The sequence below is a fragment of the Larkinella bovis genome (assembly GCF_042655385.1).
GTDB lineage: Bacteria > Bacteroidota > Bacteroidia > Cytophagales > Spirosomataceae > Larkinella > Larkinella bovis.
The window spans coordinates 57,672-115,342 of record NZ_JBHSMA010000013.1 but is presented as its reverse complement, the minus strand read 5'-3'; the positions used below and the strand labels follow the sequence as shown (position 1 = coordinate 115,342).

40 protein-coding genes (1 of these 40 only partly in view) are annotated in these 57,671 nt (G+C 53.4%); 26 read left to right on the top strand and 14 right to left on the bottom strand.

Features of this window, described 5'->3' with window-relative positions:
- From ACFPMF_RS24660 to panD, 15 genes are all read left to right on the top strand, one after another.
- Positions 1 to 164, top strand: the 3' portion of a protein-coding gene (locus ACFPMF_RS24660; protein WP_379850157.1) for a lipopolysaccharide biosynthesis protein. Its footprint begins 1,366 nt before the window's first position; only the last 164 of its 1,530 coding nucleotides appear in the window; its start codon lies beyond the left edge, outside the window; it ends in the stop codon at positions 162 to 164.
- 427 nt (positions 165 to 591) lie between these two features.
- Positions 592 to 1,788: a hypothetical protein gene (locus tag ACFPMF_RS24655; protein ID WP_379850155.1), complete on the top strand. Its 1,197-nt coding sequence runs from the start codon at positions 592 to 594 to the stop codon at positions 1,786 to 1,788.
- Positions 1,785 to 2,828 carry a CgeB family protein gene (locus ACFPMF_RS24650; protein ID WP_379850153.1) on the top strand — a complete coding sequence of 348 codons (1,044 nt, stop codon included), beginning with the start codon at positions 1,785 to 1,787 and terminating at the stop codon, positions 2,826 to 2,828. The genes ACFPMF_RS24655 and ACFPMF_RS24650 overlap by 4 nt, the downstream gene beginning before the upstream one ends.
- 46 nt (positions 2,829 to 2,874) lie before the next feature.
- Complete coding sequence (locus ACFPMF_RS24645) at positions 2,875 to 4,053, top strand: glycosyltransferase family 4 protein (RefSeq protein WP_379850151.1); 1,179 nt, start codon at positions 2,875 to 2,877, stop codon at positions 4,051 to 4,053.
- Between the two features lie 24 nt (positions 4,054 to 4,077).
- Complete coding sequence (locus tag ACFPMF_RS24640) at positions 4,078 to 5,250, top strand: glycosyltransferase (protein WP_379850149.1); 1,173 nt, start codon at positions 4,078 to 4,080, stop codon at positions 5,248 to 5,250.
- 112 nt (positions 5,251 to 5,362) lie between these two features.
- On the top strand, positions 5,363 to 6,544 hold the full coding sequence (locus ACFPMF_RS24635) for a glycosyltransferase (protein ID WP_379850147.1): 1,182 nt from the start codon (positions 5,363 to 5,365) through the stop codon (positions 6,542 to 6,544).
- A gap of 2 nt (positions 6,545 to 6,546) precedes the next feature.
- Complete coding sequence (locus ACFPMF_RS24630) at positions 6,547 to 7,692, top strand: glycosyltransferase family 4 protein (RefSeq protein ID WP_379850145.1); 1,146 nt, start codon at positions 6,547 to 6,549, stop codon at positions 7,690 to 7,692.
- Positions 7,667 to 8,203, top strand: coding sequence for a DapH/DapD/GlmU-related protein (locus tag ACFPMF_RS24625; RefSeq protein ID WP_379850142.1), 537 nt, complete (start codon positions 7,667 to 7,669; stop codon positions 8,201 to 8,203). The genes ACFPMF_RS24630 and ACFPMF_RS24625 overlap by 26 nt, the downstream gene beginning before the upstream one ends.
- Before the next feature lie 39 nt (positions 8,204 to 8,242).
- Entirely contained in the window at positions 8,243 to 9,133 is an 891-nt protein-coding gene (locus ACFPMF_RS24620) for a glycosyltransferase family 2 protein (protein ID WP_379850140.1), read from the top strand.
- Positions 9,134 to 9,178: 45 nt separating this feature from the next.
- Positions 9,179 to 9,583: a hypothetical protein gene (locus ACFPMF_RS24615; protein ID WP_379850138.1), complete on the top strand. Its 405-nt coding sequence runs from the start codon at positions 9,179 to 9,181 to the stop codon at positions 9,581 to 9,583.
- Between the two features lie 32 nt (positions 9,584 to 9,615).
- Positions 9,616 to 10,890, top strand: coding sequence for a glycosyltransferase family 4 protein (locus ACFPMF_RS24610; RefSeq protein ID WP_379850136.1), 1,275 nt, complete (start codon positions 9,616 to 9,618; stop codon positions 10,888 to 10,890).
- A gap of 433 nt (positions 10,891 to 11,323) precedes the next feature.
- Positions 11,324 to 17,938 (top strand): amino acid adenylation domain-containing protein, encoded by a 6,615-nt coding sequence (locus ACFPMF_RS24605; protein WP_379850134.1) that lies wholly within the window; start codon positions 11,324 to 11,326, stop codon positions 17,936 to 17,938.
- 28 nt (positions 17,939 to 17,966) lie between these two features.
- A complete protein-coding gene (locus ACFPMF_RS24600; RefSeq protein WP_379850132.1) occupies positions 17,967 to 23,210 on the top strand; it encodes an amino acid adenylation domain-containing protein in 5,244 nt (1,747 codons plus the stop codon).
- A gap of 99 nt (positions 23,211 to 23,309) precedes the next feature.
- Positions 23,310 to 24,182 carry a cupin-like domain-containing protein gene (locus ACFPMF_RS24595; RefSeq protein ID WP_379850130.1) on the top strand — a complete coding sequence of 291 codons (873 nt, stop codon included), beginning with the start codon at positions 23,310 to 23,312 and terminating at the stop codon, positions 24,180 to 24,182.
- A 280-nt stretch (positions 24,183 to 24,462) separates the two neighbouring features.
- On the top strand, positions 24,463 to 24,810 hold the full coding sequence (gene panD, locus ACFPMF_RS24590) for an aspartate 1-decarboxylase (protein WP_379850128.1): 348 nt from the start codon (positions 24,463 to 24,465) through the stop codon (positions 24,808 to 24,810).
- Positions 24,811 to 24,960: 150 nt separating this feature from the next.
- Here the strand turns inward: panD and ACFPMF_RS24585 are convergent, their stop codons facing one another.
- Together ACFPMF_RS24585 and ACFPMF_RS24580 are read right to left on the bottom strand one after the other, a co-directional pair.
- Positions 24,961 to 25,464, bottom strand: coding sequence for a hypothetical protein (locus ACFPMF_RS24585; RefSeq protein WP_379850126.1), 504 nt, complete (start codon positions 25,462 to 25,464; stop codon positions 24,961 to 24,963).
- A gap of 3 nt (positions 25,465 to 25,467) precedes the next feature.
- The gene (locus ACFPMF_RS24580; RefSeq protein ID WP_379850124.1) at positions 25,468 to 26,022 is read right to left on the bottom strand and encodes a DUF4468 domain-containing protein; all 555 of its coding nucleotides are present in this window, start codon (positions 26,020 to 26,022) and stop codon (positions 25,468 to 25,470) included.
- Between the two features lie 258 nt (positions 26,023 to 26,280).
- On the opposite strand from ACFPMF_RS24580, the gene ACFPMF_RS24575 reads away from it, so the two are divergent.
- Together ACFPMF_RS24575 and ACFPMF_RS24570 are read left to right on the top strand one after the other, a co-directional pair.
- Positions 26,281 to 27,444, top strand: coding sequence for an esterase (locus tag ACFPMF_RS24575; RefSeq protein WP_379850122.1), 1,164 nt, complete (start codon positions 26,281 to 26,283; stop codon positions 27,442 to 27,444).
- Between the two features lie 55 nt (positions 27,445 to 27,499).
- Positions 27,500 to 29,041, top strand: coding sequence for a carboxylesterase/lipase family protein (locus ACFPMF_RS24570; RefSeq protein ID WP_379850120.1), 1,542 nt, complete (start codon positions 27,500 to 27,502; stop codon positions 29,039 to 29,041).
- Positions 29,042 to 29,145: 104 nt separating this feature from the next.
- Here ACFPMF_RS24570 and ACFPMF_RS24565 read toward each other — a convergent pair whose 3' ends face one another.
- The 6 genes from ACFPMF_RS24565 to ACFPMF_RS24540 all read right to left on the bottom strand — a co-directional run bounded on the left by ACFPMF_RS24565 (position 29,146) and on the right by ACFPMF_RS24540 (position 37,692).
- Positions 29,146 to 30,582 carry a TolC family protein gene (locus tag ACFPMF_RS24565; RefSeq protein ID WP_379850118.1) on the bottom strand — a complete coding sequence of 479 codons (1,437 nt, stop codon included), beginning with the start codon at positions 30,580 to 30,582 and terminating at the stop codon, positions 29,146 to 29,148.
- Positions 30,572 to 33,778: an efflux RND transporter permease subunit gene (locus ACFPMF_RS24560; RefSeq protein WP_379850116.1), complete on the bottom strand. Its 3,207-nt coding sequence runs from the start codon at positions 33,776 to 33,778 to the stop codon at positions 30,572 to 30,574. Before ACFPMF_RS24560 ends, ACFPMF_RS24565 begins: the two co-directional genes overlap by 11 nt.
- 25 nt (positions 33,779 to 33,803) lie before the next feature.
- Entirely contained in the window at positions 33,804 to 34,886 is a 1,083-nt protein-coding gene (locus ACFPMF_RS24555) for an efflux RND transporter periplasmic adaptor subunit (RefSeq protein WP_379850114.1), read from the bottom strand.
- Positions 34,887 to 35,021: 135 nt separating this feature from the next.
- On the bottom strand, positions 35,022 to 35,303 hold the full coding sequence (locus ACFPMF_RS24550) for a hypothetical protein (protein WP_379850112.1): 282 nt from the start codon (positions 35,301 to 35,303) through the stop codon (positions 35,022 to 35,024).
- Between the two features lie 292 nt (positions 35,304 to 35,595).
- Positions 35,596 to 36,951 (bottom strand): sensor histidine kinase, encoded by a 1,356-nt coding sequence (locus ACFPMF_RS24545; protein ID WP_379850110.1) that lies wholly within the window; start codon positions 36,949 to 36,951, stop codon positions 35,596 to 35,598.
- Between the two features lie 69 nt (positions 36,952 to 37,020).
- The gene (locus ACFPMF_RS24540; RefSeq protein WP_379850108.1) at positions 37,021 to 37,692 is read right to left on the bottom strand and encodes a response regulator; all 672 of its coding nucleotides are present in this window, start codon (positions 37,690 to 37,692) and stop codon (positions 37,021 to 37,023) included.
- A gap of 413 nt (positions 37,693 to 38,105) precedes the next feature.
- Here ACFPMF_RS24540 and ACFPMF_RS24535 point away from each other — a divergent pair, with 413 nt between their 5' ends.
- Together ACFPMF_RS24535 and ACFPMF_RS24530 are read left to right on the top strand one after the other, a co-directional pair.
- Positions 38,106 to 39,191: a hypothetical protein gene (locus tag ACFPMF_RS24535; protein WP_379850106.1), complete on the top strand. Its 1,086-nt coding sequence runs from the start codon at positions 38,106 to 38,108 to the stop codon at positions 39,189 to 39,191.
- 413 nt (positions 39,192 to 39,604) lie between these two features.
- Positions 39,605 to 40,000, top strand: a complete 396-nt coding sequence (locus tag ACFPMF_RS24530; RefSeq protein WP_379850104.1) for a response regulator — start codon at positions 39,605 to 39,607, stop codon at positions 39,998 to 40,000.
- A 72-nt stretch (positions 40,001 to 40,072) separates the two neighbouring features.
- On the opposite strand, the gene ACFPMF_RS24525 is transcribed toward ACFPMF_RS24530, so the two are convergent.
- Entirely contained in the window at positions 40,073 to 43,177 is a 3,105-nt protein-coding gene (locus tag ACFPMF_RS24525) for a PAS domain-containing sensor histidine kinase (RefSeq protein WP_379850102.1), read from the bottom strand.
- 306 nt (positions 43,178 to 43,483) lie between these two features.
- On the opposite strand from ACFPMF_RS24525, the gene ACFPMF_RS24520 reads away from it, so the two are divergent.
- From ACFPMF_RS24520 to ACFPMF_RS24505, 4 genes are all read left to right on the top strand, one after another.
- Positions 43,484 to 44,620, top strand: coding sequence for a putative sensor domain DACNV-containing protein (locus ACFPMF_RS24520; RefSeq protein WP_379850100.1), 1,137 nt, complete (start codon positions 43,484 to 43,486; stop codon positions 44,618 to 44,620).
- A 178-nt stretch (positions 44,621 to 44,798) separates the two neighbouring features.
- Positions 44,799 to 45,101, top strand: coding sequence for a hypothetical protein (locus ACFPMF_RS24515; protein WP_379850098.1), 303 nt, complete (start codon positions 44,799 to 44,801; stop codon positions 45,099 to 45,101).
- Between the two features lie 339 nt (positions 45,102 to 45,440).
- Positions 45,441 to 46,784 carry a Gfo/Idh/MocA family protein gene (locus tag ACFPMF_RS24510; protein WP_379850096.1) on the top strand — a complete coding sequence of 448 codons (1,344 nt, stop codon included), beginning with the start codon at positions 45,441 to 45,443 and terminating at the stop codon, positions 46,782 to 46,784.
- Between the two features lie 142 nt (positions 46,785 to 46,926).
- Entirely contained in the window at positions 46,927 to 47,952 is a 1,026-nt protein-coding gene (locus tag ACFPMF_RS24505) for a dienelactone hydrolase family protein (RefSeq protein WP_379850093.1), read from the top strand.
- Positions 47,953 to 47,972: 20 nt separating this feature from the next.
- Here ACFPMF_RS24505 and ACFPMF_RS24500 read toward each other — a convergent pair whose 3' ends face one another.
- Positions 47,973 to 48,431 (bottom strand): GNAT family N-acetyltransferase, encoded by a 459-nt coding sequence (locus ACFPMF_RS24500; protein WP_379850091.1) that lies wholly within the window; start codon positions 48,429 to 48,431, stop codon positions 47,973 to 47,975.
- Positions 48,432 to 48,792: 361 nt separating this feature from the next.
- Here ACFPMF_RS24500 and ACFPMF_RS24495 point away from each other — a divergent pair, with 361 nt between their 5' ends.
- The 3 genes from ACFPMF_RS24495 to ACFPMF_RS24485 all read left to right on the top strand — a co-directional run bounded on the left by ACFPMF_RS24495 (position 48,793) and on the right by ACFPMF_RS24485 (position 52,233).
- Positions 48,793 to 49,542: an ABC transporter ATP-binding protein gene (locus ACFPMF_RS24495; RefSeq protein ID WP_379850089.1), complete on the top strand. Its 750-nt coding sequence runs from the start codon at positions 48,793 to 48,795 to the stop codon at positions 49,540 to 49,542.
- An 11-nt stretch (positions 49,543 to 49,553) separates the two neighbouring features.
- The gene (locus ACFPMF_RS24490; protein WP_379850087.1) at positions 49,554 to 50,612 is read left to right on the top strand and encodes a hypothetical protein; all 1,059 of its coding nucleotides are present in this window, start codon (positions 49,554 to 49,556) and stop codon (positions 50,610 to 50,612) included.
- Positions 50,613 to 50,859: 247 nt separating this feature from the next.
- On the top strand, positions 50,860 to 52,233 hold the full coding sequence (locus ACFPMF_RS24485) for a DUF418 domain-containing protein (protein WP_379850085.1): 1,374 nt from the start codon (positions 50,860 to 50,862) through the stop codon (positions 52,231 to 52,233).
- A gap of 1 nt (position 52,234) precedes the next feature.
- On the opposite strand, the gene lolA1 is transcribed toward ACFPMF_RS24485, so the two are convergent.
- The 4 genes from lolA1 to cysM all read right to left on the bottom strand — a co-directional run bounded on the left by lolA1 (position 52,235) and on the right by cysM (position 57,591).
- Positions 52,235 to 52,864 carry an outer membrane lipoprotein periplasmic chaperone LolA1 gene (gene lolA1 / locus ACFPMF_RS24480; RefSeq protein WP_379850083.1) on the bottom strand — a complete coding sequence of 210 codons (630 nt, stop codon included), beginning with the start codon at positions 52,862 to 52,864 and terminating at the stop codon, positions 52,235 to 52,237.
- 191 nt (positions 52,865 to 53,055) lie between these two features.
- A complete protein-coding gene (locus tag ACFPMF_RS24475) occupies positions 53,056 to 55,536 on the bottom strand; it encodes an FtsK/SpoIIIE family DNA translocase (RefSeq protein WP_379850081.1) in 2,481 nt (826 codons plus the stop codon).
- Positions 55,537 to 55,552: 16 nt separating this feature from the next.
- Complete coding sequence (locus ACFPMF_RS24470) at positions 55,553 to 56,596, bottom strand: quinone-dependent dihydroorotate dehydrogenase (RefSeq protein WP_379850079.1); 1,044 nt, start codon at positions 56,594 to 56,596, stop codon at positions 55,553 to 55,555.
- 119 nt (positions 56,597 to 56,715) lie between these two features.
- On the bottom strand, positions 56,716 to 57,591 hold the full coding sequence (gene cysM / locus ACFPMF_RS24465) for a cysteine synthase CysM (protein ID WP_379850077.1): 876 nt from the start codon (positions 57,589 to 57,591) through the stop codon (positions 56,716 to 56,718).
- Positions 57,592 to 57,671: the final 80 nt, after the last annotated feature.

Below are 57,671 nucleotides of genomic sequence, written 5' to 3'. Positions count from 1 at the left end.
TTATTATGGTTTATATGCCGATGCTAAAATGGGAGTCATTTGCACTGACAATTTCGGCTTTGCTCTGGAATGCGATCAGATATTATCGCAACATGCCCTACATAGCCACTGAAAAAATTAATTCCCTGGTGAAACGTTTTACGGTGATTACTAAAACCGCCTAAGCCGCGACGAAGAATAAACATGCTGGGGTTTGTGCCGAACAGTATTTTCTTAACATTGTTTAAGCTCTGGATATGGAGGGTGATTTTTGTGGCCGCTGCTGCGCAATTATTATTCTTTTATTCTCCGGAGAATCTGTTCGCCGTGGTGTGCGTAATTGGTGCCTGGCGATTGGTCGATAACCTCATCCTGAATAAAGAAAATTTAGCCCGGTATACCTTTTCGTCAATGATCATTTTGGGGTATTCGCTAACGCAATATTGTTTACCCTTGTTGTTCACTTTGCTGGAGGGAAAACCGCTGGTTTTTAACCTGAAATTTCCCTACAGCGTATTTATTCATTCCGTCCTTGCGTTACTGGTTTTCTTAACGGCTCATCAATTATATAAAGCGTTTCGTAGCAGTTTTGGGAGCCGTATTTATACGAAAATGACCGGTTTTTTAAGGCAAAACCGTTTTTTTACGCCCCCGGCTGATTACCAGATCTGGCTCATCGGGCTCTTCGGCTTAGCCGGGATGGTCGCTACGTTTATCAGTGTAAACCGGTATGCATCGAACATCGGGGAAGGCAGTACATTCGCCAAGGTGCTGGAGGGAATAATGCCGTATGCCTACGCGCCCTTTTTTTTATTATTAAAACCGCTATACGTTCCGGCCAGCGGGCAATTGCTAAAGAAGCCGACGGTGAAAGTGCTGCTGTTTGGTTTTGTATTGCTCCTGATTGGCGTTGCGGGGAATAGCCGGGGGCTCTTTATGACCGGAATTACGGCCGTTGGCATTGCCTATCTGCTCGGTCTTTTACTGGGGAAATTTGATTATAAAATTATCAATTCAAAGAATTTGATCATCGCGGTTTTGGGCCTCTGGATCATTACGGGACCATTATCCAATCTGGGGACAGCCATGGTGATCGTTCGGGGGCAAAGAGCCCATCTTTCCAGTTCGGAACTGATGCAAAGAACGTTGCAAACGTTTCAGGATACGAAAGCCATTCAACGCTACCGGGCTACCTTGAATGTGGTGGAAAAATACGACTGGGACGAAACGTATTTCGATAATATATTTCTGTCGCGCTTCTGTAATTTAAAATACAACGATGCCAGCCTTGAACTGGCGTATAAATTGGGAAAGATAGATAAGGGCATGGTGCAGTATTCGATCGATAAATTTCTGAGCACCCTCCCAACGCCCTTTTTATCCTTCCTGCACATTAAAGTGGATAAGCAAACCCTTAATACGTTCTCGTACGGTGATTTTTTGTATCACCGGTCGGGGGGGCAATTTGCCCTGGGAGGGTTTCGTACCGGGCATTTTGCGGGCACAGGCATGGCCACGTTTGGCTGGTGGTATTTATTAGCGCTTGGCCTTGGCGTTTTACCATTTTTCTTTCTGGTTGATCTTTTTGTGCATACGTATACCGCCAATGGTGTCACCTACACGTATTTAAGCTTAGCCGGACTCATCGAAATCACTTTCTTTTTTACACTTTTCTCGGTGTCAAACTTTTCGGAAAGTGTGATGAACGTATTCGCGTTTTTCATCAGGGGCTGGATTCAAATGCTTCTCCTCTACTGGGTTCTTCTTTTTGCTACGAGCAAGATGAGCTTTTTTAAACGCTTTCTATGAGGATTTTATATATCGGCGATAGCAATCCATTTTCCACCTCAGCCCATCGGATATCGGCCTTGAAACGGTTGGGGTATACCGTCTCGGTTCAGAATCCGCATGAGGCCTGTAAAAAGCAACTGGAAGATTTTGTGTGGGGAAAAGTGCACTACCGGACCGGTTATTTTCTATTGCAAAAAACGATCGAAAACTGGCTTTCGACGCTGCTGGAACGGGAGGCTGCGTTCGATCTGGTTTGGGTTGATAGCGGAGAATTAATGGGGAAACGGTGTTTGCAGAAATTGAAAACGCTGGGCGTCCCCGTCATTTTATACAACGTGGATGACCCGACCGGTAAGCGGGATGGTGGCCGGTTTAAATCGTTGTTAAAAGCCCTGCCTTTATATGATTTGGTAGTGGTGGTCAGACCGGAAACCGAAAAGGAATGCCGTGAACTGGGCGCGAATAAAGTGTTGCTTGTCTACCGGAGTTATGACGAGGAAGCCCATAAACCGTATGCCGATCTGCGGGATATTCCGGACCAGTTTCGCTCGGAAGTCGCTTTTATTGGTACGTGGATGCGGCACGAGAAACGGGACGAGTTCCTGCTGCGCTTGATTGAACAGGGCGTACCGGTTAGTATCTGGGGAGGTCGCTGGCAGAAATCGCCCAACTGGAACAAGTTAAAACCCTACGTTCGGGGGGGCGGATTAGGCGGGCGGGAATACGTAGCCGCGATCCAGGGTACCAAAATATGCATTGGAATGCTCTCAAAAGGTAACCGCGATTTGCACACCCAACGTTCGCTCGAAGTACCCTATGCCGGTGGTCTGTTTTGCGCCGAGCGCACCTCCGAGCATCGGCAACTGTATCAGGAAGGAGTTGAAGCGGTTTTCTGGTCCGATGCGGTGGAATGCGCCCGGATCTGCAAGGAATTACTGGCGAATGATACGTTGCGGGAAACCATTCGAATCGCCGGCATGAAACGGGTGAGAGCACTCGGGGTAGGAAATGAAAACACCTGTCAGACCATTCTGGAAACCGTCTTTCAAACGACCTGAAAACCGGGTTGAGCCGCCATTGTAAAGATTTCATGTTACCGTAAGTATGTCCGTTAAGCTTCTGGTTTTTGATTCTCATCCCGTTCAGTATCGCGTTCCGATCTGGCAGACAATAGCCCGTCTCCAACCGGGTGATATTCACGTGGTATACGCATCTGACTGCTCTGTTCGGGGCTATCTGGATACGGAATTTGGTCAATCGTTTGCCTGGGATGAGCCGATGCTGGAAGGGTATGGCTACACCGTCTTAAACTGCGAAAAAGGCACTCCGCTTTCGGGCTGGGCGTCTTTAACCGGTAAGGGGGTTGGGAAACTTATCGATGCGTTCAAACCGGAGGCTATTCTATTAACCGGACTGAATTATCGCTACGATCTGATGGCTTATCTTGAAGCCAACCGCCGGGGAATTCCGCTCTGGCTGCGCTGCGAAACGCAGGACGAAGCGGTGGTACGGTCCCGCAGTAAAGCAACCGTTCGGGCGTTGATGTATAAAGTTACCTACCGGAAGTTTGCCCGGATTTATTACATCGGCGAGCTCAATCGCCGGCATTATCTAAAGCACGGGGTTCCGGCCGAAAAATTATTTCCGGCTTTTTACGGGACCGTTGACCGGTTTGAACGGATGCCGGCTGATGAGAAAAAAAGACTCCGGGACGCATCGCGGGCGAGTGTCGGGATTTCGGATACGGACTTTGTGATTGGGTTTTCGGGAAAATTGATTCAGAAGAAAAACCCCGGAATCCTGTATAAAATGCTGGCGGATTTGCCCGAAGAGCTGCGCGCAAGAACGTGGCTGTATTTTCTGGGCAGCGGTGAGCTTGAGCCGGCGTTAAAACTGGAAGCGCAGCGGGCGCTGGAACAGTTTAAGGTACGGACCTGCTTCGCCGGATTTGCCAATCAATCGCAGTTAGCGGCTCATTATTTAGCGATGGATATTCTGGTTTTGCCTTCGCGCCGGATGGGCGAAACCTGGGGGTTGGTGGCCAACGAAGCGATGCAGGCGGGGTGTGGCGTTGTGGTGAGTGATGCCGTTGGCTGTCATGTTGATTTCCGATCATTGGAGCGGTTTCGGGTCTTTAAAGAAGGCGATCCAACGGATTTAGCCCGCGCGATTTATAGTTTATCGACCTTTGCCCGAAATTTTGTCTGGCCCCGAAAAGTGCTGGAAAATTATTCGATTCTGTCAACGGCAACGGCGCTTATGGAGAAGTTCAGCGTCGCTTAAGGGCAATTCCCGTATAGATTGCGTATGCACATTGTCATTTTTACCCATCCCGAATACAGTTCTTCCCAAAGCATGCCGCGATTTGCCCGCATGCTGTCGGACGGAATGAAAAGGTTGGGACATACGGTGGAATTCTGGTCACCCAAACCGACCTTTTATTCGCTTGACGCCCCGCCGTTTTGCAAAAAGTGGCTGGGGTATATGGACCAGTTTATTCTGTTTCCGTGGCGTGTTCGGAAGCAGTTGAAACGGTGTTCGGCAAACACCCTGTTTGTTTTTGCCGACCAGGCGCTGGGGCCCTGGGTGCCTTTGGTTGCCAGCCGGCCGCACGTTATTCATTGCCATGATTTTCTGGCGCAACGCTCGGCGCTGGGCGAAATTTCAGAAAATCCCACGAGCTGGACCGGTAAACGTTACCAGGCTTATATCCGGCAGGGCTATCGCCAGGGGCGGAACTTTATTTCGATTTCGATGAAAACGCAGGCGGATCTTCACCAGTTTTTAAACACGGTTCCGGCCTGTTCCGAAGTGGTTTATAACGGCGTAAATTCCATTTTTAAACCGGGCGATTCGCAACGGTCCCGGGCTATTCTGGGCGAAAAAATAGCCGTCGATTTGTCGGGCGGTTATCTACTGCACGTTGGTGGGAACGACTGGTATAAAAACCGCAAAGGCGTTATCCGGATTTATGATGCCTGGCGTCAGCAGTACCGTCGCAACCTGCCCCTTGTATTGATCGGGCCGAAACCGTCGGATGATAGTCTGCAACTGGTCGAAAAATCTGTGTTTAAAAACGATATTCATTTCCTGACCGACGTTGATGATCAGCTGCTGCTCCACGCGTACCGGGGCGCTTTGCTTTTTTTATTTCCCTCGCTGGCAGAAGGGTTTGGCTGGCCGATTGCCGAGGCCATGGCCTGTGGCTGTCGGGTCCTGACCACCGGGGAAGCGCCAATGACGGAAGTGGCCGGAAAAGCGGCTGCCTTTATCAGCCGTATGCCACAAAGCGAGGCCGGAAAACCGCAATGGGTAACCGAGGGTGCCCAGGCCATTGAAAAAATACTAGCAGAATCGGCGGAGCAAAGGCAGGCGTTTATTGATGAAGGTTTTGAGACGATAAAACGGTATGATTCGGAGAAAACCACCGCCCGTATTGAAAAGATATATACGACGGTTTTGAGTCAGTATGTTTCGTAATCTGAAAACCGCTATCCTTTCTTCCAAAGTTGTCGACTTGCCGGTTTTCGTTCTCAACTTCGAGATTAGTAAGGTTGTCTGCTGGTTTGTGTAGGCAATCTCTGTTTATTCTATGCGACTTCTGCACGTTATATCGGGTTTAGATCCGCAAATTGGTGGCACCAGCCAGGCGCTTCGAACCGTGATCAAGGGCCTGGCCGAGCATTCGGTCATGAACGAGGTCGTGTGTCTGGATGATCCGCAGGCTACTTACCTGCAGGAGCTGACGTTTCCGATTTATGCCCTGGGGCCGGCCAGAACTCCCTGGCAGTATGCACCCCGGTTTTTGCCGTGGCTGAACAGCCAGCTGGCGGAGTATGATGCCGTCCTGGTTCACGGGCTCTGGCATTTTCACACGCATGCCGTGTATCAGGTCTGGCGCTCGCTCAAAACCGGCAGACCGGCGCTGTATGTCATGCCCCACGGAATGCTCGATCCCTGGTTTCAGCAGGTGGCTGGCCGTCGGCTGAAAGCGTTGCGAAACTGGTTTTTCTGGAAAGCTACCGAACGGAACATCATCAACCATACCGATGGGGTTCTTTTTACGTCTGAAACCGAAAAAAAACTGGCGAAGCTACCCTTCAAGCCGTACGCACCCCGGTCGGAAAATGTGGTTGGGCTCGGCGTCGAAACACCTCCGGCGTTTACAGCGGCCATGGGGGAGGCTTTCCGGGAAAAATGCCCCGGTTTACCAGACGGCTTTCTCTTATTTCTGAGCCGACTTCACGTTAAAAAAGGCGTCGATTTGCTGGTCAAAGCGTATCGCCGACTCAAAAAAGAGGGTGTAAAATTACCTAAACTGGTGGTGGCTGGCCCCGGGCTGGATACTCCCTTCGGGCAGCGTGTGGTACAACTGGCCGGGGGCGACAACGATATCCGGTTTCCGGGTATGCTGAGCGGGGACGCCAAGTGGGGGGCCTTCTACCAAAGTGCGGCTTTTGTGCTGCCGAGTCATCAGGAGAATTTCGGGATTGCGGTGGTGGAAGCCCTGGCCTGCGGCAAACCGGTTTTGATTTCCGATCAGGTGAACATCTGGTGGGAAATCGAGCGGGCCGGAGCCGGACTCATCGGGCCGGATTCGGAGGAGGGAATTTATACCTCCCTCAAACAATGGACAACCCTGACTGCTTCGCAAAAAGCGCAAATGGCGCAGCAAGCTGTCGGCGCCTTCGAGAACCACTTTACGGTTTTGCGGGCGTCCGAAAAAATAGTAACGGTTTTAAATCGAAACAAATCCGTCGTTACGACAAACTGATCATGCGGATTGCCATCATACAGGGTGCTTTTCTGCCGGTTCCGGCCATCAGGGGCGGAGCCGTTGAAAAAATGTGGTTTTCATTGGGGAAAGAGTTTGCGCGGCGGGGCCATGAAGTGGTCCATTTCTCCCGAAAGGTGGATGGCTTACCCCGGTCAGAAGTTATTGACCTTGTTTCGCATATTCGGATAAGCGGGTTCGATACCCCCAAATCAGGTCTGCTGCTTAAGCTGTGCGATTTGATGTATACCCTGAAGGTGCGCAACGCCATGCCAACCGGCTTCGATGTCGTCATCAGCAATACCTTCTGGGCGCCCATCCTGTTGTCCGGCAAAAACCGGCGGGTGTGTTTGGTGGATGTTGAGCGGATGCCCAAAGGGCAAATGCGGTGGTACCAATCCATTGCACGGCTGCGGGCCACGTCCACGCCCGTTGCCGAGGCCATTCGACGGGAGACGCCGGCGCACCTGCATGACAAGGTGGTGGTCATTCCAAGCCCGCTGCCCTTTACTCCGTCGGAATCGGTTGATTATCAGCAGAAAAAACCGGTTATTCTGTATGCGGGTCGAATTCACCCCGAAAAGGGGCTGGATGTATTGATCAAAGCCTTCAGGCAAACCGATCAGCGTTACCGGCTGCAACTGGTAGGCCCCTGGGACGTTGCCGTCGGGGGCGGAGGGAAAGCCTATTTCGATTCGTTAAAGCAGTTGGCGGGCGATGCGGCCATCGATTTCGTCGGCCCGATTTATGATATTGATGCGCTGAACAAGTTTTATACCGATGCCGCTGTTTTTGTTTATCCCTCGCTGGCTGATCGGGGTGAAACGTTTGGACTGGCTCCGCTGGAAGCGATGGCCTGGGGGTGTGTTCCCATCGTTTCAAAAGTTGCCTGTTTTCAGGATTTTATAACGCCGGGTGAGAACGGGTTACTGTTTGATCATTGTTCGCCAGACGCGGTACAGCAACTGGCCGGGTTGATCAGCCGGATCCAGGAGGAGGATGAACTTCGGCAACAACTGGCGGAAAACGCACTGAAGGTCCGTAAGACCCATTCCATTCAGCACATCGCCACCCGCTTTTTAAAGGAATTTCAAGGCATTGTCGGCCAAACTTCCCAGTATAATGCTAACGAACCCGTACACGCATAAGCAGGCCGACCCGTATGCCAGCCCTTGGTCGGCCAGCGATCGCGTGAAGTTACTCATTTGGGAGTACGTCTGGACGTTGTTCTGCGCCTGGACGCCAAAACCGGCGAACCGCTGGCGTCTGTTCTGGCTCCGACTATTCGGGGCTACGATTTATGGCGTCCCTTTTGTGCACCAGCGCGCCCGCATTCAGATGCCCTGGAACCTGATTCTGCACGACCGGGCCTGCCTGGGCGACCGCGCCAATGCCTATTCGCTGGGCAAAATCGAGATCGGGGCACACGCGACCGTAGCCCAGGAAGTGTACCTCTGTACGGGCACGCACGCTTTTGATCGACCCGCTAAAAATCTGATTACCATACCCATTACCATCGAAGCCCACGCTTTTATTGGCGCCAGGGCCTTCGTAATGCCCGGCGTCGTGATTGGAACGCACGCGATCGTCGGAGCCTGTAGTGTGGTCACCAGAAATGTGCCGCCCCACACGACGGTCAAAGGAAATCCCGCGCGCTGATCGGTTGTCGCGGAAAACCGTACGCTAATTGCTAGAAAAATGCCCATGCCGCTTGATTTAACGATTGCAATCCCCGTTCGGAATGAAGAAAAAAACCTGCCGACCTGCCTGGAAGCCATTGGCCCAGAGCTGGCCAAACAGATTGTTATCATCGATTCGGGCAGCACCGACCGGACGCCGGAAATTGCGCGGGCCTACGGCGCAGACGTAGTAGATTTTGTCTGGGATGGTAAATTTCCGAAGAAGCGAAACTGGTATCTGCGGAATCATACGCCGAAAACCAGGTGGGTGCTGTTTCTGGATGCTGATGAGTTTCTGACGCCCGCTTTCAAAGCGGAACTCCGGCAGAAATTGCAGGCGACTGATGGAAACGTGGGGTACTGGCTCCGGTTTACGGTTTACTTTCTCGGCAAGGAAAACAAGGGCGGTTATTTTCTGCACAAGCTGGCGCTGTTTCAGGTCGGCGCGGGCGAATACGAAAGGATCGACGAAGACCAGTGGAGCCAGCTCGATATGGAAATCCATGAACATCCGGTGCTGAACGGCCCGGTAGGCATGATCCGGAGCAAGATCGACCATCAGGATTTCCGGGGCGTGTCGTATTACATCACCAAGCATAACGACTATTCGAGTTGGGAGGCCGCCCGGTTTTTGAAAGCCACGGCCGATGCTGAAACCGCCCGTAACTGGACGTGGATGCAGAAAATCAAATACGGTCTGATGCGGACGCCCTGGCTGGGACCGGTTTATTTCCTGGGCAGTTTCTTTCTGATGGGCGGTTTTCGCGACGGAAGCCGGGGGCTTGCTTTTGCGATTTTGAAAATGTCCTATTTCACCCAGATGTACTGTAAAATACGCGAAATGGAAGCCCAGGAGAAAAAGGCCCTCAAAACCCCCACCGATCAGGAACCGTCCGGCATCCTGACCTAAAACCGGAAACCGTCGGCGCTAGCCTGATCCCTTAACCCAATCCTCGTGCGAAGTAAACTGTTGAACCTCCTTATCCTGATTTTCATTGCGCTTGTTTTTTATTTCAGTTGGTTACCGAATCCACACATTGGCACGTACGGTTTTCTGCCCGCCCGGCTGGCCTACTGGACCGACGCGGACGACAACATGAACCTGCGAACCGCCGTGCCGCTGGTGTTCCTCGGCCTGTTCAGCGGAATGTGGCTCGTTTCCAGAAAGTATACGGGCCCTCAATGGGCTGTCACGTGGCTGGGGCTGATCGTCATCGTGGCCCTTGCCGAAATCGGGCAGTTAGCGCTTCCGAAGCGGCATTTCGACTGGGGTGATATTGTCTGGGGGGCTGCCGGAGCCCTGGGCGGCATGGCCGTCGTGTGGATGGTCAATCGATGGATCAATCAATCTTTTAAGTAACAAGAGTCTAAAGCAACAAGAAGCCAAACCCCATGAAAGTACTGGTAAGTAGTATGACATTTGCGCCCGACCATAGTGGCATTTCCCTGTATGCAACAGACTTCGCCACGTATGCTTCGGAACAAGGCCATGACGTTACGGTTGTTACCGGTTTTTCGTGGTACCCAACCTGGACGAAAAGACCGGAGGACAAGCGCAAGTTGTTCCGAACGGATTTTTATAAGGGAATTAAAGTCTTACGGGGGTATTTGTATGTGCCTGAAAAAGTGACGTCCATCACCCGCATTCTCCAGGAAATCAGCTTCCTGATTTTTGTTTTCCTCAATTTCTTTCGCGCCGGTAAGCAGGATGTTATTGTGCTTTTTACCACCCCGATCAACCTGGGGTTGATCGGGGTTTTTTTTCAAAAATTCTGGAAAGCAAAATTGATTATTAATGTGCAGGACCTCCAGCTGGATGCGGCCCAATCGTTAGGGATGATCGGTAAATCACCGCTGTTTAAAGTGATGGATAAAGCGGAGCGATATAGTTACCGGAAAGCCGATATGGTGACCTCAATATCGACGGCCATGATACATCTCATTAAGCAAAAAGGAGCTTTAGAAGATAAAGTGTATTTATGGCCCAACTGGATAAACGTTCAGGACGCCAGTAAACAGGGCGTTGAAGGAAATTTTCTCCGGAAATTCCCCCAGTATAATGGGAAAGTAATTGTCGGTTATGCCGGAAATGTGGGGGTAAAACAGAGTCTGCAATCCCTGGTTGATTTAAGTGAAAAATTTAAGCACCGTGATGATGTCGTGTTCCTCATCATTGGGTCGGGGGGCGACCGGACGAAGCTGAAATCCTACGCGGAATCCAAAGCGATCACGAATCTGCATTTCATTGATTTTCTGGGGCAGGACGATTATTACAGCTTCCTGTGTGATGCCAGTATCGTGTTTCTTTCGCAGAAAAGAGACTCCGGCGATGCTTATTTTCCATCCAAGTTGCTGGGAATCATGGCCAAAAAGAAATTGATTTTTGTTTCAGCCGGTAAGGAATCGGAAATTTATAAAGTGGTGACCGATAACCAGATCGGGATGTCGGCCGAAATCGATGACCTCGATCAGATGAAAACCCAGCTGGAGCAATACCTGCTAAACAAGGAGCAATTCCGGCATTTTGAGCAAAATGCCTTTGATTTTGTACAGCAGTATGACCGGAATGTGGTGCTGGCTGCGCTCTTCAGGGAAATAAACAGAACGGTTTTGAAAGGTATTTATCAGACGGCTCCAGCCTATGAGCAGTCGATTAAAGCCTATTGATGCCGGAAATGTAGCTTCTGAAGGAATCGATCCAGCGCCCGGTCGGGCTGTTTTTATGCCATTTACTAAATTAAGTAGATATACTTACAGTAATTTAGGAATATATTTAGTGGATGGTCCTATATTTAGGTGTCGTCTGGCAAAACCTTCTTTGTGAATAACTCAACTATTGGCAGACAACAGGAAAATGAGCCGGTCTACGGTACGGTTGCCCCGGTATGCTGGGCACTAACGAAACAGAAGAGACTCATTTTTGATAGCTCAGGCAGCTCAGTTTTTACCTCAACGTAAGCTATTAACTTGCTGGTTTGCCCTTTTAAAAACGTATAGCGGTAAGCTTTATCAGCAACTTTTTTTCTCGATTAGTCATCGTTTAAATACGGGAGATAAGTCCATTATGGAAGCTATATACGACAGTAATTCTGTGCCTGCTATGACGGATAAAACCGTTTTGAACTGGTTCGAAGAACAGGTTCGGAAATATCCGGGTCGTACGGCTTTAGTTTTTGAAAATCAGCAGCTTAGTTACCAGCAGTTGGACGAGAAATCCAATCAGCTAGCGGCTTATTTGCGGAAGAAAGGCGCAAAGGCGGAGGTCCTTGTTCCTATTTGCGTATATCGTTCCGTTGAAATGATTGTGGGCATTTTAGGCATACTAAAAACCGGCGGTGCCTATGTTCCCATTGATCCGGAATATCCGGCCGAGCGCATCAGATACATGCTGGCCGATCTAAACAGCCCGATGGCGGTTGTAGACGCCCAGACAACAAAAATTGTGACTGATTGCAGCCACGGGCTCGACCTGGTCTGTTTAAACCGCGATTGGGAAACCATTGCGCAGGAATTAAACGAAGGAGTTGCGGATAACGCAGCGCCCGATAACCTGGCCTACGTCATCTATACATCCGGATCGACCGGGCGGCCCAAAGGGGTGCTGATCGAACACCGCAACCTGACGAATTTTATCCGGAACCAGTCGATGGAATTTGCCATTGATGAAACGGATGCGATTCTCCAGACGAGCAATTACGCCTTTGACCCCTCCGTCGAGCAGATCTTTCTGGCGCTGTGCAACGGTGCCCGGCTGGTTCTGATTCGGAAAGAATCCCTGTTTAATCCGGATGCAGTAATCCGGACGCTGACCGAACAGCAGATCACGCACCTGCACACCACGCCCAGCTTACTGCGGTATATTCCGGCGGGCGCGTATGAAAACCTGAAACGGGTTATTTCGGCGGGGGAAACCTGCCCGCCCGAACTGGCAAGGGCGTGGCGCCCGTTCGTGCGGTTCTACAACAAATACGGGCCGACGGAAACCACCATCAGTTCCATCCAGTACCGGGTTACCGCAGACTTAAATCCGGACGTACCGGTGCCCATCGGAACGCCGATTGCCAATACGCAGGTCTATATTCTGAACGAAAAAGGCAAACCGGTTCCGACGGGAATTGCGGGAGAAATTTGCATTGGTGGGGCCGGTGTTGCGCGGGGGTACCTCCATAACGAGCCGCTCACGTTGGAGAAATTTATGGCCGACCCGTGCAGCACCATACCGGGCAGCCGTTTGTATAAAACCGGCGATTCGGGGAAATACCGGGCCGACGGTACGATCGAATTCATTGGTCGCTTGGATGACCAGGTCAAAATTCGCGGGCACCGCGTTGAGTTGAGCGAGGTGGAAGTGGTTTTGGGAAGCCACGAAGCGGTTGATCAATGCGTTGTCGTTGCGCAGGATGACCGGAATACGGGGCTGCGGCTGGTTGCCTACGTCGTCACCCGCAAAGAAATCGATACCGCTCTTATCCGAAATTATCTGTCCGATAAGCTGCCCGAGTATATGCTGCCTTCGCTGCTGGTTCAACTGGCGGCTTTACCCGTAACGGCCAACGGGAAGGTCGATAAAAAAGCGTTGGTAAAACCGGACGTTAAACGCGGTTCTTTGTCGAAATTATACGTCGCTCCCCGTTCACAAACGGAGAAAAATATAGAAACCGTCTGGGCCGAATTATTGCAGTTGGATAAGGTAGGGATCGAAGATAACTTCTTTGAACTGGGCGGTAATTCGCTCCTGGCGATTTCGACGGTCACCCTCCTGAAAAGGCGATTTGGTTACGCAATCCCCGTTACGAAGCTGTACCAGCAGCCGACAATCAACGGGCTGGCTGCGTGGCTAGGAAGAGATCCAAAACCCAAAACCGCCCGTACGAAAGACGCGGTGGAAACACCGGCGATTGCGGTTGTTGGTATGGCGGGTCGATTCCCGGGTGCCGACTCCATTCCGGCGCTTTGGGAGCTGTTGAAAAATGGGCGGGAAACCACACATTTCTTTACCGAAGAAGAACTGGACCGGTCCATTCCGCCCGGTTTGCGGAACGATCCCGATTACGTCAAGGCCCGGGGCGTGATCAACCACGCCGACGAATTCGACCCGCTGTTCTTCGGGATTAATCCCCGGCTGGCGGAGTTGATGGATCCGCAACACCGCGTTTTTCTGGAAATTGCTTGGGAAGCGCTGGAAGGCGCAGGCTATAATCCGCAGCAGTATGCGGGTTCGATCGGGGTTTTCGGGGGGTGCCGGAATAACACCTACTACTACACGAATGTACTGCCCCATACGGAACGGGTGGAACGGGTGGGTGCTTTTCAGGTCATGACGGCCAACGAGAAAGATTACGTTGCCAGCCGGGTTGCTTATTCGCTCAACCTGCGGGGACCGGCTGTTAATGTGCAGTCGGCCTGCTCGACGTCGTTGCTGGCCATTGTCCAGGCGGTTGACAGCATCCGGAATGGTCAGTGCGATATGGCGCTGGCGGGTGGGGTGGCCATTGCCCAGCCGATCAACAGCGGTTATCTCTATCAGGAGGGGGCCATGCTGAGCAACGACGGCCATTGCCGACCGTTCAGCGCCGATGCGCAGGGGACGGTTTTCAGCGATGGGGCCGGGATTGTCCTGCTCAAAGGACTGGAAGCCGCCCGGCGCGATGGCGATACCATTTATGCAGTCATCAAAGGGGTTGGTGTCAACAATGACGGGGGCGGAAAAGGCAGTTTTACGGCTCCCAATGCCGAAGGGCAGGCCGGCGCGATTGCGATGGCCCTGCAGGACGCGCAGGTCGATCCGTCGACCATCAGTTACGTAGAAGCGCACGGAACCGCAACGCCGATTGGGGATCCCATCGAGATCGAAGGTCTGAAAATGGCGTTCGGCGAACAGGGGACGCAGCCGTTTTGCGCGATCGGTTCCATCAAGAGCAACATGGGGCATTTGACCACGGCGGCTGGCGTAGCCGGTTTCATCAAAACCGTGTTGTCGCTTCATTACCGTCAGCTTCCGGCGTCCATTCATTATACGGCCCCGAATCCGGCTATTGATTTCAGCACGAGTCCTTTTTACGTCAATACGACGTTCCAGGAGTGGCAACCGGCCGCCGATCTGCGCCGGGCGGGGGTTAGTTCGTTCGGGGTGGGAGGGACCAATGTGCACGTGGTACTGGAAGAGTATGTTTCTGGGCAGGAAGAAAAAGCGATTGCACCCGAGACAAACCCGTTACCGCGCTTGATTACGTGGTCGGCCAAATCGGTTTCAAGTCGGGATGCCTACGGCGCGTTGCTGGCCGATCACCTGCAGCAGCATCCGCAACAGGATGTGGCCGACGTTGCCTATACCCTCCAGACTACCCGGGCGGCTTTCGGCCACCGGCGGTTTACCGTTGCGACTTCGGGTGAGGACCTGATCGAAAAGCTGCGGGCCGGTAACGGCGCTTCCACGGAAGTCAAATCAATTAAAGATGTGCCCGGCGAAGTGGTCTTTCTGTTTCCCGGTCAGGGCGCGCAGTACCTGAACATGGGCCGGGACCTGTACGAGAACGAACCCATTTACCGGCAGGCCGTGAATGCCTGCGCCGAACTGCTGAAGGCCTATCTGAAAACCGATATCCGGCATATTATGTACCCGGACGAGGCCAGCCGGAAAGCGGAGGAAACCTTAAAGAATACCCGGTTTACACAACCCGCCCTATTTGTGACGGAATACGCGCTGGCCCAACTCTGGATGAGCTGGGGCGTTGAACCGACCCTGCTCTGTGGCCACAGCATCGGCGAGTTTGTGGCCGCGCACCTGGCGGGCGTCTTTACGCTGGCCGATGCGTTGAAGCTGATTTCGGTTCGGGGGCAACTGGTGAGTGAACTGCCGCGGGGCAGTATGCTGTCGGTGCGGCTGGAAGCGGAAAAAGTGGGGGCGCTGATGCCCGAACCCTTATCGATTGCGGCCATCAATAGCCAGAAATTGTGCGTAGTGGCCGGCCACGATGAAGATATTGCCGCCTTCGCGACGGTTCTGGACGCGCAGGGAATTCCCAACCGGGTGCTGGTTACGAGCCACGCGTTTCACTCGGTAATGATGGAACCCGTGGTGGCCGACTTCAAAAAGGTCGTCGATCAGGTGGTTTTGCAAGCCCCCCAAAAACCGGTCGTGTCGACCGTTACGGGCGTTTTACTGACGGATGCACAGGCCACCGATGCGAACTACTGGGCGCGCCATTTGCGGCTGACGGTCCGGTTTTCTGACGCTCTTGAGTCAATAATTAATCTAAATCAACCCTTGTTCGTCGAGGTCGGACCCGGCAATGCTACCACCACGTTCGTGCGGCAACAGGCGGGTTTCCGCCCGGTCAGCGTGGTGACCAGCCTCGACAAAAAAGGTGCCCCGACCGAGTACGAAGCCGTGTTGCGAGCCCTGGGTCAAGTCTGGCTGAGTGGTGTGGAACCGGACTGGGAGGCCCTGTATGTTCATCAGCCCCGCGTCAAAGTGGCCCTGCCAACCTATGCATTTGATCGCAAACGGTACTGGGTTGATCCCGTGATCCCGGTTCCGCAGTGGGCAGATCCGTCAGGGACCACCGTTCTACCCGAACCATCTCCCGACAATTCTGTCGGATACCTCATCCATCCTGAAATTATGAGAAAAGATGTCTTGCTCCAAAAAGTAAGCCAGATGCTGGAAGAGGCATCCGGCGTTGAAATGGAAGGCGTGACGACTGATATGAGTTTCCTGGAAATGGGGCTCGATTCGCTCCTGCTGACTCAGGTATCGTTGACGTTGAAAAAGGAATTCGGTTTGCCGATTACATTCCGGCAATTGAACGAAGAGTATGCCACCATCGACGCGCTGGTTGCCTTTCTGGATACCAACCTGCCCGCCGGAGCGTACGAACCAAAACCGGTTGCGCAGCCCATCGCCCAGCTGGCAACTCCGCAGCCCGTGGTGGCACCGCCGGTACCCAATCAAGATCCGGTAGCGGCTTCTGCCAATGGAAGTTCGGTGCTGGAACTGATGGCCCAGCAGGTGCAGATTCTGGCCCGGCAGATCGCCTTAATGCAGGGCGGACAGGTGCTGGTACCCCAGTCGACCACCCTGCCGGCGATGGCTCCGGCGAGTCTCAACGGCAAAGCCGTTGCGATCAAAACACCGGATTTAACGGCGGAGGAGGAAGTCGAAATCAAAAAACCGTTTGGGGCCAGCGCCCGCATCGAACGGCAGGTGACCGAGCTGAACCCGAAGCAAAAAGCCTTTCTGGAACAACTGACCCGGCGGTACAACCAGAAAACCGGCGGTAGTAAAAACTATACGCAGCAACACCGGTCGTACATGGCCGACCCGCGCGTGGTTTCGGGGTTCCGGCCGCTGACCAAAGAACTGGTTTATTCCATTGTCATCAATAAATCCAAAGGCAGCCGGCTCTGGGACGTCGACGGGAACGAGTACATCGACATGCTCAATGGGTTTGGGTCGAATATGTTCGGCTACCAGCCCGATTTTGTGAAGCAGGCGCTGTATAACCAGATCGAAAACGGGTTTGAAATCGGGCCGCAACACGAACTGGCCGGGGAAGTATGCCGCCTGATCTGTAACTTCACCGGTTTTGACCGGGCGGCTTTGTGCAGTACGGGTTCCGAAGCCGTGCTGGGTGCCATCCGGATTGCCCGCACCGTGACGGGCCGGTCGCTGATCGTTGCCTTTACGGGTTCCTACCACGGCATTGTCGATGAGGTAATTGTTCGGGGAACGAAAAAACTGAAGTCGTTTCCGGCCGCGCCGGGGATCATGCCGGAAGCCGTGCAGAACATGCTGATTCTGGATTATGGCACCGACGAAAGCCTGAGAATCATCAGAGAACGGGCGCATGAACTGGCCGCCGTGCTGGTCGAACCGGTGCAAAGCCGCCGACCCGAATTTGTGCCGGTCGAGTTTCTGAAAGAAGTGCGAAAAATCACGGAAGCCGCGGGAACCGCCCTGATTTTCGACGAAGTCATTACCGGTTTTCGGATGCATCCCGGCGGTACGCAGGCCATGTTTGGCATCAAGGCCGACCTGGCTTCGTACGGAAAAGTCGTCGGGGGCGGCATTCCCATCGGAATCATTGCGGGTAAACGCGACTACATGGACGTGCTCGACGGCGGTTTCTGGCAGTACGGCGACACGTCGGTGCCGGAAAAAGGCGTGACCTATTTTGCCGGGACGTTTGTTCGGCACCCGCTGGCGCTGGCCACGGCAAAAGCGTCGCTGCTGCACCTGAAAGAAGCCGGACCGGAACTGCAAAAAGGGCTGACCCGCAAAGCCGAGCGGATTGCTACGGCTCTGAACGCCGAGTTTGAGCGGCATCAGATTCCGCTGTATGTGGCTCAGTTTGGCTCGCTCTGGAAAATCAAACCGAAAGAAGAGATTCCGTACAGTGAACTGATTTTTGTGCTGATGCGCGAAAAAGGCATCCACATCTGGGACGGCTTTCCGTGCTTCATCACCGAAGCCCATACGGACGCCGAAGTTGACCGCGTCATCGAACTCTTTTACGAGAGCATCCGGGAAATGATCGAAGCGGATATTTTTAAATCAAATCCCACAACTAGTGCCCCCCAAGCGCACCCGGTTTACGCGCTGAATGAGCCGCCCGTACCGGATGCCCGGCTGGGCCGAGATAAAGAAGGCAATCCGGCCTGGTTTGTTGCCGACCCGGCCCAGCCCGGGAAATATCTACAGATTAAAACCTGATCGAAAAGCATCCTATCCTACTATTTATATGATTGCATCGATACCTATCCCCAACGTGACACCCGTTGAGTTTGATCCCTTTGCCGGGCCCGAAATCGCGCGCGTAGCACCGTCGACGGAGCCGCAGAAGGAAATCTGGACCGCCTGCCAGCTCGGTGGCGAAAACGCTACCCGCTCGTACAATCTGTTAACCTCGCTGCTGTTTAAAGGGCCGTTCGACCGGGCTGCGATGGAACGAGCCATCCAGACGCTGGTCAGCCGGCACGAATCACTCCGGCTGGTATTTAGCGCCAACGGAGAACATCTCTGTATTTATAAGGAATTAACTATTGCTATTGTTTATCAGGATATTACCGGTCAAACCGCTGAAGAGAAAGACACCCGGATTACGGATTACCTGCAACAGGAGAGCCTGTACGTATTCAATCTGCTGAACGGACCCCTGTTTCGGGCGGCCTTGTTTAAACTGGCCGATCAGGAACACCGGCTGATCCTGACGACCCACCACAGCACCCGCGACGGCTGGTCGATGGGCGCCATGCTGCTGGACCTGAGCGCCCTGTATTCGGCGTATGCGCAGGGCATGCCGGTAACGTTACCGGAAGCGCCATCGTTTGCCCGTTACGCGGAAGAACAGCTTGCCTTTTCGGCCAGTGCGGAGTATCAGAAAATTGAACAATTCTGGGTTAATCTGTACAAGGACAACGTCCCGGTTTTTGACCTTCCCACCGATTTTCCGCGCCCGGCCACTCGGACGTTTGCCAGCAAACGGCTGGATTATCCGATGGACAGCGAATTTGTGCAGGCCATCAAAAAAATGGGTTTGAAAGCCGGTTGCAGCTTTGTGACTACCTTGCTGGCCAGCTTTGAAGTGCTGATGCACCGTCTGTCGGGTCAGGAGGATATTGTGATTGGATTACCGGCTGCCGGTCAATCCGTAACGGGTAACAACCGCCTGGTCGGCAATTGTGTGAACCTCTTGCCCCTGCGGAGCCATCTCGAAACCGAACTCAAATTCGCCGACTTCCTGAAAGTCTGCCGTCAATCAGTTTTTGATGCGTATGAGCATCAGCGACTGACGTTTAGCGACCTGGTCAGAAAGATTAACATTCCGCGCGATGCGTCGCGGTTGCCCCTGGTTCCGGTTGTTTTCAATATCGATATGGGCATGAACGATGGGGTTCAGTTTGCTGGACTTACGCATGAATTGATTAGCCACCCCAAGAAATACGAAAATTTCGAAATCTTCTTTAATGCCACCGGAACCGAAAAATCCCTGACTTTAGAATGGGCCTATAATGAACAATTGTTCAAAGCGGAGACTATTGATCAAATGATGGCAGACTTTATGAATCTTTTGAAAACCGTTGTGGCTAATCCTTCCATTAGTATAAGCGAGATTGAATTGCTGTCGGAGAATCGACTGGGTGCGCAGTTGGTCGAGTGGAACAATACCCAGGCCGTCTTTCCGTCTGCCATACCCTTACCCGAATTGATTGCGCAAACCGCAGCTCAATACCCCACCAAAACAGCGGTTCGGTTTGGGAGGCAGGAAATAAATTACCAGACCTTGAATGAAACCGCCAATCAGCTAGCTCATTCCCTGATCCGGAACGGCGTCCGCAAAGGCGATATTGTGGGTATTTCGCTTGACCGTACGCCGGATATGCTGTTGACGATGCTGGCGGTTTTGAAAGCCGGGGCCGCGTACCTGCCGTTAGACCCGGCTTACCCCCGGGAACGGGTCACTTTCATGCTGACCGATTCGTTGGCCCGAACGCTGGTAACTTCCGAAAAATACCAGGGACGGCTGAAAAGCCAGGCTACCGAACTTTTGATTGAGGACGCCTGGGCCGAAGCCAGAATGAATCCGACAACCGCCCCGGATACCGGGGTTGCGGGCGATGATCTGGCGTATGTGCTCTATACGTCCGGTTCCACGGGCAAGCCGAAAGGGGTGATGATCGAACACCATAACCTGGTCAATTTCCTGTGCAGTATGCAGGTCGCGCCGGGAATCAGCAAGGACGATGTTCTGCTGGCCGTCACCACGATCTCGTTCGACATCGCAGAGCTGGAACTGTTTCTGCCCTTGATGACCGGGGCAACGGTTTTGCTGGTTGATCTGACGGTGGCCCGCGATGGCCGGGAGTTACTCGACCTGGTCAAGAACGGTAAGGTGAGCATCCTCCAGGCAACGCCTTCGACCTGGCGGATGCTGCTCGATGCCGGTTGGGACAAACCACTGCCGATCAAGGCCCTGACCGGGGGCGAAGCCCTTTCAATCGATCTGGCGGATAAACTGACGACCCAGTGCGCCGAGGTCTGGAACGTCTATGGTCCGACGGAAACCACCGTCTGGTCGACCATCAAGAAAATCAACAAGGGCGAAACCATCACGGTTGGCCGCCCGATTCACAATACACAGGTCTATATTCTGGACGAATTCCTGAAGCCGGTTTCGGTGGGTACCGTGGGCGAAATTTACATTGCCGGTGATGGCGTGGCGCGTGGGTACATAAACCGCCCCGAACTGACGGAAGAGCGGTTTTTGAAAAACCCGTTCGACACGTCGGGGAAAAGCACGATGTACCGCACGGGCGACCTGGGTAAATTCCTGGAAACCGGCGAAATCCAGTGCCTGGGCCGCATCGACCACCAGGTCAAAATCCGGGGCCACCGGATCGAACTCGGCGAAATCGAGAACGTGATCGGGACGATCAAAGAGGTGAAGGAAACGGCGGTGATTGCCCACGAAACCCGTTCGGGCGATCAGGTGCTGGTGGCGTATGTGGTGCCCGAGGCCGTTGCCACGAACGACAAAGCGCCGAGCTGGCAGGAGCGCTGGGACATGATCTACAACGTGGGCGTTGACCACGACAAAGGGCAGAACTCGTCGGAACAGGTGCTGGAACTGGCGATTGCCGAGCAGTTGAGTGGGAAGAAAGACGTCAAGGAAGAAATCGACGACTGGGTGCAGCAATCCATCCGCCGGATCAAGGCACTCGGCCCCAAACGGATCATGGAAGTCGGCTGCGGAGCGGGGCAATTGCTGTTTGAACTGGCTCCCGAATCGACGCTCTACATCGGTACGGACTACTCGCCAACGGCCATTGAAAACCTGCGCGAAAAACTGGCGCTTGACACCACCAAATGGCGAAATGTCAAAACCGCCGTTGCCAATGCCGACGATTTTAGTACGGTTCCGGCGGCTTCGCTGGATATGGTGCTGATTCACAGTGTGGCCCAGTATTTTCCGGATATGAATTACCTGCAACGGGTGATTGAAGAAGCCGTTCAGAAAGTCGCACCGGGGGGCTGTGTTTTTATCGGCGACATGCAGGGCAAAGGGACGCTGCGGATGCACCACACGTTCGATCAGTTTCCCCGCTCGTCGGCCGACAGCACGGTGGCCGACTTCAGGAAAATCATCGATCGGCGGGTGTTTATCGAAGACGAATTCATGGCTGATCCGGCTTATTTTTATCTCTTGCCGGAAAGCATTCCCGCCATTGCCGCCGTTGATATTCAACTGCGCGAAGGGAAATTCCTGAATGAAACGACCAAACACCACTACGACATCTGGCTGTTTGTCGGGAGTGCGCCCGAAACCGCCACGGCGGATGCCGTGGTAGACTGGAACCCGGCGTATACGACCGAACGGCTGGAGAAAAATCTGGCGGAAAACCCGCAGGCGGTTTTACAGCTCCGCAATGTTTTCAACAGCCGGACGGCCGAGGATTACACCCTGTTTGAAGTGATCAACGGCATGAGTGACACGGAGTTGCTGGTCAATGCCAAACAGAAGATGGCGTCGGTTCCGGCCAGCGTTGACCCTGCAACGCTGTGGTCGGTTGGGCAGAAACACCGGTTTACTACCCACGTCCGCTGGGCGAGCGATGGCTCCGACAACCGGCTGGATGTGGTGTTTATTCCCAACGAACGCAAGCACCAGATACCGGCCCGGCCCGCGTCCATTGAGCTGGAAAACGCGTCGCTGAACAGCTTTGCCCGGAATCCGTTCAAGCATAACCTGGTGGTGCCGCAGGAACAGCTGCAGGCCTGGAAGGATCAGATCCGGCAACACCTGCCGGACTACATGGTTCCGAACAACTTCGTCGTCATGGCGAAACTACCGCTGACGCCCAGCGGGAAAATCGACAAAAAGGCCCTGCCGGATCCGATGCTGGATGGCCTGGAAAGCCGCAACGGTTTTATGGCCCCCCGGACGGATGTGGAAAAAATGGTGGCCGATATCTGGATGGAGTGTTTGCGGCTGGAAAAAATCAGCGTGCTCGACAACTTCTTCGAATTGGGCGGCCACTCGCTGATTGCCGTGCAGGTGATGACCCGGCTGGAGAAAAAAACCGGCAAGCGACTACCGCTGTCGATGCTGTTTGAATACCCGACCGTCGAGAAACTGGCGTCAACGCTGCACATGAACGGTCGGTCGGTGAGCTGGGACTCGCTGGTTCCGATCAAACCGCAGGGGTCCAAAATACCGCTTTATATCGTCCACGGGGCCGGTTTGCACGTCTTGCTGTTCAACACGCTGGCCATTAACATGCACCCCGAGCAGCCGGTGTATGGCTTGCAGGCCAGGGGCATCAACAGCGATGACGAACCGCTGGAGAGCATCGAAGCCATCGCGGCTTATTACATCGATGCAATCATGGCCAAGAACCCGGATGGGCCGTATGCGCTGGCAGGGTATTCGTTCGGCGGCACGATTGCCTTTGAAATGAGTCGGCAGTTAAAGGCGCGGGGTAAAGAAGTAAAAATACTGGCGATGTTCGATTCATACGCCGATCAATCCAATTTCTATGATCCGTTCCTGAAACGTTTGTGGAACGAGTCGGCGACTTTATTAAAAGAGCGATTGTTTATTTTTACCTTATTGCTAAAGTATCCTCAGGAAACCATTAAAGAGAAAACCGAATCGCTGAAACGCAAGGTTAATCAGCTGTACCGCCGGATTCGTTACAATGAAGATTACATGAAAGTATTTCACGGTAATTACTACAAAGTGAACGAATCGAATATTATTGCCGCCCGCAATTATAAACTCAAACCGCAGGAAGTAAAGGTTACTTTATTTCGGGCGAAAAAGCAGATTGCGTACAAGGCAGATTTCGAGTTTATGGGCTGGAAACCGTTCGCATTAAACGGTGTTACAGTCCACGAAGTGCCGGGCGACCACCTGAATTTATTCACCCCGCCCAATGATAAAGAGTTCGCGCGCATTCTGCAAAACGTACTCGATGAATGTTAAAATCGAAGCCTTTTTGGCTGTTTCTATACTAGAATGGGGCCGGGGGACGCTCATGCGCCCCTTTGCCCCAATCCATTTCCTACCCAACTCTTTTAGCGTATGCAGTCGTTAGAAAAAGTCGAACCGCAGATCGAAAAGGTCGGAGCGATCAGCTACGATCAGTTTATCGAAAACTACGTTAAACCGGGCAAACCGGTAGTTTTTAAAAATGCGTCGGCTAGCTGGAAAAGCAAGCGGGCCTTCGATCCGGATTTCTTCCGGGAGCATTTTGGCGACTACAAAACGACGCATAAAGACAAGGTATATACGATGAACGAAGTGCTGGATATCACCGAAAAAAGCACCGCTGAAAACCCGGCACCGTATCCAATGGCCTTCGAACTACGTTCGCAACTGCCTGAATTTCTGGCGATGCTCGACCCGATTCACATGAATTATGCGTATCCCAACTGGTTCCGAAGCCGCTTGATACCACAAGGTCGGTTCGGGAATGATATGCAATTGTACATTGGGGGAGTTGGGAATCAGTATGTGCTACACAAGGACTTGTTTCATACCAACGCCTGGGTGACGCAGTTATACGGCGAGAAGAAATTCATTGCCTATCCGCGGGAGCAGGAAGATCTGCTGTACCCTGAAAACCGGGGTACGCGCTCGCCGATCAATTACCTGAAACCGGATTACGAAAAATACCCGAAATACCGGGAGGCCACCCCGCATAGCGTGGTCCTGAAAGCCGGGGAAACCATTTATATTCCGAACGGCATCTGGCACACAACCGTGGCAACCTGTCATAATATATCGATCATTGTTGAGCAATTGAACGCGACCAATTTCAGCGAGTGGAAACAGGATATAGCCGACTATATGAAGCCAAGAAGTGCGTTTAAAAGTATTGTTCAATATGGCTACGCTGAAGCTATTGGTTCGCTTTGTAAGCTCAGGGAAATGGCGGGTAAAAAATTTTATTAATCAGGCTAACGCGTTAAGTACTATTTGAGTAAAATAGTTATCTTTGATATTAAAATAACATTAAAATAGGTTAATGGGCTAAGCTGATTGCGTAAACATCAGCCGAAGGAGAGTAGTGTTGCTTATTTATTTAAATTGCTAAATTTCTAAATAAAACTCCTGGCCGGCGGTTTTTAGTTTTGCTAGTTCCACACTTCAGCCGGCTCATTATCCTCAGGAAAAATTCTGAATTAGTAGAGTAGCCTCAAAATAACATCTTATCCATTTTAACTGTTCAACCATGTTTCTTACCGTAATGAAATCTAAAATTCACCGGGTCCGGGTGACGCAGGCCGAACTGAATTATGTCGGCAGCATCACCATCGACGAAGACCTGATGGATGCTGCCGGAATGCTTGCCAACGAGCAGGTTCACATTGTCAATAACAACAACGGGGAGCGCCTGATTACCTACGTCATCAAGGGCGAACGCGGCTCGGGCATTATCTGCCTGAACGGCGCGGCCGCTCGACGGGCGCAGGTGGGCGATATCATTATCATTATTGCCTATGGCATGATGACGACGGCTGACGCTAAAGCGCATCAGCCGGTGGTTGTGTTTCCCGATGGAAACAACCGACTGGTGTAATCTCGCCAGAAATTTAGCGGTAGAAAACCGCCTTTAAAATACAAAATCAGTCCTTTTCGTGCCCAAACTCCCGATGAGCAAGCCTGATCGGGAGTTTTTTATTTCTGTATGGAGCGGGGATAAGTTGCCGGCCAGTTCCCGTTCCCGGCTTCAGGAGGGGGTGCTTTTTCCGAACGAAGCAATCCAGAAAATGAGACCCAGGAGGGACGCCAGCCCGCCCAGAATAATCAGGCTCCATTTCAGAACGGGCAGAAAAGGCCACTTCGTCAGGAAAAAGAAAACCGCAATGAGAGCACCGCCGAACAGCAGCAGATACCCCAGGATGATGTAAAGTATAATGGCGCTGCCGACGCCGGAGTTGCGGCTGTCATGGTAATCAATGGCCCCGCAAATGATGCTGGTTAGTGGAAATACGGCCAGAGAACCGACGATCCCGATTCGGAGCAGCCACCACCACGGACTACCTGGTGCCCAGAACAGCGGCACAAACGACAGCAAAACCGCCACGGTGGGTAACAGCCAGCCCAGCGTTAGCAACAGCTCATTGCCGGCTTCAGTGGTGGGCTGGTTGCGCGACGCCAGAAAAGCGGCCAGGGCGAGCGTCAGGAGCCAGACCAGTTCGGGGCCCAGCAGATACGCGACCGTGCGATTCATCGGTTAAAACGCTTTGTAATTCTTCACCTCATCCTGCAACGACGCCAGTACGGCTTTGAGCTGCTTGTCGAGTTCGGCGTAAGCCGCGCGCAGGTCTTTGTCATTTTTCTGGCAATACGTTTCGACCGGCAGCGCCCTGGTTTCCAGCCCGCCGTCCAGTAATTCCACGTGCGTGATCATGGCCCGGTATTTCCGGTTGGCGCATTCGATAACGAAGGTATAACGGAACGAAAAAAAACCGCCCGCAGAAGTTTCCGAACGCGGCAACGTGACCACCTGCGTGGCTTTACCGGCCAGATCGCCGGTTTCCTTGTCGCTGATGGGAAAGGTTTCGCCCGTCGGGCGGAGCGACTGGGCGGCCCACAACCGGGCGCGCCGGAACAAGTCCAGCTGCGAAACACTGCCGCAGTCAACCACTTCTGAATACGCTACTTTCTGGTTAACGACCGGCAGAATGCCGTGGAGTTTTCCGTCGATGAGCGCGGGCGGACAGTCGGCCGTAGCGGAGTGGGCGTACATCATACCGATAAGCAACAGGCTGAAGAAGATAATTTTCATGTTCGTGTATTTGTTATTATGGCTCAAAAGTAGCGCGGGCGAAACCGGCCTGTCCAGCCGGAAGCGATAACGGGCGGAATCGAATCGATAAGCAGCGAAGAAAAACCGGTAACTGGCGGGCGGCTGGGAGGTTGGCCGAAACGTACTACTTCATCCTGAAATATTTCAAAAAGTCACACGGGATGGGGGACCGTACGGAAGATTTCCTATTTTTGATAGAAGGCGCTACGGTCGCGCCAAACTTTTCCCGGAAACACGATGCAATGGATGTCCACCCCCGCCCGACTGCTTCTTGCGGTTTTGTTCCTGAGTTTTCAGACGATGGCTCAGACGCCCCCGCGGCAACCTACGCCGAATGATACCCTGAAATCGCCTAACGTGCTGGCCGGTAACCGGGTTGTGGTTCAGATTTACGCGCCGAAAGCCAGCGAAGTAATCGTGTCGGGCGATTTTCTGATGGGGGCAAAACCGCTGGCGCTGACCAAAGATGCCAACGGCGTGTGGTCGGTGACGGTCGGGCCGCTCCGACCCGATTATTATACCTACACCCTGCTGGTGGATGGCGTCCGGACGATGGACCCCAAAAATCCGGTGATCAAACAGGGCATCAACAGCCTGGAGAACGTCATGGCGGTGCCGGGGGCCGAAACCGCTTTTCAGGATAACCGTCCGGTTCCGCACGGCGAACTGCGGCAGGTTTGGTACTCGTCCCGTACGCTGGGGATGATGCGCCGGATGCACGTCTACACGCCCCCCGGTTACGAAAAGGGCAGTACGAAATACCCGGTTTTTTACCTCCTGCACGGCGGTGGTGACGACGATTCGGGCTGGCCGACGGTGGGCCGGGCCGGTTTTATTCTGGACAATCTGCTGGCCGCCGGGCAGGCGAAACCGATGATTGTGGTGATGCCCAACGGGAGCATGCCACCTCCACCGTCCTCGGCTTCGGGAGCGCCCAATCAGGCTCAGGCCATGACGCGGATGCGGGCGTTGTTTGCCGATGAATTGCTGAAGGAAATCATGCCGTACGTCGAGAAAAACTACCGCACGCTGACGAACCGCGAAAACCGGGCCATTGCCGGTTTGTCGATGGGCGGTTTTCAAACGCTGGACCTGACGCTGAGCCGGCCGGACCTGTTCAATTACGTGGGTGTATTCAGTTCCGGTTTTTTTGGGCCATCGATCGACGAAGCCGAAACGAAGTACGCCAGTGCGCTGAACGACCCTGGTTTTAACAAAAACAAGAAGCTGTTCTGGATCGGAATTGGCACAGATGATTTTGTGATGGATGCCAACAAAAAAACGATGGCGATGCTCGATAAACACCAGATCAAGTACCAGTATAAGGAAACCGGGGGTGGCCACACCTGGATCAACTGGCGGCAGTATCTGAACGAATTCGTGCCGCAGCTTTTTCGGTAAAAACCAACAGTTGTGCCGCATCGGACTATTTTCGATCTCATAATTCCAACTTCCGGTGAAACAAGTACTTGTCTTTTTGCTGACCCTTTTCAGTACCGGCGTTGCGGTCGGGCAGGGGCCTATCCTGCAAATTAGCAACGGCCGTATCGAAGGAACGACGAACAAAACCGGCGATATCCGGATTTTCAAGGGCATTCCGTTTGCGGCTCCGCCCGTCGGCAACCTGCGCTGGAAAGCGCCCCAGCCTGTGGCCAACTGGTCGGATGTCAAAAAGTGCGTGGCATTCGGCCCCAGCCCGATGCAGGCTAAACCCGCGCCGTTTCTGTACTGGTCGTCGGAGTTCCTGATTCCCGCCGAGCCCATCAGTGAAGACTGCCTGTACCTGAACGTCTGGACAGGGGCCAAATCCGCCACCGAAAAACGGCCGGTTCTGGTGTACATCTACGGGGGCGGTTTTCGGAGCGGGGGCGCAGCCTGTCCGATTTACGACGGCGAAGCGATGGCGAAAAAAGGCGTCGTGCTGGTCAACATCAATTACCGGGTGGGCGTGTTTGGTTTTCTGGCGCATCCCGAGCTGACGCAGGAATCGGGGTACCACGCTTCGGGCAATTACGCACTGCTGGACATGATCGCGGCCCTGCAATGGGTACAGAAAAACATCGCGGCTTTCGGGGGCGATCCGGGGAATGTGACCATTGCCGGACAGTCGGCGGGGGCGTTTGCGGTCAACTTTCTGACGGCTTCTCCGCTGGCGAAAGGGTTGTTTCACCGGGCCATTGCGGAAAGTGGAGGCAGTTTTCTGACCAGCCCGCTGCGGCCCCGGCTGACGTTGCAGGACGCCGAACAGCAGGGGATCGAGTTTAGTAAAAAACTTGGTGCCCATTCGCTGGGTGAGTTGCGGACCCGATCGGCGGAAGAGATCCAGGCGGCCAACGGGGGGCTGAGTGCGCCCATTGTCGACGGGTATCTGTTGCCCGAAGGCATTTACGAAATCTACGCGAAGGGTCGGCAAAACGACGTGCCCCTGCTCATGGGTTGGAACGGCGACGACAAAGTGATGGGCGCTCCGGTCAAGGCTGCGGTTTTTAAAGAACAGGCTATCAGGCGGTTTGGCGAACGGGCCGACGCGTATTTGGCCGTGTATCCGGCCCGGACGGAGGAGGAAGCGGCCCTTTCGCAGGGATACAGCAACCGGGATGAAGTGTTCGGCGTTCAGGTATACACCTGGGCCAAAATGCAGCATCAGACGGGGCAATCACCGGTTTTTCTGTACAACTTTACCCGCAACGTCCCGGCGCACAACCCACAGACCCGGTTCGGGGCGTTTCATACCGGCGAGGTACCGTATGCGTACAACAACCTGCATACCGTGGATCGGCCCTGGGAAGCCGTGGACCGGAAAATCGCGGAGGTCATGTCGTCGTACTGGGTGAATTTTGCCAAAACCGGCAATCCGAACGGGAAGAATCTGCCCAGCTGGCTTGCCTATCGAAGTGATACCGAACTTGTGCAGGGCATCGATAAAACGATCGCAAACCGCCCGCTGCCCAACCGGGAGCAACTTGCTTTCTGGGAGCAGTATTACGGGAAACCCTGAGAGACGAAGACGTTTAACCCGAAAAAGGGCACACAGGGTGCCCCTCTTCGGGTTACTAAATCATCATTTGGTTAGCACGGTTTTTATCATCGCCGAGGTCGGGCTTAATTCCAGCCGCCCCCCAACGCCCGGTAGGTGTTGACCAGCGCGTTCATTTGCCGCATACGGGTTTCGATCAGTTCCATGCGGGATTCGAGCACATCCCGCTGGGTCAGCAACACCTCCATGTAGTCGGCCCGGGCGGAGGTGAATAACTTGAGCGAAATGTTGGTGGACTGCGTCAGCGCCTGCACCTGGTTGTTTTTCGTGCTGTAACTTTTCTCCAGGTTATTCATATTGGACACCTGATTCACCACCTCGATATAGGCATTCAAAACCGTCCGCTCGTAATTGTAAACGGCCTGAATTTGCTTCGCATTCGCATTTCGGTACATCGCCGTAATGGCATTCTTGTTGACGACCGGGCCGACCAGATCGCCAATCAGCGACGCAATCAGGGACTCGGGCGTATTGAACAGATAGATCGGATTGAAGGCCATCAGCCCCACCGAGGCCGACAGGTGCAGCGACGGGTAGAAGTTGGCCCGGGCCACACTGACATCGATCTTGGCCGCTTCCAGCTGGCGTTCCGCCTGCCGGATATCCGGGCGGTTTTCCAGCAATTGGGCCGGGGTTCCGGCACTGATTTTGGCGGGAACCAGGTCCGCGAAACTCTGTGCATTCCGTTGCACATGCTGCGGAAACCGCCCTACCAGAAAATTGATCCGGTTTTCGGTTTCGACAATCCGTTGCTGAATGTCGTACTGAAGATTCTGCGTTTTGTAGACTTCCGCTTCAAAGCGACGGACGGCCAGTTCGGTGACCTTCGCGGCTTCTTTTTCCTGCCTGATGATCGAAAGTGCATTGTTCAGGATGTCGAGGTTGCGCCGGATAATATCCAGTTGATTGTCCAGCGCCAGCAGCTCATAGTACGAATTGGCGATTTCGGCCACCAGGTTCGTCACCTGAAAATTCCGGCCTTCCATGGAAGCCATATAGTTGAGAACGGCGGCTTTTTTCGCGTTCCGCAGTTTGTGCCAGATATCGACTTCCCAACTCGCAAAGGCACCGACGTAGGTATTCGGTAAAATATCCGGGGTCTCTTTCCCCGGTTTTATATCGGTTACGGCATCGGCGGCTCCCTGGCTCGTATAGCGGGAAACCTTTTCGGCCCCCGATCCACCACCCACGGTGACGAACGGCAGATACTCCCCTTTGCGGGCCAGGATTTCGTTATTGGAAATCTGAATTTCCTGGAGCGTGATGTTTAACTCCTGGTTGTTGTACAGGGCCGAGTCGATCAGGGCCGCCAGGTTGGGGTCGGTAAAATAGTCCCTCCACTTGGTCCGGGCGGAATTGGTCGTATCCTGCGAGCCGCTATAACTCGCCGGCACGGCTTTGTTTTCCGTTTTCGTAACCAGACGGGGGACCGTACAGGCCGCATTGAGCAGGGTAATGGCCAGCACCACACCTAACCCCTTCAGGATGCTTTTATTTCTCATTGACTTCACTTTCTTCAGGTTGCGGAAATGCGTCCAGGGTATGGACAAACTGTTCGGATAACGGATCTTCTTCTTCCCCTCTGATCATCTTCCGGCCATCGGCCAGATGGCCAAAGATGTAGTACAGGCCCGGAATGATGATGACCCCGAAAATGGTTCCGAATAACATACCCCCCATCGCTGATGCGCCGATGGTTCGGTTTCCGATGGCACCGGCCCCCTTGGCAATGATCAAGGGAATCAAACCGGCCACGAAGGCGAAGGAGGTCATCAGGATCGGGCGGAAACGGACTTTGGCACCTTCGATGGCGGCATTCAGAATGGTTTCCCCCTGCTGCCGCTTCTGCACCGCAAATTCCACGATCAACACGGCGTTTTTACCCAACAGACCCACGAGCATAATAAGGCCGATCTGGGCGTAGATGTTGTTTTCCAGCCCCATCAGCTTCAGCAACAGGAACGAACCAAAGATCCCGACCGGCAGCGAGAACAACACGGCCAGCGGAATGATGAAGCTCTCGTACTGGGCGGCCAGCACCAGGTAGACAAAGGCCACCACAATCAGGAACACGTACAGCGATTCATTGCCCCGAATCGATTCGTCGTAGGAGAGGCCCTCAAAGGCGATGTCGTAGCCTTTGGGCAAGGTTTTGGCGGCCACTTCCCGGATGGCCTGAATGGCATCCGCCGTGGTGTATCCCTTAGCCGGAAGGCCCTGAATAGCGGCTGAGTTATACAGGTTAAACCGGGTAATCTCGTTCGGCCCCTGGCCCTTTTTGAGCTTCATGAAGGATGAGTAGGGGACCATTTCGCCCGCATCGTTTTTCACAAAAAGCTTCAACAGATCGGAAGGAAGCCGCCGGAAAGCGGGATCAGACTGGACGTATACCTTGAAAAACTGGTTAAACTTGATAAACCCCTGTTCATAGGTACTACCGATCATGATGTTGAGGTTATCCATCGCTTTGCCGATCGACACGCCTTTCTGCATGGCCAGTTTGTTATCGATCTCCAGTTCGTACTGCGGATAGTTGGCGGCAAAGAAGGTGAACAAACCGGTCAGCTCTTTCCGCTTGCCCAGATTATCCATGAATTCCTTGTTGATTTTATCGAATTCGCGGTAGTCCGTATCGGTGGTTTTATCCAGCAGACGCATCGAAAAACCGCCGGACGTACCAAAACCGGGGATGGCCGGTGGTTCGAAGAATTCGACCGTCGCCCCCAGGTTTTTCGATTTAACCTCCAGTTCCTCCATGATTTCCTTCACGTTGTGGTCGCGTTCCGACCAGGGCTTCAGGTTGATCAGACAGGTCCCGGCATTGGAACCCCGGCCTTCCGTCATGATCTCGTAACCGGCCAGGGAAGAAACCGACTCGATGCCCGGCACTTCTTCGCAGATTTTCTGCAGTCGCCGGGAGACCTCGTTGGTTTTTTCCAGGGTGGAACCGGGAGGAGTCTGAATAATGGCATAAATCGTACTCTGATCTTCGTTCGGAATAAAACCGGCCGGTAGAATCTGGTTCTCGTAGGCGATTCCCACGCAAAAAGCAGCCAGGACAACGAACGTAATGACCCGCCGGTTGACGATCAGTTTCAATAGGGCAACGTACCATCCGGTCATTTTATCAAAGCCCCGGTTGAATCGGTCGATGGCGCGCGCCAGGATGTTCTTTTTCCGGGCATGGCCGTGGTGATTTTTCAACAGCATGGCACACAGCACGGGTGTCAGCGTCAGGGCAATGAGGGCCGAAATCACAATGGAACTGGCCATCGTAATCGAAAACTGCCGGTAAAACGTACCCACCGGACCCGACATAAAGGAAATGGGCAGAAAAACCGATACCATGACGGCCGTAATAGCAATGATGGCCCCACTGATTTCGCCCAGCACTTTCCGGACCGCCCCAAACGGCGTAAGGTGCGGCTGTTCTTCCATCTTGGCGTGCACGGCTTCCACCACCACAATGGCGTCGTCGACCACGATCCCGATGGCCAGCACCAGGGCAAAGAGCGTGATCAGGTTGATGGAAAGCCCGAACGCCTGAATCACGAAAAACGCCCCGATCAACGATACCGGCACTGCCAGAATCGGAATCAGGGTAGAACGCCAGTCGCCCAGGAACACGAAAACCACCAGCGCAACCAGGATAAAGGCGTCGCGCAACGTATCAATAACCTGCTCGATCGACGCGTCCAGAAACTTCGAAACGTCATAGCTGATCTGATAATCCATGCCCGGCGGAAAGGACTCCCGCATGACTTCGAGCTTCTTTTTTACTTCTTCAATGACCTCACTGGCGTTACTGCCGTAGTTTTGCCGCAACACGATGGCGGCCGAAGGATGCCCATCCAGGTTGGAATAAATATCAAAGAATTCACTGCCCAGTTCCACCGTCGCAATGTCCTTCAGGTGGATGCTTTCCCCCTGTGCATTGGCCCGGATAATGATGTCCTCGTACTCCTGCGGTTTGTCGTACCGGCCTTTGTAGGTAAGCACGTATTCCAGCGACTGCGCAGCAATCCCGGAACTTTGACCAATCCGGCCGGGCCGGCCAATGATACTTTGCTCCCCCAAGGCCTTCATGACTTCTTCGGTGGAGATGTTATAGGCCCGCATCCGGTCGGGGTTGAGCCAGACACGCATCGCATACCGCCGACTACCCAAAATCTGCGCCCTCGCTACGCCCCGGGTCCGCTGGATTTCGGGGATCATTTTCACGGTGGCGTAGTTGAACAGGAATTTTTCGTCCATGCTCTTTTCCTTGGAATAGAGATTGACGTACATCAACATCGAAGGCTGGATCGGCGTAATGATAACCCCTTCGCGCTGAACCAGTTCGGGGAGTAGGGGCATTACCTGGTCCACCCGCGTCTTGACCCGGATAACCGCATCGTTGGGGTCCGTTCCGGGTTCAAAAATAATCCGGAGCGTGGCTTCCCCGGCACTGGTGGCATCCGTGGCAATGTAGCGCATATCCTGAACCCCGTTGATGGCCTGCTCGAGCGTAATGAGCGTGGATTTGACCAGGACGTCGGCACTGGAGCCGGGATAGGCAATGAAAATGTTAACGGTGGTCGGCGCAATGTCCGGGAATTGGGAAATCGGTAACTGTCGGATCGCCAGTATCCCGATAAAGACGATCATGATCGATATCACGATCGCGAATACGGGTCGGCGTATAAATTGATTAAACATGTCTGCTGCGGTTTAGAATCGCTGATTATTCGGCATAGAGACTTAAATTGGAGATCACCGAATCAGGCTTCACGAATGTGTAATGAATCTTTTCGTTTTCCCGGACCTGACGCAGTCCTTCCAGCAGGATCTTGTCATCCGGACCCAGACCGCTTTTAATGACAAAAATGTGCGGCAATTCCGCGGCAATGGTGACTTCCCGCGACCGGATTTTGTCGTCTTTGTCCACCACGTACACGTATTTCTTTTCCAGCACTTCGAAGGTGGCCTTTTGCGGAATGATCAGGGCATTTTTGACCGGTAACGTCATCTGGATATTGCCGGTCTCGCCGTGGCGGAGCAGTCCCTTCGGATTCGGGAAGGTCGCGCGGAAGGCGATGTTACCGGTTTCGTTGTTGAAGTCGGCTTCGATGGTTTGCACCACGCCCGGATAATCAAACACCTGCTGATTGGCCATCAGCAGGTTGACATGGTCCATATTTTCCTGCTGGGCGTGGGTTTTGTAATTCAGGTATTCCGCTTCCGGGACGTTGAAATACACCCACATTTTGCTGTTGTCAGACAGAGTGGTCAGCAAATCGCCTTCATTCAGCAGGCTCCCTTCCCGGACGTAGAAATGGTCCATAATCCCGGTGAAAGGAGCCCGGATTTCCGTAAAACCGAGGTGGACTTTGGCAACGGTGACTTCCGCATTGGCCTTGTCTAATTTCGCTTTCGCTAGGGCCAGTTCGGCTTTTGACACGATGTTGCTATCCGCCAGCGACTTGGTATTCCTGTATTCAACTTCCGCAAAATTGGCTTCGGCCTGGGCCTTTTGCAGTTCGGCCTGGTACTGGATCGGCAGAATCTGGAACATGAGCTGGCCCTGTTTGACCACCTGGCCTTCGTCCACGTAAATTTTCTGTAAATACCCCTTTTCCAGCGCTCTCAATTCGATGTGCTGAATGGACCGGACCTGACACACATACTGACTTGTAAGGGTTGTGTCGTTTTTGAATGGGCTGGTAACCAGGTATTTGGCTTCCTCTTCCTTTTCTTCCTCTTTGTGTGCACAACCCGTCGTGTATAACAAGGCACACAAACTAAGGAACGTGAGTACTCTCTTCATTGGATTTTATTTTTTAGCAAATCTGAACGGACAATTGGTAATCGGTTTCGGGCGAAAGCCCAGTTGGTTCTGGTTGGTTGGTGGCCTGCGACTAAGAGGAGAGCTTTCGGCCGGCGGTTTACGGTTTAGTGGTGGCTAATTGGAAAGCGGAGGCTGGCCTGTTCCGGCAGGTAGGTTGGGCGGATGCTCCAGTTGATGAATCAAGCTGTCTTTCTGTTGGTTATCCCGCATACAGTCTGAAAGCTGTTGCTGAAAATCGTTACGCTCCAGCAGGTTGGCCGAGGTAGACAACTCGTATTCGTAGAGGCTTCTTCGGTGGTTTTGTTGATACAGGAGAAAGCCATTGAACACCAGCGAAAGGGCCAGTGCCAGTCCAAAGCCGTAAAGCAAAATCGAGGGGAAATTCCGGCGATGCATAGCTAGTGTCTGTGTTGCTTTGGCACAAAGCACGACCCGGAATATTAAAACAGTATGAAAAGGAAATTAGAAGATATTAGAAAAGTTTAAAACCGCTTTCCGGCCAACGGGGCTCTGTTTGGGATTTGCCGTCGTAAAGGCCGCTGAAATTAGCGATTTCGGAAGAAAGGCAAATTAAATTATCACAAAAAAATACCATTTATTATTTTAATGAGCCAACTTGTTGGTACTTGTTTTCGACACCTTCCGGTTGGTCAAGCCTCCATCCGGCCGGCAGCCCGGGAAAGGTACGCTAAGAAAGACTGGGCAGACGGATGGTTACGGAGGTGCCCTGATCTATTTTGGACGTAATCTGGAGGGAGCCCTGGTGCAGATCAACGATTTTCTGCGTAATGGCCAGACCGATGCCGTAGCCCGGCACGCCCACGACGTTCTTCCCGCGGTATAACGGATCAAGGATGTGCGCCGTATCGTCTTCGGTAATGCCGCGTCCCTGGTCGGTTACGGTTACGGTAATCTGTTCTTCCTGCGTCTGGAGTTCCACCGAAACCGCTTCGCCGGAATATTTACAGGCATTATCGAGAACGTTCAGAAACGCCGTCGTCAGCAGGGTTGCGTTGCCTTTTACCGTGAGTGAATCGTCCTCATTCGTCATAAACCGGAGGGGCAGGCTCCGGCCCGGATACCGGATCTGGACCTGCCCGATGGCGGTCAGCAGGCAATCGTCCACCTGAACGGCGGTCAGGGCAACAGTTCCGTCGGTAACTTTCGCCAGACCCAACAGGCTGTTGGTCAGGGCAATTACTTTTTTTAGTTCTTCCACGGCTACTTCCATGCTATCACGCCAGTCGGCCGGGTTCTGGTCGTATCGCAGGGACGTTTCCAGCGTACCCAGGGTGTTGGTGAGCGGGGTCCGCAATTCGTGGGACGCGTGGGCCACAAAGCTGCGCTGGGAAACAAAGGCGTCTTCCAGCCGGAACAGCATCTGGTTAAAGGTCATGGCAAGCTGGGCAATTTCATCGCGCCGGTTCCCCTCGTGCACCCGTTTGTGCAGGTCCACGGCGGTAATTTGCTCCACCTCGTCCACAATCTGCGAAATGGGTTTCAGGACGCGTCCGGAAAAATACCAGCCCGCCAGCACAATCAGCGTGAAACCCAGCAGGTTCGCCAGAATCAGGATTTGTTGTAAGGTGGCCAGTTTGGCAAAACCGATCCGGTCGTAGCCGGAAGCAAAAATGTAAAACCGTTGCCCCCGGTTTTCGTACGGAATCACGATGGATTCCAGATGGCCGTTTTTGAATTCGAGCAGCGAACGGGTCGAAAGTTGCGGTATTTTCTCCCGGTAATAATTCGATTCTTTCAGCGGACGGTTGGTAAAGACCAGGTTGTGCCGGCTGTCGTAAATGCTGATCTGTTCCTCAACAATAGACAGCAGGTCGGTGCGTACCATGTTTTTAAAAAAGTCATCGTGCAGGTGCCGCCGGGAAATCAGCACCCGTCCGGTTATGTGAGCTTTGCTTTCGAGACGGCTATAAAACTCTTCCTGCCGATAGAGCGAATAGAAATACCAGACCAGCAGGGAGAGCGTGACCTGAATAGCGGTTGCCAGCAGGGTAAAAATGATGGTCAGGCGGTTGCGGATCAGCATGACAGTTCGTCGGAGGAAAGCCGGTTTTTGACGGGAGCACGAAGGCGGTTTTCGGAACGAGGGAGCGAGTTAGCCCTCCCGGAGTACATACCCCATGCCCACGATGGTGTGCAACAGCTTGGGCGAAAAGCCTTTGTCAATCTTTTTGCGCAAGTAGCTGATATAGACGTCGATAACGTTGGTGTTGCTGTCGAAATTCAGATTCCAGACCCGTTCGCTGATGTCGACCCGCGAAATGGTTTTCCCTTTGTTGAGCATCAGGTACTCCATCAGGGCGTATTCGCGGGTGGTCAGGTCGATGCGTTTCCCGGCCCGGGTCACGGTTTGGGTATCCCGGTTAAGCTCTAAATCGGCCAGCCGTAGAATCTGTTTCGGTTTGGCGCTGTTTCGGCGCGTCAACGCCCGGATGCGGAGCAGGAGTTCCTGAAAATCAAACGGTTTGGCCAGGTAATCATCGGCCCCGGCGTTGAATCCATCCGACTTGTCGGCCAGGCTATCGAGGGCCGTCAGCATCAGAACGGGCACGGTTTCGTTTTCCGACCGGATCCACCGGCATACGTCGATGCCGTTCATATGGGGCAGGTTGACATCCAGGATGATGATGTCGTAAACCGTCTTGTGAAACAACAAAAGGCCGATCTGTCCGTCGTAGGCCACCTCAACGTCGTAGCCCTCGGCAACCAGGCCTTTGCGGATAAAGGAGGCCAACCGCTCTTCGTCTTCAACTAAAAGGATTTTCATGAAAAAGGGATGGGTTGCTTAGCATCAACTAACTACCGGTTTAGCGAACCTTTTTTTCGATGATAGATACCTGGTTCTATCCATTGTCCATCCGGGTTTATCCAACAGAAAACCGGGGAAGGCAACAGATAGGTTCATGGAGCGATAGGATTGGGCACCAGTTTGGTATCCCAAAGATACACATTGCTGCTTATTTCTGGTCTGGCAACCGCTTTATACGAAAAGGAAGGGCTTTTTCAGGGCCGCCAAACGCATCCGCTACCGGCGGGGTCGTCCCTTCAAAAACCGGTGACAAAGCTGGGATTTATGGCCAAATAACCACTGGTTATCGGCGGTTTGGCGTCAGGTAGACAGTTCTGGTTGGTACGTCAGTATCGCCATGCCATCTTTGGGGAATATACAACCGTTCGATCATGTCTGGCTACTTCTTTTTTACCATCACCGCCTTATGCGGTATTGGCCTTTTCCTGCTTACGTCATCCAAACCCTCGATGGCGGGCGACAATGCGATGGGATACGGGCTCGGACTGGCCTTTCTGGGGGCCGGTTTTGCCTTCAGCAGTTTCGCCCTGACGATCACCATCCTGACAAAAGAGGGCTTTCGCTGGGTTGCAAACGATGCGGGTATCCGCACAGCAACTGTTTTGCTGGCCTGGCTGGGGATTGCGGCTGCCACGTTTTTCTGCGCGGTTTTCAAGGTGGAATGGAATAGCGACGACGACAATACCTACCCGTCGTTTCTGCATACCTTAGCGCTGTGGCAGGGGCAGGTGTGGATCCCCCTGTTATGGCTGGTGGCCTGCTTTCTGTCGCTTCGTGCGCCGGGGCCGGGTAGTCTGTCGCCGGTGGTACGGAACGTCACCTTTTTCGCCGGATTGATCGTCAGCGTGGTCTACACGGGCGGCCTGCTCCTGGGCTACCTTAGGGATTCGGCGCGGCAGGCCGAGCTCGAAAGGGCGAGCCGGCAGACGCAGGAAGATCGCTTTCGCCAGGAAACGCTGGCGTTTCTGGCGAGCCAGCGTCCGGACGATCCGATTCTCCCCCTACTGGTACACACCAACCGGTTTCAGACCGAAGAGGTCCGTCAGGCGGCTCTCGCTAAAATCAAAGCCCATGCAGACTGGGAAAACGAACTGCTGGCCCTGCTGAAAGACCAGCGGACGTATCGGGAGGTCTATTATTTCCTCGATGGCAATCCGGTGCCGCATCCCGACCGGTTTACAACTCCGCTTAACGAAAGCATAGACTGGTTGTCTGCGAGCATTGAAGCCGATATAAAAAACAGCAATAACCTGCAAAGCTGGAGTTTTGACTCCTACGGAATCGATCGGCTGCTCCGGACTATCGACGCCCAGTTCGGGCATCAGGGTGTTGATTTTTACCCCCAGGTGCTCCGGCTTAAGCAGGCCCTGCATACGACTCCGCCCGAGCGCTTCAAAGGCGTAGCGTTTGATGCCGCCGATGGGGTAGAAGCCTGGTTACGAAGCCATAAAAAATAACCCGGAGTCCCGGGCGGTTCTGGCAGATTAATGACCGATTAAAATGGGTTATTGGTCGATTAATTGGCCCCATTGATCGATTGGTTAAAGTGCGAAACCGAATCGGTTGTACATTCAGAATTCATAAAAACGAATAGGGACATTCCCGGCAGCCTCTGCCGGGTTTTGTTTTAAGAGGGGGCCGGAAACCGCCGGGATGCCGCTCCCGGCGGCCCGCTTGCGATAGGGTTGATGCCCCTGTTTCGGTTCAATAACGTCTTCTAGCGGAGGAATTTACGAATAAAGCGAGGCAATAACGCCTGAAATCCAGAACAAACGGCCCCAAAACCGGTTAACAGAAGGAAAGTTTTCACCGTCCTGGTAAAGTGAGAAATGGCACCTGCTTACGGATGCAGGCCCTTTATGAGATTCTTATGAAGCCACTTATATTGGTTGTAGACGACGATGAGGATGATTTGTGGATCATGCAGAAAGCCATGTTGCAGATTGGCGGAAGTTGCCAGCTCAATCCATTTAATGACGGTACCAGTCTGATTACCTACCTGGATCGTTCGAACGTTGTGCCTCACCTGTTTCTGATTGATTTCCACCTGCCCCGGATGAATGGCCGGGAACTGACGGAGTTGATCCGGTCGAAAGGGCCTTTTAAAACCACGCCGGTGGCCTGGATGAGTTCCGAGATTGATCCCAGTTGGGAAACACACTGCCAAAGCCTGCAGGTTTCCTGGTGCTGGACCAAACCGACGAATTATACCGACTGGCAAACGTTCATGCGGCAGCTCTGTATCATTCTCATTAATAGGTCATAATGCGGTTTACAGTTGGCTGCCTATGCAGGCGGCAGCCAACTGTAAACCGAGTACCGTAAACCCAAAACCGTATCAAACCGGCAGGTAGATTTTGAACGTACTGCCTTGTCCCGGCTGACTGTGGGCGGTGATGGCACCGCCGTGATTCTCCGCAACCCGTTGGCAGATGGCGAGCCCTACCCCCGTGCCGCTATACGCCGATTTGCCGTGCAGTCGCTGAAAAACCTCGAAAATGCGCCCGGCATACTTCTGGTCAAAACCGATGCCGTTGTCGATGACACTGATCTGGTGGAAAAAAGAAGCCTGCCGGCTGGTGCGAACCGAGGGAGAAAGCTCGCTGGCCGGAAGCTTTTGGTAAGCAATCTGAATCCGGGGCTGCGTGTCCGATCGGCGGAACTTAATGGCGTTCGAAAGCAAATTCTGGAAAAGCTGGCCCAACTGCGAAGCGTCCCCTTTTACGGTGGGTAACGGATCGGCCTGAATGGTGGCCTCCGACTGGGTAATCTGCAGTTCCAGCGTTTCCAGGACCTTCGTTACAATGTCATTCAGGGCCACGACGTTGGCTGCCTGCTGACGGGTCGAAATCCGGGAGTAGGCCAGCAGATCCCGGATCAATTCCGACATGCGTCCGGCGGCTACCTGCATCCGGCTAATGAGGTCGAGGCCATTTTCACCCAGTGTTTCAGCGTATTGATTTTGTAGCAGGCTGCCGAACGACTGAATTTTGCGCAACGGTTCCTGCAAGTCGTGGGACGCTACGTAGGCAAACCGGGTCAGGTTTTCGTTCGAGCGCAGCAAATCCTGGTTGGATTCGTTCAACTCCCGGGTGCGGGTCTGCACCTGGCTTTCCAGATCAGCAGCAATCCGCTTTTGCTCGTGAATGTCCGTGGCCGTTCCAACCCAGATCGTGATGGCCCCCGTTGCGTCACGAACGGGGAGCGCCCGGTTGAGGTGCCAGCGATACATGCCGTCGGAGCCGCGCCGGTACCGGTTTTCGACCATAAAGATGTCGCCGGATTGGAGGACCTTCTGGAACGTGTCCAGCGTGTGGGCTAAATCGTCGGGGTGGACAATCTGCTGCCAGCCCCACCCTTTGGTCTGTTCAAAATTGAGTCCGGTATAATCGTACCACCGCTGGTTGTAAAACGTAACCTCGCCTTCGGGCGTATTGGTCCAGGTCATGGGCGAAATGGCCTCCATCAGCGAACGAAACCGCAGTTCGCTCGCTTCGATTTTCCGGCGGGCTTGCACCTGTTCGGTAACATCGATGGCCACATCCAGAATGGCGTATACGTTCCCGTCGGCGTTCCGCAGCGGTTTATACGTGAAGTTGAAATAGTACGTTCCCGGCACGCCATCGACCACCAGCTCGGCTTCCGACTCCTGCGAAGAATATTCGATTCCCGTGCGGTATACTTCGTCCAGAATGGTCAGGAAAGGCTGCCCAACCAGTTCGGGCACCGCTTCCCGCAGCGGTTTTCCCTTGACCGTATCGCCTTTTCCCCAGAATTGCAGCATCTTCTCGTTGGACAGTTCGACCACCATATCAGGACCGGTGAAGAGCGACATGGCGGCCGGGGCTTCCTCGATCAGGTTTCGAAACCGCTCTTCGCTTCCTTTCAGGGCCATCTGGGCTTGTACCTGCGAAGTTACTTCGGTTGCCAGAATCATGATGTCCGTAATCTGTTCGCTGTCGCCCCGCACCGGTGCGTACACGAAGTTGAAATACGCGTCTTCCAACTGATCGTTCCGGCGCAAACGGACCAGCACTTCAAAGCCGTAATAAGGCTCACCGGTTTCGTAAACGGGTTTCAGTAATTCCCAAAAACCCTGGCCCTTGATTTCGGGCAGAGCTTCCAGGATGGGCTGGCCAAGAAGGACGCTATCTTTTCCCCACAGGTCGAGCATGGCCTGGTTGGCGGTTTCGACCACCAGTTTGTCCCCACTCAGAATAGCGATGGCCACCGGGGCCTGGACGATCATGTTCCGAAACCGCTCGTCGGCGTTTTTAAGCGCCTGGTCAAGCTCTTTTTGCTGCGTAATGTCGATCAGAATGCCGGAAAAGGAAACCGGTTTTCCGGCGGTATTGTACAGGTATTGAGCCAGCACCTTGATCCAGTGAACCTCCTGATTCGTCCAGATAAACCGGGCTTCGAAACTCAGGATGCCGGTGTGCTGGGCCGCTTCATAAGCCCGGTTGCGGATGCCCTGATCCTGCGGGTGTAAATGGCGGAGCAACTCTTCACGCGTCAGGTTGGGGCGGCTTTCCCCCGTCAGAATCCGGGCAACCAGGGGCGAGGAAATGACTTCGTTGGTTTCCAGGTTGACCGAAAACCAGCCCGCGCCTGACCCTTCCAGCGCCAGGCGGGCCAGTTGTTCGGACAAAGCGGTTTTTTCGCTTGCCAGCACCTCCGCGGTGTTATCCTGGGCGACACCGGAAAACCGGTATACCTGCCCATTTTCACGGAAATGTGCCTGGCCCATAAAACGGACCCAGCGCAGTTGGCCATCATCGGCACCAATGGTGCGAAAGCTCACATCGTAATTACGGCCCGTGTCCGGACTCAGCGCCCGTTGCATGACTTCGTTGACCCGCTCCCGATCGTCGGGATGAATGCGAGCCATGACCTGGTCATACGTCAGGGAGCTGGGGGTAGTCAGGCCGAAAAGCGCCCGGCAGCGGTCGTCCCAATGGACGATGTTCTGGAGCGGATCAAAATCCCAGGTGCCTAACTGGGCGGATTGAAGGGCAATGCGCAACCGTTCTTCGCTCTCGTCGCGGGCGCGCTGAAGGGTCACGCGTTCGGTGATATCCTGCATCGAACCGATCATCAGAACCGCTTTTCCGTCGCGGTGCAGAATGTATCCCCGGTCGTATACGGTGGCATAGGAACCGTCGGCCCGTCGAAACCGGTATTGGTCCGACCAGTTTTCTCCGCCCTGATCGATGACGCCCTGAATGCCGTTTAAAACCCGATCTTTTTCGTCGGGATGCAGATAGTCATACCAGGACTCCGGCCCGGTTTTCTCCGGTGGAGCAGGGTGTCCGAATAAATGCGTATACCCTTCGTTCCACCAGACAGTGTTTGCTTCCAGATTCCAGTTCCAAACGGCATCCCGGGTCGCCTTCGTCAGCAGTTCAAACAATTCATTGGCCGTTCCTGAATCTGTGTTCACTAGTTTTTGTACTCTTTTTTTTTAGGTATAACTCTAAAAATAACAAACTGGACATTAAAAACAAGGAAAAATTAGTTTACAGGACAGGGGGAACGGTTTACGGTTTATGATATCCGGTTTTAGGGATCTGGTGGACAGGTTGATAATTATAGATCTGTAAATCAATGCTTTGCTGGTTGTTTACGGTTTTTGCTATACATTGAAAACCGTGCACCGAAAGCTCTGTAGTGCAAACCTGTCCATCCGGATGGAACTTAAAGCGGGGCGACTCGCCTTTTTCTTACAAATTGAAAGCTCTTCGCGAATATGCAGGTTGCAGCGACATACCAGGCCGCCCGGGCGGTGGCCCAAACCATTGAATCTTATTTTGCACACCATTTTGCCACGGCAACGCTCAACGGCGATTCTGAAACCGGGCATCAGCCCCATGAGCCCATCATCGAGGCTGTCATCGACACGGCCTTCTGGGCCAGTCTCCGGCACGAAGAGGGCGTTTCACCGAACGTTTCGCTGGCCCTTTTACCACCGGATCAGGCCGGGCAGCCGCTGCTGTTTGGCCACCGCTTGAAGTTTACGCCCACCACCCTGACCAAACTGGCACCTGCCGTCGAACGACCCGGTATTCACCTCGGTGTCTGGTACGACGAGAATGGCCTGTATATCTGGGGCACCACGCGGGAGATTCCCGGCAACTGTTTTGTGCTGGAAGTGATCGAACCGGGGTTGCTGGTTGTCAAACACCGGCGGCTGGAAGGCTTTGGCAAGTTTGTCAACGTCGCCATTCTGAAGGGCGATCAGATCAAAATTGTGGATGAAGGCACGGCCAATACGCCCGATTGCCCGTTTGTGCTTACGTCCATGCTGGGGTTCACGCTGCCGTCGTTCTGGAACGAATCCATGAATATTCTGGTGCAGCTGGCGGTATCCATGCGGGCGCACGGCCGGGGCGGTCTGTTGCTGGTTGTTCCGTCGAGCAGCCAGGCCTGGCGCGAATCCATTATTCAGCCGATGTCGTATCCGGTAGTGCCGGTTTTTTCGCACCTGTCGGACCTGGTGCAACAGGAAACCGGCGAAGCGAGTAGTTGGCGCGGGGCCGTCAGTCTGGCCGTCGAAGCCATTGCGGGGCTGACGGCGGTGGATGGCGCGACCATCCTCAACGACCGGTATGAAGTGCTGGCTTTCGGGGCCAAAATTGGCCGTTCGGCCAGCAGCGAGCGCGTCGAACAGGTCATTATTACCGAACCCATCATCGGCAACGAAGCTGCGGTGGTGCATCCGGCCCAAACCGGCGGAACGCGGCATCTATCGGCCGCCCAGTTTGTGTTCGACCAGCGGGATGCCGTGGCGCTGGTGGCGTCGCAGGATGGGCGGTTTACCATTTTTACCTGGTCTCACAGTTATGAGATGGTGCACGCACACCGCGTAGATGCATTGTTACTATAATTAAAAGGGCATAAAATGCAGTAAATCTTACCGATAACTAAACTTATTTACCAATTTGGAATATGAAATACTTGTTTTTCATATTTCTATGTATTTTGGTAAAACCTTTATTATCCGCACAATGACGTACCAGCCTAAGCCAAATCGGTATTACCTTATTCATGGCGAGCCTGTCTTAGTGACTGAACAACTGTTAAAGGCTCTTCAACCGCCGAACCGTCCCCAACCGATTAAACTGACAAAACCGTGGGTAACGGCCTTCGGTTTCTGGCCCGACCCGTCGGCCAATTCCTGGATTTTCGAAGATTCCCGGTTGGTGCCAGGCATGAATTGCTGGCTTTGTGTGCAAACGCGCCGGTATCTGCAATATGTGCACGAGTTACAGGATTTGTTTGAAGAAGAATATCCGTATACCACGTTACAACTGCAGGTCGAACCTTCCAAAATCTATCTGCCCACCGTTCGCCATCAACTGGTATAAGGGCCCTAAAGGGGAGATGGACTGACTGAATGCCCCCGATTGGCTTCCGGTTGCCGCTGAAAAACCGCCTTATACTCCTTATTTTTAAGCATTTTCTCTGTCCTTCTTTTTTTCTACCACCGGGTATCCAATCCGTAGATTGGGTATTGGGCCACGACCTAGTGGCTTCTCCTTCCAGCCGATTTGGGTAAAAACCGGGAATGCTCCGGGAAAAGCGGTTTTCAATCAGTATTTTTTGGGACTAATCTGCTTATTTTCACTGAAGCCAGTCACGGTTTCGGTTCTGGGCACAGGACCGAGGGCTGTCGGCATCTGAAATCTTTACGCAATCTAGTTTCAATGGAAAATTCCAGAAGAGAGTTTATTAAAAAAGCCGCCCTGGGAACCACCGGCGTTATGGTTGGCGGATTAGCCACGGGCATGTCAGCAAAAAGCTACGCTAAAATAATCGGAGCCAACGAACGGCTGAATGTGGCAATTGCCGGGCTGGGTCGTCGGTTAGGGGCTTTTTATGATCCCATTTCGAGGAAAGACAGCAATGTAGAACTGGTGTATCTCTGCGATGTCATGCAGAAACAGCGCGAAGAAGGGCTGAAGAAATTCTCGAAATTTATCGATTATAAACCCAAGCTGGAAAACGACATCCGGAAGGTCATCGCCGACAAGAACGTCGATGTGCTGATCAACGCGACGCCCGACCACTGGCACGCGCCGGGCACCTGGCTGGCCGTTCAGGGCGGCAAACACGTGTATGTGGAAAAACCGTGCAGCCAAAACCCCCGCGAAGGCGAGATTCTGGTCGAAATCCAGAAGAAATCCGGCAAGATCATCCAGATGGGGAATCAGCAACGTTCGGCGCTGGAATCGATCGACGTGATCAGCCAGATTCATAACGGCGCCATCGGTACGCCCTACAAAGCCGTTGCTTTTTATACGGCGTCGCGGGGCGAAGTGCCCATCGCCAAGAAAGCGCCCGTTCCTGCCGGACTGGATTGGGAACTGTTTCAGGGACCGGCCCCCCGCATGCCGTATATGCACGACACCTGGGACTACAACTGGCACTGGTACGGCTGGAACTTCGGAACTGCCGAGGCTGGTAATAACGCAACCCACGAACTGGATGTCGCCCGCTGGGCTTTACAGGTCGAATTTCCGGAGCAGGTGACGGTCGAAGCCGCCAAACGACATTTCCTGGACGACGGCTGGACGATGTACGATACGATGGATGCGACCTTCCGGTTTCCGGGGAACAAGATCATCAAATGGGACGGCAAGAGCCGGAGCGGCCACAAAACCTATGGCAGCGACCGGGGCACCATCATTTACGGCAGCAACGGCAGTGTATATGTCGATCGGGACGGCTATCAGCTTTTCAGCCGCGAAGGCAAACTGCTGAAAGACAGCAAATCGAAAGGTTCGGAAGCCGGGACGGCGCTGGGCGGTGGGGGCGATATGACCACCCGCCACGTGGTCAACTTCTTCAACGCCATTCGGGGGAAAGAAAAACAAAATTCGACCATCGACGACGGGGCTAAAAGTACACTGCTCTGCCATTTGGCCAACATTGCCTACCGGACCAACAAATCGCTGGAAATCGACTCGAAAAATGGTCACATTCGCGACAAGGCTGCCATGAAACTGTGGGGGCGCGAATACGAAAAAGGCTGGGAACCACCGGTCTGATCGGCGAATGGAATACGGTTTTCCCGTTGGTGCGGGTGTTTGGCCCGCACCAACGGGAAACGTTTTAAGTAAACTACACTGGGGTTGATCCACAAAACCGGATACGTTTTGGCCACCGATGAGACACAATCGACGGAGTTTCATGAAGAAGCAATTAATGGGCGGTTTGGGCGCTCTGGCGGCCGCCGGTACGGATCCCATGCCTGAGGTTGCCAGAATATCAACCCATTCGGAACGGTTTTCGCCCGAAGCTTTACGGAAACAGTACCAAACCTGCCTGGGCGGACCCTTCCCGAAACCCAGTCCGTTGCATCCACAGCTTCGGGAAACCATCCGCAGGGACGGCTACCGGATTGAGTCACTGACGTACGAAGTCGAACCCGACGACCGCGTTCCGGCCTTCTTGCTGATCCCGGATTCGGTGACGGCCCAGCGCCCGGCGCCCGCCATTGCGGTCTGGCACCAGCACAACGGCGAGTACCATCTGGGGAAGTCCGAACCCGCCGGTTTGGCCGGAAATCCCATGCACCATACCGCCGTCGCGCTGGTTCGGGAAGGATACGTGGTGTTGTGCCCGGATGCGCTCTGTTTTGAAGAACGGCAGGACCCGACCGGAAAGCTGAAAAAAGGCGATTATGAGCGGTTTGAGTTTCTGCGGCAGGTGGTGCGGGGACGCAGCCTGGCCTGGAAAAATATACTGGAAATGCGCCGGGCGGTCGATTACCTGAGTTCACGGCCGGAAGTCATCGCCAGTCGGATTGGCTGTTACGGCCATTCGATGGGCTCGACCCACACCTGGCTGGTGGGGCCGCTCGAACCCCGCCTGAAATGCCTGGTGGGTAACTGTTGCCTGCCGTCGTACGACGCGATCGAGCACGAACATCTGCTCCATTGTTTCCCCAATTTCGTGCCGGGCTGGAAGCAATTTGGCGATACGCCGGACATTGCCGCCCTGATTGCTCCGCGCGTTTTGCACCTCAATTTTGGAGAACAGGATACGGGTTCGCCCATTGATTTTGTACGATCCGGCATCGACCGCATCGCGGAAGCCTACCGGAAAGCGGGGGCTGCCGGGAATTTCACTTCCTTTATTGAACCGGGAAAGGGGCACGTACTCTCCGACGCGATGTGGGAGCGGGTCAAGGCGGTTTTTGCCCAACACCTGTAGGCTACCCGGTTTTTCGACGGTTATTTCAACTGCAACTTCATGCCTTCGTGCGAGGCCGAAAAACCGAGGGACTCGTAAAACCGCCGGGCTTCGGGCCGCTCCTTGTCGGTGGTCAGTTGAATCAGGTGGGCCCCTTTGGAACGGGCCCGGTCGATGGCATACAGAAAGAACTGCCGCCCGATGCCTTTGTTGCGGTAGGTCGATTTAACGCGCACCGCTTCGATCTGCGCCCGGATCCCGCCCTGGTACGTCAGGTATTGAATGAACGTCAGTTGAAACGTTCCGACGATTTCGCCGTTTAAAACCGCAACGGTCAGTTCCTGATGCGGATCGGCAGCAATGATTTTAAAGGCCTGCCCATACGAATCCGGCAGAGGGACGTGGAATTTTTCGCGCCGGGCTCCCAGTTTATCATCGGCCAGCATCTGGACAATGTCAATCAGGTCGGCTTCGGTCGCCAGTCGGTAAGTGATTTCCATCGGTATTGAACGAAACGTAATCAAGCGATTACCCGGCCAAAAGTAGGGCGAATATCGGGGAAGATCAAACGGGGGTTCAATTCCTGGCTTTATTCATCCTCCTTACGGCGGGCACCCGTTGTCTGAGAGTGATAGAAGAACCGTCGGTTTTTGTAGCCGACTTTTTTGTTTGTAGCCTTCACGATACTGCTTTGCCAATACAGTTTACCTAATCGACCGTTTGCTCAATGATCTGCGGTTTTTTAGAAAATGGATCGTGACTTTCCCTCGAGAGCTTCGTCTGACAACTGAATCCTAAAAGTTTCAACTTGTTAATCGGCAAGTACGCCAGCGTACTTGCCACGGTTCGTGAAGCAAACCCATGGAACTTATCATCAAAGAACTTAGCAAATCCTACCAGGGCCAGTGCGTACTTGATTCGATCAACCTGGCGTTTCGGGGGGGCGATGTGGTTGGGCTGGTCGGTAAAAACGGAGCCGGCAAAACCACCTTCCTGAATTGCCTGATCGATTTAGTGAAGCCGGATGCCGGCGATTTGATTTTTAACGGCGAACGGCTCACCGGTGACCGGTTGGCGTTGAAACGCACGTTGGGCGTGTTATCCGATGTTCTTCCACCCGTTCCGGAGTTTTCCGGTTTCGATTATTTGCGTTTTGTCGGAATCCTACACGGGGTGGAGGAGACCACCTTTCAGAAACGATCGCAGGAACTGACGGCGTTTTTCTTTGATGATACGGGGGCACTCACAAAAAAGATCAGTACTTACTCGACGGGTATGATCAAAAAAATTGGTCTGTGCGGAGCGCTGCTAACCGTTCCTTCTATTTTGCTGCTGGACGAACCTTTCGCCGGTCTCGATCCGCTGTCAGTCAATCAACTCATTTCCTTTTTGAAGAATTACCAACGCGCAGATCGACTCGTGATCATCGCTTCGCATGATCTGAATTATATTCAGGAAGTGGCAACCCGCCTTGTCGTTCTGGATGAGGCCGTGATCAAATTCGACGGGGGGTTGAGTGAGTTTACGGCCAATGGGACCAAGCTCATTAACGATGCCTTATTTGATATTCTGGCCCCCAAAACGAAAACAATGGCCTTCGATTGGCTCTAATCCGTATGACCATGCTCCGCATCTTACGCTTCGCACTCCATCGGCGCTTTACGACCTATTTTAAAGATACCAAATCGGTTCTGGGGTTGATCGGAAGGATCACCTATCTTTTGGTCATGCTGCTGTACGCAGCCGGTACGGGTTGGCTCATCGATTTGGTGGATACGGCGGATAGGTTATCCTTTGATTCTGGCACGCTCATGGCTAGCCTGAATGTCGTGCTGTGTGCCTTCTGTGTCCTGGTTGAATTTTTTCCCTCGTATACGCAGCGCTCGGACTTAGTATCGGCGGTTTTTCCGGTTCGTTTTGTACATCGCTGGACGATCAACGTCCTGTATGATTCGCTCACCTTTACGTTTACGGGTGCGTGTCTTGCTTTTTTCATCATCGACGGTTTTTCGACCCGCTATACCACTGCGCACCTGATTGCGTCGCTGCTGATGCTGGCCAACACCGCCCTTTTTGTACAGTCGTTCAAAGCGTTTATGGAACAATCCCATCGACGGCAGGGCATATTGCTGGTGGGATGGGCGATTTTAAATGCCGCGCTTGTCTGGGGGAGTGTGCAGTTCTATGCGCAGAACCGGGTGCTGGTGGCGGTTTTGGGACTCGGACTGATCAGCCAGACCAGCCTATTAATGCTGGTCGACCACACTGTGGCGGAACCATCTGAATCGACGGTTAGCATTCGTCGTAAACTTTCGGTTTTGAGCCGCTTATCACCGGTTTATACGGTTTTTATACGTAATGCGAAGGCCCGGAATGCCTTCATCCTCGGCATGGTACTAAAGACAGTATTTCTGATGCTTCAAGGTCGCCTATTCGCGGAAAATATATTTATGTCCGACTATATCCAGAAACTATACAGTACGCCTTTGATCCTGTTTACGTATGTGGCCAATAACCTCTGGATCCTGACCATCCTGGCATCGAACTACCTGCTAACGGAGGTCTTGCTTGCGGTAAGTGCGATAGGGAGTAGCTGGTATTTCGCGTATCGAAGCGTCCCTGAAAATTCAACGATTACCAAACATCGGTTGTACCATAACCTATTTGTAAAAGCGGAGTAAAGCAGGAGTACGCTGTTCACCAGAACGAGACATCCCTAATGAAACGGTAGAACCCGCGCTCCCAACCGCATTAGCCGACGTATTTGCCATCATCACCGAATCGCTCTCGTCGGGATGGCTGTTCCACATTGTACTGTTTCACGCTAATCGGGTATAAAACCGGATCCTAAAATCACCCGGTCTGCGATTGGTGCGGGATCAAATTGTTCGCTATTTTCAGGAAGAAAACCGCCAATCTCGCTGATGTATGAATGCCTTGCCCGTTGCTGCTTCCTCCGACGCCCTGCGCCCCGTGGCCCGCGCCGAACGGATTCAATCCATTGATGTCATTCGCGGGGTCGCGTTGCTGGGCATCCTGATGATGAACATCCCGTATTTCGGGTTGCCGGAAGGAATGCTGAACACGCTGAAATTCGACCATGCGGGCGATACCAATTTTGTCACCCACCAGATCATCGATATTGCGTTTTCCGGCAAAATGCGCGCCTTGTTCTCCATGCTTTTCGGAGCGGGCGTCATTCTGTTAACAACCCGTAAGGAACATTCGGCCGGTTTGTCGGTGGCGGATATTTATTACCGCCGGATTCTGTGGATGATTCTGTTTGGCGTGCTGGACGCTTACGTGCTGCTCTGGACGGGCGATATTCTGTATGCCTACGGAATTTGTGGCCTGTTTCTGTTTCCGTTTCGGAAGCTGGCGCCGCGCTACCTGATCCTGGCGAGCCTGGTTTGTTTCGGTTTTCTGATGGTCAAGAGTACCTGGCGGTTTCTGGAAATGAAGCAGAAACGCGAAGCGTATCAGCAGGTGGTTGCGCTGGAGAAACAGAAGAAGAAGCTGACCGATGAACAGAAAGCCGATAAAGAGGCCTGGGAAGGCATTGTCAAAAATACGAAACCGGATCAGAAAAAGATTGATGAGGAAATTCGGAAAGTACGCTCCGGGTACGTGGGGGCCTGGACCTACTACCAACCCGTCAACAACGAAATCCAGTCGCGGGTGATGTACAATTCTTATTTCTGGGATGCTGGCGGGATGATGCTGTTAGGGATGGCGCTCTTTAAACTCGGGGTTTTCACCGGGCGACTCCGGCGACGCACGTACCTGGGACTGGTGCTGGTCGGGTACGGAATCGGGTTGCCGCTCGGCTGGCTGGCGCACCAACGAATGCTGGAAGCGCACGTAAATTTTGCGCAATACGTGGATACCTATAGTTTCAGTCTGGCCCGCACCACCTACGATATCCGCCGGGTGGTGGTGGCCCTGGGGCATGTCGGACTCATCATGCTCGTCTATCAATCGGGCTGGTTGCGTTGGCTGACGACCGCCCTGGGAGCCGTGGGGCAGATGGCGTTCACCAATTACGTCATGCAAACGCTCATCTGCACTTTCATTTTCTTCGGGTATGGTTTGGGCTATTTCGCCAAACTGACCTATTATGAACTCTACTACGTCGTTGCCGGGGTCTGGGTTTTTCAGTTGGCCCTCAGCCCGGTATGGTTACGGTATTTTTATTTCGGACCGCTGGAATGGGCCTGGCGTTCGCTGACATACTGGAAGCGGCAAGCGTTCCGCATTCCGAAAGCCCGGTCCGAACCGAGTATTTCGGCTGCACAGGCTTAGTTTACCGCAGATCCACCACTTCAACGCCGGGGTATTTCGACTTGTCGAATACAAAATAACTGTCGGCCACGGCGACATTTGGCGTGAATTTGTCGATGGTATACGTGGTTAACTTGCCGGTTTTGTCGGTGAGTTTCCAGCCTTTCACGGACTTATCGGCTTTGTTGACCGAGATTTGAACTTTGGTAATCTGGGTATTTTTCTTTTCCGGCGTCAGTTCCACCACTTCGACAGCCTGGCCGCCCTGTTTCTGTTCACCGATGTATTTGTAATTATACCCCTGTTTGTAAATGGAGTAAATTTTTGTCGGGTTAAAGTCCCCGGCGGCTCCGGCATCGTAATCCTGCACGTTCACTTCGTTCGTTTCCTTGATGTAGGTCGACATCGTTTTGCCGTCCGTAAAGACCTCCTGGCCCGCCAGTTTCAACCGAAAAGCGGCTTTTTTTACCGTCAGATCGCCTTTATATGTACCGCCTTCTCCGGCGTAACTGAAGAGGGCTTTATAGGAATTCAACGTCTGGTATTTCTTGCTCATCGCGTCGAGCACTTCCGACGCTTTTTTATCTTTTTGTGCCAGCGATGGGAAGCTTATTCCCACAATAAATGCCCATAACAAGGCTACTTTTCTCATGTGTTTTCGTCTTTTAGGTAATCTTGGGTCAATGGCTGAAACCGCCCGCAAAGTTGCTGACCGTTTCGTAGGTAGACAAGATTTATGGGAAAAAGTTTAACGAGATGGAGGAACGGCAGCGGGAGAGGAAGAAAGGAAGGAGCGCATGAAAGGAAACCGGTTCGTCGGATCCGCCTTTCATGCGCTCGTCTTTAATTCATGTTTTTCAGCATTTCTTCCAGAGCGTTCATGTCCTGAATGAGAACTTCGCGGGCTTTGCTCCCCTCGAAAGCACCCACAATTCCGGCGGCTTCGAGTTGGTCGATGAGTCTCCCGGCCCGATTGTAACCCAGTTTCAGGCGACGCTGGATGAGGGACGTACTGCCCTGCTGGTGGTTGACGACCAGGCGCGCGGCTTCGTCGAACATCGGGTCGCGGTTTTCAAGATCAACTTCGCGCTCCTCGCTGCTCCCTGAATCGTCACCGGCAAATTCCGGCAGGGAATAGGCGGAGTCGTAACCGCGCTGGTTGCCCACAAATTCACAGATTTCCTCGATTTCGTTCGTATCGACAAACGGACATTGCAGGCGGGTAATATCGGAGTTGGAGGAGAACAGCATATCCCCCATGCCAACCAGTTGTTCGGCTCCCCCCGTATCCAGAATGGTTCGGGAGTCGATTTTGGATGTTACCTTGAACGACAGCCGCGCCGGGAAGTTCGCCTTGATCAAACCGGTGATGACATTGACGGAAGGCCGCTGCGTGGCTACCACGAGGTGAATGCCGATGGCCCGCGCCAGCTGTGCCAGCCGCGCAATGGGCTGCTCGACTTCCTTGCCCGCGGTCATCATCAGGTCGGCCAGCTCGTCAATAACCAGCACGATGTACGGCAAAAACCGGTGGCCTTTTTCGGGGTTCAGCCGGCGCTGGATAAACTTCGCATTGTATTCTTTCAGGTTCCGGCATTGCGCGTCTTTCAACAGGTTATACCGGTTATCCATCTCGATACACAGTGAATTCAGGGTATTGACCACTTTTTTCGTATCGGTGATGATCGGTTCGTCGCTGTCGGGCAATTGGGCCAGAAAATGCCGTTCAAGTTTGTTGAACAGCGTCAATTCGACCTTTTTGGGATCAACTAGAATCAGTTTGAGCTGCGACGGGTGTTTTTTGTAGATCAGTGAGGTCAACAACACGTTCAAACCCACGGATTTTCCCTGCCCGGTGGCCCCGGCCATCAACAAGTGCGGCATTTTGGCGAGGTCGGCCACGAAAATCTCGTTGGAAATGGTTTTGCCCATGACCACCGGCAACTCGAAATTGGATTTGGCAAATTTCTCCGTGCTGATCACCGAGCGCATGGCCACCATTTCCCGGTTTTTGTTCGGGACTTCAATACCGATGGTGCCTTTGCCCGGCATCGGCGCGATGATCCGAATGCCGAGGGCGGCCAAACTCAGCGCAATATCGTCTTCCAGACTCTTGATTTTCGAAATCCGAACGCCCGCCGACGGGATGATTTCGTACAGCGTGACGGTTGGCCCGATGGTGGCCTTGATGCTGTCGATGGTAATGCCGTAATTCTGGAGCGTATCGACAATCCGGTCTTTATTCGCTTCCAGTTCTTCCGCCGAAACCTGGGCTTTCTGATTCTCAGGGTATTCGGTCAGCAGGTCGATGGTCGGAAACTGGTATTTGGGCAGATCCAGTGTCGGATCATATAACCCGTGCAACAGCAGCGCATTTTCATCGACTTCATCGGTCGGACCGGCATACGGCTCGGCCACGGGTTCCGATGGTTCCGCGACGGGTTCATCCGGTGTTGTGTCGGCGATGGTAAAGGTAAGCGGTTTTTTAACCGACGGACTGGCGTTGTTGACCCGTTCCGGTTTAGGTTCGGTTTCGGCCGCTGGTACATCGGCCACCGGCGGTTTTTCCGGTTTGTACGCTCCGTTCATTTTGGGCTTGACATCGATGAAATCATCGACATCGTCTTCCTCATCCTCCTCTTCAGAAATATCGTCTTCCGCAGTCTCCCGGGTTGAAACCGGTCGTTTGGGCAACGAAACCGAAGGGAATCTGGTAATTCCGTAGAAAAAGATAAGAAAAACAAACAGCGCAAAACCGGTGATGGCAATACCGCCCCAGCCGATCAGGTTGTAGAGCCAGACGTTAATTTCATACCCCAAGCCACCGCACCAGACGCTGCCTGTTCCGACGGAATCGGTTGCCAGCACAATGTAACCGGCCAGGGAACTGAACCAGGCCATGTAAAACAACGTCGCTTTCGTCGTACGGCCCAGCGGTAGCAATTCCCGGTTGAAAACGAGCTTGCAGCCCGTCAGAAACAGGATCAGCGGTATGCCCAGGGCCGCAATACCGAACCAGCGGAAGATGAACACATGCGCAATGAAGGCGCCCAGAATGCCCAGAAAATTGCGCATTTCGTTGCCCGACTCGCGCAGGGATGAATCCGTTACCTGGCTTAGCACGCTTTGGTCGTCCTGACCGGTCAGCAGGTAGGAACTAAAAGCCACCGTCAGACCGATGGCCAGCAGGATCAGCAACCCGCCAAAAGCCAGCTTCGACCGCTGGTCGGCTTGCCAGGTAGGCCATTTCATCGAAACCGTCGCAGGGCGTGCTTTCGCCCGCTCGTTCCGAATGGTGTTTTGTCGGTTGATGGGTTGTGTCATTTTCGTTTCAACTGCCTTAAACTACCTCTTCTGCCACTACTTTGCAAATCTCTTTAGCTAACGTCGGGCCTTCGTAAATAAAACCCGTGTAGACCTGCACCAAACTGGCGCCGGCCCGCAGTTTCTCGAGCGCATCCGCAGCTGTTGCGATGCCTCCTACGCCGATCACCGGGAACGCGTGATTCGACTTCTGACAAAGATAACGAATGACTTCCGTCGAACGGTGTCTCAGCGGAGCGCCACTGACACCACCCGCGCCGATTTTTTCGACGGTCTGGGCGTCGGTTTGCAGCCCGTCGCGGCTGATGGTGGTGTTCGTCGCAATGATCCCGGCAATGCGGGTGGTCGCGACGATTTCAATAATGTCGTCCAGTTGGCTATCGGTCAGATCGGGGGCAATCTTGAGCAAAATGGGCTTCGAAACCGGTTTTCGGCGGTTTTCGTCCTGCAACCGCTGCAGCAACGCCATGAGCGGTTCTTTTTCCTGCAAGGCCCGCAGGCCCGGCGTATTCGGCGAACTGACGTTGACCACGAAATAATCGACAGCATCGAACAAATCGTGAAAACAGGCGAGGTAATCGTCCAGCGCGTTTTCGTTCGGCGTTGTTTTGTTCTTCCCAATGTTGCCGCCAATGATCAGCTTCGGCCCGGATTTCCGGTTGCGCAAACGCTCCGCGGCCGCTTTGGCGCCCTCGTTGTTGAACCCCATGCGGTTGATGAGTCCTTTGTCGGCTTTCAACCGGAAAAGCCGGGGCCGGTCGTTGCCGGGCTGGGGGCGGGGCGTGACGGTCCCGATTTCGATGAAGCCAAAACCCAGGCAGGCCAATTCATCGACCCATTCGGCGTTTTTGTCAAAACCGGCGGCCAGCCCAACGGGATTGGGAAAGGAAATTCCAAACACTTCGCGCTTCAGTCTCGGATCGTCGAAGGTGAACAATTGACGGGCCAGCCACCGAAAACCGGGAATGGAAAGCGAAATTTTCAGGAGTGAAGTAACAAAGTGGTGGATTTTTTCGGCATCAAAGCGAAAGAGGAGAGGAAGAACAACGCGCTTGTACATAACACAAATGTACAGAACAGCAGGGATGCGGTGCAAGCCGTCGGATGGATAATTGCCCCCGGGAGCCACTATATTCGTCACCGGCCCCGCATCCCTGCTCATGGCGAAAAGATTGTCGCTTAATTACCAAATAGATCAGACGACAGATACCGATCACCCCGATCGCAGATGATGCAGACGACAACGCCCTCCTGCAGTTCTTCGATCAACTTCAGGGCGGCAAAAACCGCCCCTCCGCTGCTCATGCCCGCAAAGATGCCCTCCTCGCGGGCGAGCCGGCGGGTCATGTTGGTGGCCTCCTCCTGTGACATCTCGATGACCCGGTCGACGCGGCTGGGCTCGAAGATTTTGGGAAGGTATTCCTGGGGCCATTTCCGGATACCGGGGATTTGCGAACCCTCGGCCGGCTGGCAGCCAATGACCTGAATCGCCGGATTCTGTTCCTTCAAAAACCGGGATGTTCCCATGATGGTACCGGTGGTTCCCATAGCGGAAACAAAATGAGTAATTTTACTCTGAGTATCTTGCCAGATTTCGGGGCCGGTCGTCCGGTAATGTGCTAAGTAATTGTCGGGGTTGGCAAACTGATTAAGTAGAAAATAACCGCCTTTAGTGGCCTTTTCTTCGGCATAATCGCGGGCGCTTTCCATGGTTTCCTGAAGGATTACCGTTGCGCCAAAGGCCTGCATGGTCAGGATGCGTTCGCGGGTCGAATTAGTAGGTAGAACTAACTCAATTTCAACGTTATAAAGCCGGGCAATCATAGCCAGGGCAATGCCTGTATTTCCGCTGGTGGCTTCGATTAATTTCATTCCGGGTTTCAGATCTCCCCGATCGATCGCTCCCTTGATCATATTATAGGCCGGGCGGTCTTTTACACTTCCACCGGGGTTGTGCCCTTCCATCTTGCCGTACAGTTTGACGTGGGGATTGGAATTCAGGTGTTTTAGTTCAACTAACGGGGTATTTCCAACAAAATCTAAGAGAGTAGCCATGAATTGATAAAGAAAGGTTCTATCCGAACTGAACACCGAGCCGCATTTCAAAGTTGCAGCCTTTTTAAATGTTACTGAAT

Bases quoted from the DNA above. Each gene is read 5' to 3' on its own strand.
- ACFPMF_RS24550 (WP_379850112.1), bottom strand. From the start codon at position 35,303: ATGCATCGCCGGAATTTCCCCTCGATTTTGCTTTACGGCTTTGGACTG.
- ACFPMF_RS24475 (WP_379850081.1), bottom strand. From the start codon at position 55,536: ATGACACAACCCATCAACCGACAAAACACCATTCGGAACGAGCGGGCG.
- lolA1 (WP_379850083.1), bottom strand. From the start codon at position 52,864: ATGAGAAAAGTAGCCTTGTTATGGGCATTTATTGTGGGAATAAGCTTC.
- ACFPMF_RS24605 (WP_379850134.1), top strand. From the start codon at position 11,324: ATGACGGATAAAACCGTTTTGAACTGGTTCGAAGAACAGGTTCGGAAA.
- ACFPMF_RS24495 (WP_379850089.1), top strand. From the start codon at position 48,793: ATGGAACTTATCATCAAAGAACTTAGCAAATCCTACCAGGGCCAGTGC.
- ACFPMF_RS24585 (WP_379850126.1), bottom strand. From the start codon at position 25,464: ATGAATCGCACGGTCGCGTATCTGCTGGGCCCCGAACTGGTCTGGCTC.
- ACFPMF_RS24490 (WP_379850087.1), top strand. From the start codon at position 49,554: ATGCTCCGCATCTTACGCTTCGCACTCCATCGGCGCTTTACGACCTAT.
- ACFPMF_RS24625 (WP_379850142.1), top strand. From the start codon at position 7,667: ATGCTAACGAACCCGTACACGCATAAGCAGGCCGACCCGTATGCCAGC.
- ACFPMF_RS24565 (WP_379850118.1), bottom strand. From the start codon at position 30,582: ATGAGAAATAAAAGCATCCTGAAGGGGTTAGGTGTGGTGCTGGCCATT.
- ACFPMF_RS24620 (WP_379850140.1), top strand. From the start codon at position 8,243: ATGCCCATGCCGCTTGATTTAACGATTGCAATCCCCGTTCGGAATGAA.
- ACFPMF_RS24575 (WP_379850122.1), top strand. From the start codon at position 26,281: ATGCAATGGATGTCCACCCCCGCCCGACTGCTTCTTGCGGTTTTGTTC.
- ACFPMF_RS24635 (WP_379850147.1), top strand. From the start codon at position 5,363: ATGCGACTTCTGCACGTTATATCGGGTTTAGATCCGCAAATTGGTGGC.
- ACFPMF_RS24595 (WP_379850130.1), top strand. From the start codon at position 23,310: ATGCAGTCGTTAGAAAAAGTCGAACCGCAGATCGAAAAGGTCGGAGCG.
- ACFPMF_RS24630 (WP_379850145.1), top strand. From the start codon at position 6,547: ATGCGGATTGCCATCATACAGGGTGCTTTTCTGCCGGTTCCGGCCATC.
- ACFPMF_RS24510 (WP_379850096.1), top strand. From the start codon at position 45,441: ATGGAAAATTCCAGAAGAGAGTTTATTAAAAAAGCCGCCCTGGGAACC.
- ACFPMF_RS24530 (WP_379850104.1), top strand. From the start codon at position 39,605: ATGAAGCCACTTATATTGGTTGTAGACGACGATGAGGATGATTTGTGG.
- ACFPMF_RS24470 (WP_379850079.1), bottom strand. From the start codon at position 56,596: ATGTACAAGCGCGTTGTTCTTCCTCTCCTCTTTCGCTTTGATGCCGAA.
- ACFPMF_RS24540 (WP_379850108.1), bottom strand. From the start codon at position 37,692: ATGAAAATCCTTTTAGTTGAAGACGAAGAGCGGTTGGCCTCCTTTATC.
- ACFPMF_RS24580 (WP_379850124.1), bottom strand. From the start codon at position 26,022: ATGAAAATTATCTTCTTCAGCCTGTTGCTTATCGGTATGATGTACGCC.
- ACFPMF_RS24545 (WP_379850110.1), bottom strand. From the start codon at position 36,951: ATGCTGATCCGCAACCGCCTGACCATCATTTTTACCCTGCTGGCAACC.
- ACFPMF_RS24600 (WP_379850132.1), top strand. From the start codon at position 17,967: ATGATTGCATCGATACCTATCCCCAACGTGACACCCGTTGAGTTTGAT.
- ACFPMF_RS24555 (WP_379850114.1), bottom strand. From the start codon at position 34,886: ATGAAGAGAGTACTCACGTTCCTTAGTTTGTGTGCCTTGTTATACACG.
- ACFPMF_RS24535 (WP_379850106.1), top strand. From the start codon at position 38,106: ATGTCTGGCTACTTCTTTTTTACCATCACCGCCTTATGCGGTATTGGC.
- ACFPMF_RS24640 (WP_379850149.1), top strand. From the start codon at position 4,078: ATGCACATTGTCATTTTTACCCATCCCGAATACAGTTCTTCCCAAAGC.
- panD (WP_379850128.1), top strand. From the start codon at position 24,463: ATGTTTCTTACCGTAATGAAATCTAAAATTCACCGGGTCCGGGTGACG.
- cysM (WP_379850077.1), bottom strand. From the start codon at position 57,591: ATGGCTACTCTCTTAGATTTTGTTGGAAATACCCCGTTAGTTGAACTA.
- ACFPMF_RS24610 (WP_379850136.1), top strand. From the start codon at position 9,616: ATGAAAGTACTGGTAAGTAGTATGACATTTGCGCCCGACCATAGTGGC.
- ACFPMF_RS24560 (WP_379850116.1), bottom strand. From the start codon at position 33,778: ATGTTTAATCAATTTATACGCCGACCCGTATTCGCGATCGTGATATCG.
- ACFPMF_RS24655 (WP_379850155.1), top strand. From the start codon at position 592: ATGACCGGTTTTTTAAGGCAAAACCGTTTTTTTACGCCCCCGGCTGAT.
- ACFPMF_RS24520 (WP_379850100.1), top strand. From the start codon at position 43,484: ATGCAGGTTGCAGCGACATACCAGGCCGCCCGGGCGGTGGCCCAAACC.
- ACFPMF_RS24645 (WP_379850151.1), top strand. From the start codon at position 2,875: ATGTCCGTTAAGCTTCTGGTTTTTGATTCTCATCCCGTTCAGTATCGC.
- ACFPMF_RS24500 (WP_379850091.1), bottom strand. From the start codon at position 48,431: ATGGAAATCACTTACCGACTGGCGACCGAAGCCGACCTGATTGACATT.
- ACFPMF_RS24505 (WP_379850093.1), top strand. From the start codon at position 46,927: ATGAAGAAGCAATTAATGGGCGGTTTGGGCGCTCTGGCGGCCGCCGGT.
- ACFPMF_RS24650 (WP_379850153.1), top strand. From the start codon at position 1,785: ATGAGGATTTTATATATCGGCGATAGCAATCCATTTTCCACCTCAGCC.
- ACFPMF_RS24485 (WP_379850085.1), top strand. From the start codon at position 50,860: ATGAATGCCTTGCCCGTTGCTGCTTCCTCCGACGCCCTGCGCCCCGTG.